At 61.6% G+C, this 43,655-nt stretch carries 36 protein-coding genes and 1 tRNA gene; 25 read left to right on the top strand and 12 right to left on the bottom strand.

Features of this window, described 5'->3' with window-relative positions:
• Positions 1-29 precede the first annotated feature (29 nt).
• Together JO015_07585 and JO015_07580 are read right to left on the bottom strand one after the other, a co-directional pair.
• A complete protein-coding gene (locus tag JO015_07585; protein ID MBV9998960.1) occupies positions 30-869 on the bottom strand; it encodes a hypothetical protein in 840 nt (279 codons plus the stop codon).
• A 37-nt stretch (positions 870-906) separates the two neighbouring features.
• Positions 907-1,479 carry a polyisoprenoid-binding protein gene (locus tag JO015_07580; protein MBV9998959.1) on the bottom strand — a complete coding sequence of 191 codons (573 nt, stop codon included), beginning with the start codon at positions 1,477-1,479 and terminating at the stop codon, positions 907-909.
• Between the two features lie 187 nt (positions 1,480-1,666).
• On the opposite strand from JO015_07580, the gene JO015_07575 reads away from it, so the two are divergent.
• Together JO015_07575 and JO015_07570 are read left to right on the top strand one after the other, a co-directional pair.
• Positions 1,667-1,742, top strand: a tRNA-Gly gene (locus tag JO015_07575).
• Between the two features lie 194 nt (positions 1,743-1,936).
• Entirely contained in the window at positions 1,937-3,109 is a 1,173-nt protein-coding gene (locus JO015_07570) for a glutathione-dependent formaldehyde dehydrogenase (protein MBV9998958.1), read from the top strand.
• A 129-nt stretch (positions 3,110-3,238) separates the two neighbouring features.
• On the opposite strand, the gene JO015_07565 is transcribed toward JO015_07570, so the two are convergent.
• Positions 3,239-4,651, bottom strand: coding sequence for a CHASE3 domain-containing protein (locus tag JO015_07565; GenBank protein MBV9998957.1), 1,413 nt, complete (start codon positions 4,649-4,651; stop codon positions 3,239-3,241).
• A 154-nt stretch (positions 4,652-4,805) separates the two neighbouring features.
• On the opposite strand from JO015_07565, the gene JO015_07560 reads away from it, so the two are divergent.
• The 5 genes from JO015_07560 (at position 4,806) to JO015_07540 (ending at position 11,793) form a co-directional block, all read left to right on the top strand.
• The gene (locus tag JO015_07560; protein MBV9998956.1) at positions 4,806-5,015 is read left to right on the top strand and encodes a hypothetical protein; all 210 of its coding nucleotides are present in this window, start codon (positions 4,806-4,808) and stop codon (positions 5,013-5,015) included.
• A gap of 110 nt (positions 5,016-5,125) precedes the next feature.
• Positions 5,126-5,332, top strand: coding sequence for a hypothetical protein (locus JO015_07555; GenBank protein ID MBV9998955.1), 207 nt, complete (start codon positions 5,126-5,128; stop codon positions 5,330-5,332).
• A gap of 388 nt (positions 5,333-5,720) precedes the next feature.
• Complete coding sequence (locus tag JO015_07550) at positions 5,721-7,073, top strand: efflux RND transporter periplasmic adaptor subunit (protein MBV9998954.1); 1,353 nt, start codon at positions 5,721-5,723, stop codon at positions 7,071-7,073.
• 26 nt (positions 7,074-7,099) lie between these two features.
• Positions 7,100-10,282, top strand: coding sequence for a multidrug efflux RND transporter permease subunit (locus JO015_07545; protein MBV9998953.1), 3,183 nt, complete (start codon positions 7,100-7,102; stop codon positions 10,280-10,282).
• Positions 10,283-10,443: 161 nt separating this feature from the next.
• Positions 10,444-11,793 carry an extracellular solute-binding protein gene (locus JO015_07540; protein ID MBV9998952.1) on the top strand — a complete coding sequence of 450 codons (1,350 nt, stop codon included), beginning with the start codon at positions 10,444-10,446 and terminating at the stop codon, positions 11,791-11,793.
• Between the two features lie 63 nt (positions 11,794-11,856).
• Here JO015_07540 and JO015_07535 read toward each other — a convergent pair whose 3' ends face one another.
• Positions 11,857-12,666 (bottom strand): SAM-dependent chlorinase/fluorinase, encoded by an 810-nt coding sequence (locus JO015_07535; GenBank protein MBV9998951.1) that lies wholly within the window; start codon positions 12,664-12,666, stop codon positions 11,857-11,859.
• Positions 12,667-12,841: 175 nt separating this feature from the next.
• Between JO015_07535 and JO015_07530 the strand changes: the two genes are divergently transcribed.
• The gene (locus tag JO015_07530; protein ID MBV9998950.1) at positions 12,842-13,606 is read left to right on the top strand and encodes a haloacid dehalogenase type II; all 765 of its coding nucleotides are present in this window, start codon (positions 12,842-12,844) and stop codon (positions 13,604-13,606) included.
• A 34-nt stretch (positions 13,607-13,640) separates the two neighbouring features.
• Here the strand turns inward: JO015_07530 and JO015_07525 are convergent, their stop codons facing one another.
• Complete coding sequence (locus tag JO015_07525) at positions 13,641-14,759, bottom strand: sulfite oxidase (protein ID MBV9998949.1); 1,119 nt, start codon at positions 14,757-14,759, stop codon at positions 13,641-13,643.
• A gap of 126 nt (positions 14,760-14,885) precedes the next feature.
• On the bottom strand, positions 14,886-15,698 hold the full coding sequence (locus JO015_07520; GenBank protein ID MBV9998948.1) for a hypothetical protein: 813 nt from the start codon (positions 15,696-15,698) through the stop codon (positions 14,886-14,888).
• A 172-nt stretch (positions 15,699-15,870) separates the two neighbouring features.
• On the opposite strand from JO015_07520, the gene JO015_07515 reads away from it, so the two are divergent.
• Positions 15,871-18,204, top strand: a complete 2,334-nt coding sequence (locus JO015_07515) for an FUSC family protein (protein MBV9998947.1) — start codon at positions 15,871-15,873, stop codon at positions 18,202-18,204.
• A gap of 126 nt (positions 18,205-18,330) precedes the next feature.
• On the opposite strand, the gene JO015_07510 is transcribed toward JO015_07515, so the two are convergent.
• Together JO015_07510 and JO015_07505 are read right to left on the bottom strand one after the other, a co-directional pair.
• Positions 18,331-18,960, bottom strand: a complete 630-nt coding sequence (locus JO015_07510) for an alpha/beta hydrolase (GenBank protein ID MBV9998946.1) — start codon at positions 18,958-18,960, stop codon at positions 18,331-18,333.
• The gene (locus tag JO015_07505; GenBank protein MBV9998945.1) at positions 18,957-19,916 is read right to left on the bottom strand and encodes a ring-cleaving dioxygenase; all 960 of its coding nucleotides are present in this window, start codon (positions 19,914-19,916) and stop codon (positions 18,957-18,959) included. Before JO015_07505 ends, JO015_07510 begins: the two co-directional genes overlap by 4 nt.
• Positions 19,917-20,170: 254 nt before the next feature.
• On the opposite strand from JO015_07505, the gene JO015_07500 reads away from it, so the two are divergent.
• Positions 20,171-20,524, top strand: a complete 354-nt coding sequence (locus JO015_07500; GenBank protein ID MBV9998944.1) for a hypothetical protein — start codon at positions 20,171-20,173, stop codon at positions 20,522-20,524.
• 589 nt (positions 20,525-21,113) lie between these two features.
• On the opposite strand, the gene JO015_07495 is transcribed toward JO015_07500, so the two are convergent.
• Together JO015_07495 and JO015_07490 are read right to left on the bottom strand one after the other, a co-directional pair.
• Positions 21,114-21,728, bottom strand: coding sequence for an outer membrane beta-barrel protein (locus JO015_07495; GenBank protein MBV9998943.1), 615 nt, complete (start codon positions 21,726-21,728; stop codon positions 21,114-21,116).
• Between the two features lie 179 nt (positions 21,729-21,907).
• On the bottom strand, positions 21,908-22,393 hold the full coding sequence (locus tag JO015_07490) for a Spy/CpxP family protein refolding chaperone (GenBank protein MBV9998942.1): 486 nt from the start codon (positions 22,391-22,393) through the stop codon (positions 21,908-21,910).
• Between the two features lie 274 nt (positions 22,394-22,667).
• Here JO015_07490 and JO015_07485 point away from each other — a divergent pair, with 274 nt between their 5' ends.
• The 6 genes from JO015_07485 to JO015_07460 all read left to right on the top strand — a co-directional run bounded on the left by JO015_07485 (position 22,668) and on the right by JO015_07460 (position 31,706).
• Positions 22,668-24,581: a ParB/RepB/Spo0J family partition protein gene (locus JO015_07485; GenBank protein ID MBV9998941.1), complete on the top strand. Its 1,914-nt coding sequence runs from the start codon at positions 22,668-22,670 to the stop codon at positions 24,579-24,581.
• Between the two features lie 424 nt (positions 24,582-25,005).
• Complete coding sequence (locus tag JO015_07480) at positions 25,006-25,494, top strand: hypothetical protein (GenBank protein MBV9998940.1); 489 nt, start codon at positions 25,006-25,008, stop codon at positions 25,492-25,494.
• Between the two features lie 82 nt (positions 25,495-25,576).
• A complete protein-coding gene (locus tag JO015_07475; protein ID MBV9998939.1) occupies positions 25,577-26,812 on the top strand; it encodes a hypothetical protein in 1,236 nt (411 codons plus the stop codon).
• A gap of 39 nt (positions 26,813-26,851) precedes the next feature.
• On the top strand, positions 26,852-28,537 hold the full coding sequence (locus tag JO015_07470) for a Dyp-type peroxidase (GenBank protein ID MBV9998938.1): 1,686 nt from the start codon (positions 26,852-26,854) through the stop codon (positions 28,535-28,537).
• A 130-nt stretch (positions 28,538-28,667) separates the two neighbouring features.
• Positions 28,668-29,108 carry a hypothetical protein gene (locus JO015_07465; GenBank protein MBV9998937.1) on the top strand — a complete coding sequence of 147 codons (441 nt, stop codon included), beginning with the start codon at positions 28,668-28,670 and terminating at the stop codon, positions 29,106-29,108.
• 342 nt (positions 29,109-29,450) lie between these two features.
• The gene (locus JO015_07460; GenBank protein MBV9998936.1) at positions 29,451-31,706 is read left to right on the top strand and encodes a hypothetical protein; all 2,256 of its coding nucleotides are present in this window, start codon (positions 29,451-29,453) and stop codon (positions 31,704-31,706) included.
• Positions 31,707-31,777: 71 nt separating this feature from the next.
• Here the strand turns inward: JO015_07460 and JO015_07455 are convergent, their stop codons facing one another.
• A complete protein-coding gene (locus JO015_07455; protein MBV9998935.1) occupies positions 31,778-32,860 on the bottom strand; it encodes a glycosyltransferase family 2 protein in 1,083 nt (360 codons plus the stop codon).
• 158 nt (positions 32,861-33,018) lie between these two features.
• Between JO015_07455 and JO015_07450 the strand changes: the two genes are divergently transcribed.
• Positions 33,019-33,390, top strand: a complete 372-nt coding sequence (locus JO015_07450; protein MBV9998934.1) for a hypothetical protein — start codon at positions 33,019-33,021, stop codon at positions 33,388-33,390.
• 246 nt (positions 33,391-33,636) lie between these two features.
• Complete coding sequence (locus tag JO015_07445; GenBank protein ID MBV9998933.1) at positions 33,637-34,248, top strand: universal stress protein; 612 nt, start codon at positions 33,637-33,639, stop codon at positions 34,246-34,248.
• Between the two features lie 666 nt (positions 34,249-34,914).
• Here the strand turns inward: JO015_07445 and JO015_07440 are convergent.
• Positions 34,915-35,241 carry a hypothetical protein gene (locus JO015_07440; GenBank protein ID MBV9998932.1) on the bottom strand — a complete coding sequence of 109 codons (327 nt, stop codon included), beginning with the start codon at positions 35,239-35,241 and terminating at the stop codon, positions 34,915-34,917.
• Between the two features lie 197 nt (positions 35,242-35,438).
• Here JO015_07440 and JO015_07435 point away from each other — a divergent pair, with 197 nt between their 5' ends.
• From JO015_07435 to JO015_07405, 7 genes are all read left to right on the top strand, one after another.
• Positions 35,439-36,383 carry an SGNH/GDSL hydrolase family protein gene (locus JO015_07435; protein ID MBV9998931.1) on the top strand — a complete coding sequence of 315 codons (945 nt, stop codon included), beginning with the start codon at positions 35,439-35,441 and terminating at the stop codon, positions 36,381-36,383.
• A gap of 234 nt (positions 36,384-36,617) precedes the next feature.
• A complete protein-coding gene (locus tag JO015_07430; protein ID MBV9998930.1) occupies positions 36,618-36,818 on the top strand; it encodes a hypothetical protein in 201 nt (66 codons plus the stop codon).
• A 28-nt stretch (positions 36,819-36,846) separates the two neighbouring features.
• On the top strand, positions 36,847-38,262 hold the full coding sequence (locus JO015_07425; protein MBV9998929.1) for a sugar ABC transporter substrate-binding protein: 1,416 nt from the start codon (positions 36,847-36,849) through the stop codon (positions 38,260-38,262).
• 92 nt (positions 38,263-38,354) lie between these two features.
• On the top strand, positions 38,355-39,218 hold the full coding sequence (locus JO015_07420; protein ID MBV9998928.1) for a sugar ABC transporter permease: 864 nt from the start codon (positions 38,355-38,357) through the stop codon (positions 39,216-39,218).
• Entirely contained in the window at positions 39,211-40,074 is an 864-nt protein-coding gene (locus tag JO015_07415) for a carbohydrate ABC transporter permease (GenBank protein ID MBV9998927.1), read from the top strand. The genes JO015_07420 and JO015_07415 overlap by 8 nt, the downstream gene beginning before the upstream one ends.
• Positions 40,075-40,102: 28 nt before the next feature.
• A complete protein-coding gene (locus JO015_07410; protein MBV9998926.1) occupies positions 40,103-41,203 on the top strand; it encodes a DUF2961 domain-containing protein in 1,101 nt (366 codons plus the stop codon).
• A gap of 76 nt (positions 41,204-41,279) precedes the next feature.
• Positions 41,280-43,394 (top strand): ADP-ribosylglycohydrolase family protein, encoded by a 2,115-nt coding sequence (locus JO015_07405; GenBank protein MBV9998925.1) that lies wholly within the window; start codon positions 41,280-41,282, stop codon positions 43,392-43,394.
• The last annotated feature ends 261 nt before the right edge of the window (positions 43,395-43,655 follow it).

Below are 43,655 nucleotides of genomic sequence, written 5' to 3'. Positions count from 1 at the left end.
TGTGACCGTGTGAGCGAAGCCCCACGTGGCTAATACTCCAGCGGCGGTGAAGCCAGGAAGGCAGTGATCAAGGCGGCGGCTACCACCGCCGCCACCAAACCGGCCCGCACCGCCACGGCCCAGCGCACGGATAGTTTTCCGGTGCGCACCAAGGCCAGGGCGGGTGCGGCGGCGAGCAGCAAAGCGCTTGCGACCGGCAGTTCGGCAAAAAAACAACCGCTCACCATCAGCGTGGCAAGCAACGTCGCGAAGACCGGCGCGACCCCTTTACCGACTGCCATATGCCGCAGAGCGGGAATGACGCTGCCGAAGATGGCCGCCGCCAACACTGCGGCCAGCTGCCCCAGCAACATGCTGCCCGATAGCATCAAAGCAACTGCGGCTCCGGCGCACGGAATCAGCAGGAACAACGGCGCGGCAACGGGTGTCGGGGAATACCGACAAAGCCCATCGCACATGACGCCCAGGACCACGGTCGCGGCGGCCAGGCACGCTACCCAGACCAGGGCCTGGCCGATGGTCCATTCCCTTTGCAGCTTGGGCATCAACAACAAGGCCATCGCCCCGGCCGAGAACAACGCGAACGCGAGCAGGCGGACCCAGGCCGGAGCAGAAAACCTTTCGTGGATGACTCCCAGCACCGCGGCCGCAAGCGCAAAATAGGGCAGCCAGTTGGTTGTATCGAGGGGAGGAAAACCCGTCCAACCCGTGGCCATGAAGTGACCGCAAATGTACCCCAGACCCGAGGCGCACGGCACGAGCACCGCCGTGGCGCCCCGGCCCGGCCACCCCAGCCCCACGGCGCAAACGGCCGTCGCCACCAGGAGGGCGACGATGACTGCAGGCAGCATCTGGTGAAGCAAGGCCATCCGTTTTCTTAACCTCCGGAAAAGTAAACGAAGCCGCTTACTTCTTGATCCCTTCAAGGCTGATGATCAGCGTGATGTCATCCCCAGCGATGCCGGGCATATACGTCATGCCGAAGTCGCCGCGTCTGATCGTGAACTGGGTCTCCCCGCCGGCGCGATACTCGTCTTTCATGCCCTTGCCTTCGCCGGTTATCTTAAACTCGAGGGTCAACGGCTTGGTCACACCGCGTAGCGTCAGATTGCCGGTAACGTTATAGGTGTCGTCCCCCGCTTTTTCGATTTTCGCGCTCTTGAACGCGATGGTCGGAAATTGTTTGACGTTAAAAAAATCAGGGCCCTTGAGAACTTGGTCACGCTTTTCAGTGTGGGTATCGATGCTGTCGCTCTTGACTTCCAGATCGAGTGAATCTGCGGCCGGGTTGGACGGGTCGAGGGTCACGGTCCCGGTCACATCGTTGAAGCGGCCGTAAAAATCGGTGACGTTCAGGTGACGGACCTTGAACACGACTGAGGAATGTACCGGATCGATCTGGTAGGTGTCGGCCGCTTGCGCCGCCAAACCGAGTGAACCGACGAAGAGAGTGACAATGATGAGCTTGGAAGTTTTCATAAATGATTTCGCAGCTGTGGCCCTCACGCTGCGGGCATCAACACCGGAACGGCCACGACCCAGGTGCCATGGTCCGGCAAAATTGCCGGACCGCCACGGAACGGAATCTAAACGAGGTTAATACGAGAGCATTCCGGTATTGACAACAAGGATAGGCCCGTTATTGTCGCGGCCTAGTCTTCGAGACGCGGGTGTAACTCAGTTGGTAGAGTATCTCGTTGCCAACGAGATTGTCGCCGGTTCGAGTCCGGTCACCCGCTCCATCTCCCGCGCGCCCGGCCACACCTGCCATAAAAGTGCGTCGGGTCCCTTTACCGCGTTTTTACGCCGGATCGCCCCAGGCGGCAAAATTTCCAGACCGCCTTGGCAGCCCGCCCCCGGCCTCCGGTGCGATTTTTAAAACGTACCGGAAGAAAAATCATCGGCTCCCCAACTGAAGAAAGGAAAAATCCATCAATTGAAAGCGCTCTGCTGGCACGGCAAAGAAGACGTGCGAATCGATACAGTTCCCGACCCGAAAATCGTTCATCCGACCGACGTGATCGTCAAGATCACCACCACGGCGATCTGCGGCTCCGACCTTCACCTCTATGACGGCGTTATGCCGACCATGGAAAAGGGCGATGTGATCGGCCACGAACCGATGGGCGAAGTCGTCGAGGCCGGACGCGACGTCCGGAAACTAAAAGTGGGCGATCGCGTAGTCGTGCCGTTCACCATCTGTTGCGGTCACTGTTGGTTCTGTGAACGGACGCTGTTCTCCCTTTGCGACAATTCAAATCCCAACAAGGAGATGGCTGCGAAGGTCCTGGGGCAATCTCCGGCCGGTCTCTTCGGCTACTCTCATATGCTGGGCGGTTTTCCCGGCGGCCAGGCCGAATACCTCCGGGTACCGTTCGCCGACGTCGGTCCGATCAAAATTCCGGAAGGCCTGACGGATGAACAGGTGGTGTTTTTGTCCGATATCTTCCCGACCGGATACATGGCGGCGGAGAACGCCGACATCGAACCCGGCGACACCGTCGCCGTGTGGGGCTGCGGGCCGGTGGGACAATTCTGCATCAAGAGCGCCTGGATGCTCGGCGCCGGCCGGGTGATCGCCATCGACCGGGAACCAGAACGCCTGCAGATGGCCCGGGAGCACGGCAAGGCGGAGACGATCAACTTCGAAAAGGAAAGCGTCTATGATCATCTCATGGACATGACCGGGGGACGCGGGCCGGACCGCTGCATCGACGCCGTCGGGTGCGAAGCGCACGCCGGCAGCACCCTGCCGGCGATGCTTGACAAAGCCAAGGCGGTGGTGGCCATCGCCGCCGACCGGCCCCATGTGCTGCGCGAAGCCATCGTCTGTTGCCGCAAGGGCGGCACCCTCTCCATTCCAGGGGTGTACATCGGTTTTCCCGACAAGATTCCTTTCGGGGCGATCGTGAATAAGGCGCTAACCCTCAAGTCGGGCCAGACGCACGTCCCACGTTACACCGAACCTCTGCTGCGCAGGATCCAGGCGGGCGAGATCGATCCTTCCTTCATCATCACCCACCGGCTGCCGCTCGAGCAAGGTCCCGAGGCCTACAAGACCTTCCGCGATAAAAAAGACGGCTGCATCAAGGTCGTGCTGAAACCGTGAAGGAATGCCAAAATGCCGGCAGCGGCCACCGCGAAACGGCGCACGCGATGCCCGTGATCCCCGTGATCCTCGCGGTCAACGCCTGGATGATCGCCGCGCTTCGTCAACGGCCGAAGCCCGGCGAGGCCTTCAGAGCTGCTGCGACAGGGTTCGCGCCGGGTCTCCCCGCCAGAGAGGCGTAAACTGGGGTACCGAGGGCGTTGCGGAGTCGGCCAGGGGCAAGCGCACGGTGAAAGTGGCCCCGTGGCCTTCGCCCCGGCTGTAGGCCTGGATGCTGCCGCCCTGCATGCCGACCAGGCTCTTGACCAGCGCCAGGCCGATACCCAGGCCGCCGTAACGGCGCGTGAGCGAACTATCCCCCTGTCGGAAGCGCTCAAAGAGGTGCGGCAACATTTCCGGCCTGATGCCTATGCCGTTGTCGCGCACGGTCAGCTCGACGAGATGATCCGCCTTCCGCAGCGCCACCGCGACCTCCCCGCCGGCAGGAGTAAACTTGATGGCGTTGATTAACAGGTTCCAGACGACCTGTTGCAGCCTCGCCGGGTCACCCCAGACCGCGCCGTCCGTGGACGGCAACTCGGCGGTCAGGCGCACGCCCTTTTTCTCGGCCGTAACCTGCACCGTGGCAATGGCGGCCTGAATCACCGCGGCGAAATCGACCGGCTGGCATTCCAGGTGCAAACGGCCGGCAATGATGCGTGAGAGATCTAGGAGTTCTTCGACCAGCTGCGCCTGGGCTTCCGCGTTCTGCTCGATGACCCTAAGCCCCCGGCGGATCTCCTGCAGGTCGTCAAAGCGCTCGTTGCTCAGCACGGCCGTCCAGCCCAGCACCGCGTGGATCGGGGTACGCAGTTCGTGGGAGAGGGTGGCCAAAAACTCGTCTTTCAGGCGGTTGGCACGCTCCGCTTCGGTGCGGGCGGAACGCTCGCACTGCACGGTCCACCAAAGGACCGCCAGCAGGACCAGATTCAGCACCGCGGCCCCCGCAAAGCTGCCGTAAGTCCAATGGAGGTTGTCGAGGGCCTCTTCATTGCGCGCAGACAAACCCGCGCGCTCCGTCGCAATCAGACGCGACGCCTGCGCGCGCACCTCATCGGTCAGCTGCTTGCTTTGATACAACGTGTCGAGAGCCGGCGGATGCCCCTGGCGCCGCGCTTCAATGACGCTGGCCAGCGAGCCGAGATTTTCCCGGACCAGTTGCTCGTACCGGGCAACCTGATCCCGGGAGTTGCGGAAGATGCCGGTTGTCTGCTGCATTAACTTTGCAAGCTGCTCATCCAGGCCGCTCATCGCAGCGCGGTACGGCTCCAGAAACCGCTCGTCGCCGGTGAGCAGGTAACCGCGCTGGCCCGTCTCCGCATCCTTGATCAGCGCGAGCGTGTGGTTCACCTCGTCGAGGAAAATATCAGATCTTTCGGCGAATTCTATATCCTGAAAAAAACGGTGCACGGAGAGCAGACAGACCAGTACATCCGCCACCAGAACGATGGATGCGGCGATAAAGGCCCATCTCAGCAGTCGGGACGAAGTCGGAACGATCATCAGAATTGAGCAGAGATTACTACAAATATGCGCAGTAGACCATCTCTAATCCTTGCGAGAATGAGCATCGCGGGGCGGATTAGCCCATCTTGTTTCTCTTATTAATATAATTTTTATTATAAATATTAAATTTTAGTATCCGATTAGAGAGGCCATGAATTCCTTGCTTCGCCTTCCTTCTCTGATGCTGATGCTCGCTGCCCTCTCCCCCGCTGCCTTGCCCGCCCACAGCACCCGCACCACTGCTTCAACCCGCGGTTCCGATGCCCCGTGCGCTATCCATGAGCTTGCTCACGCATTCGGACCAGCCAGTCCCACCCTTGCCTTTTACATTCCCCGGCCCCCGCGCGGACCGCAGGTCTGATGGCCCTGTTTCCTTCGTTTGCGCGTTGCGGCTTACTGCCGCAGGCTTAAAAGAGCGTCAGGTAAGCATATTTCTTTTGCCTTAACGCATCAGTCAGAGAAAGACTCCGCATGAGCAATAAATCCTCGATCGGAGTTGTGCTATTCGCGGCGGTGGCGACGTACTTCTCAATGCCGCTCGCCAGGAAGGTCAAACTGGGGGAACCGCTTGATTTGGCCGACATCAGTCCGGCGCTCATCAGCTGGCTACTTGCTCTGATTACCGCGATCACCGGCCAGAGACGCCCGGCAACTCCTCAGCCGGCCGGCATGGAATGAAGGTTCGGCATCCGGCGTTCGGAGCGGCATCCTGATGGCCGCCTGCCGGTGTCAAGCTCAGTATTCGGGACTGTCTTTCTGCGGGTTCTGCGGAGGATTCCGTCTTCCCACCGTGCTCCGGCAGACGACTGGACCCGGTGATACGACGTCTCCGAACCCCGGACCCCGAACTGTTCCCTCTTCCCGCCGTGGTCGCCGTGTTCGCCGTGTGAACTCTTACGTCGTGCCCGCCAGCCCCGCCGTGGTCGCCGTGTGACCGCGTGAAGCCATTCGTAGTCTGGCTGGCGAATCAACAGGTGGAGCGACGCCACCGTTCTGAAGCGGGGTGTCCTGCATAGATACTTAGATATATATACCGCCGGGCCGGCCGGGCGCGTATGAGTAAGTAATGGCTAACCGAAGCTTGAAAGCGGCGGCGGGGCGGCTTCAATTCCAGGTCGCGAGCTCCGAATCCATGCGACACATCATTTCCGCTTTTCCCGGCCGGTGCCGATCAAGTGAGGCACGTGCGCGTTTCAGGATGCAACGGGTGTCCCTGGCGATGGCTACCCTGATCACGTGCCTGGCCGGATGCGCCAAGCCTCCGGCCGGCCCGCCGGCGATGCCTCCTCCGGCCGTCACCGTTGCGAAGCCGGTCTCAAAAACGATCGTCGATCATGCTGACTTTACCGGGCAGATGGCGGCGGTTGACAACGTTGACATCCGGCCCCGGGTAAGCGGCTACATCGACCGGATCGTCTTCAAGGAGGGTGACCTCGTCAAGGCAGGCGACCTGCTGCTGGTCATTGATCCCCGGCCTTACCAGGCGGCGTTGGACCAGGCAACCGCCAACCTCCGGCAGGCCGAGGCCCAACAGAAGCTTGGTGAGGCCAACTTCGCCCGCGCCCAGGATCTGCGCGCCAAAAACGTCATTGCCACCCAGGATTACGACACGGCGGTCGCGCAGAAAAACCAGGCCGACGCGCAGGTTCTGGCGGCGCAGGCTGCGGTGAATGCCGCGCAGCTGAACCTCGGTTTCACTCAGATCAAGGCGCCGGTGGCCGGCCGGATCAGCCGCCAGCTCGTCACCGTCGGCAACCTGGTTCAAGCCGACCAGACGACGCTGACCAACATCGTCAGCGTGGACCCGATTTACGCCTACGCCGAGGTCGACGAAAACACCGTGGTGCGCTACGAACAACTGATCGCGAAGGGCTCAGTTCCGGACGCCCGCCAATCCAAGGTGCCTATTTCGATTGCGCTGGGCGACCAGAAGGATTTTAACTATCAGGGTGTGATCGATTTCATCGATAACAAGATCGATCCCGCAACCGGCACGCTGCAGATCCGCGGCAAGTTCTCTAATGCGGACGGCATCCTGCTTCCGGGCATGTTCGTGCGGGTCCGGGTCCCGACCAGCCAGCCGTACGACGCCCTCCTGATCGCCGACCAGGCAGTAATTTCCGACCAGGGCCTGAAATTTGTTTTTGTGGTCACTCCGGACAAAAAGGCGAACCAGGTCCGGGTCACGCTGGGTCCGCTGGTAGACGGTCTGCGGGTGGTGCGCGAAGGGCTCAAACCGGACGATGGGGTTGTGGTCGACGGGATCGTCAAGGTCCGGCCCGGTGCGCCCCTGACCCCTGAACAGGGAGACATGAAGAACTACCTTTCGGCGGAAGAGACGGGGGTGGTGGCTTCGAGCGCTCCTGCCGCTGCCGGTCCCGGTGCGAACCCGCCCCGGAGCGGCGGGTCGCACCGGTAGCTGGTTTAACGGCAGGCAGCATCCCTATGAAATTCGCCCATTTCTTCATCGACCGGCCGATCTTCGCGACCGTTGTCTCGACCATCATCGTTATCCTCGGCACCCTTTCTTTCTTTATCCTGCCGCAGGCGCAGTACCCTGAAATCGCGCCGCCGACCGTAGTGGTGACCGCCCTCTACCCCGGCGCGGATCCGCAGGTGCTGGCCGAAACCGTTGCGACTCCCATCGAAGAGCAGGTCAACGGGGTGGAGAACATGCTTTACATGTCGTCGACCAGCGCCTCCAACGGCCAGATGCAGCTGACGATCACGTTCAACCTGGGCACCGACCTCAACATGGCGCAGGTGCTGGTTCAGAACCGGGTCGCGATCGCTCAGCCGCAACTGCCGGCTGAGGTGAGAGCGCTCGGCGTTACGGTTCAGAAGCAGTCGCCCGACATCATGATGGTCATCAACCTCATTTCGGATGACCCCAACTACGACGCCCTTTATTTGAGCAACTACGCCGTGCTGCAACTGCAGGACCCGCTCAAGCGCGTCGAGGGCGTTGGCGACCTGCGCATCTTCGGCTCCGACCAGTACAGCATGCGCATCTGGCTGGACCCGGCCAGGATGTACGCGCGCGGCCTGACGGTGGACGACGTCAACTCGGCAATTCAGGCCCAGAACGTGCAGGTAGCGGCGGGCACGATCGGGGCCCCGCCCGCGCCGCCCGGTACCCCTTTCCAACTGCTGATTAATACCAAAGGGCGCCTGACGACCCCGCAGGAGTTCAACCGCATCATCGTTAAACGGGGTTCGAACGGGCAACTGGTTCGTCTGGGCGACGTCGGACACGCCGAATTGGGGGCGAAGACCTACTCGACGACCTGTTTCCTGGACGGGCGCCCGTCGGCCGGCATGGCGATCTTTCAACTGCCCGGCTCGAATGCGGTGCGGACCGCCCACGCCGTCGAAAAGCGAATTGACGAGCTGTCGAAGAGTTTCCCCGCCGGCATCCGTTACGAGATCGGGTACAACCCGACGACGTTCATCGAGCAGTCGCTGCACGCCGTGTTCCACACCCTGTTTGAAGCCATCGTGCTGGTCGTCATCGTCGTGCTGGTCTTTCTGCAGACATGGCGGGCGACCATCATCCCGCTGCTGGCCGTGCCGGTCTCGCTGGTCGGCACCTTCGCCGTGATGGCGGCGCTCGGCTTTTCCCTTAACAACCTGTCGCTGTTCGGGCTGGTGCTTGCGATCGGCATCGTGGTGGATGATGCCATCGTGGTCGTTGAAAATGTCGAGCGCTGGATCGAGCACGGGTTGTCCCCTCGCGAAGCGACCTACAAGGCGATGGATGAGGTGAGCGGCGCCGTCGTCGCGATCGCCGTCGTGCTGAGTTCCGTGTTTATCCCGACGGCGCTCATCAGCGGCATCACCGGCCAGTTTTACCGCCAGTTTGCGCTCACCATTGCGGTGGCTACCCTCATTTCCGCCTTCAACTCCTTGACCCTGAGCCCGGCGCTCGCCGCGCTGTTGCTTCGGAAACACGACGCCAGGCCGGATCCGCTCACGCGGGTGCTCGAGTTGCTGCTGGGCTGGTTCTTCCACGGGTTTAACCGGGGTTTTCAGGCCATGGCGGGCGGGTACGCGTGGCTGGTGCGGCACCTGTTGCGGCTGGCCATCGTGGTCATCATCGTCTACCTGGGGCTGCTGGTACTGACCGGACTGGGCTTCAAAACGACCCCGACCGGCTTTATCCCCGCTCAGGATCAAGGTTACGTCGTCGCCATCGGCATGTTGCCGGATGGGGCCTCCCTGCAGCGGACCGAAGCGGTCACCCATAAGTTGGAACAGATTGCCCTGCACACCCCGGGCGTCGGGCACACCGTGGCGATCCCGGGGCTCTCCTTTCTGGACAGCTCCAACCGCGCAAACGCGGTCTCGATGTTCATGACGCTGAAACCGTTCGAGGAACGGACGCCCCACCCGGACCAGACGAGCCTTGCGATTCTGGGCAAGGTGCAGGGTCAGGCCGCCAAGATCCAGGAAGCGATGATTCTGGTCGTGCCGCCGCCTCCGGTTCGAGGCATCGGCAATGCCGGCGGCTTCAAGCTGCAGGTCCAGGACCGCCGGGCTGCCGGACTCGAGGCGCTCGCCCGGGTCACCGACAACCTGATTGCCACGGCCCAAAAGGAACCGGGCTTGACCGGGTTCTTTACTAGTTTCCGAACCCGGGTACCGCAATTCTATCTCGACATCGACCGTGACAAGGCCGAAGCGCTGAATGTGCCGGTCGAGTCGGTGTTCAGCGCTCTCCAGACTTACCTGGGATCAACCTACGTTAACGACTTCAATTTCCTTGGCCGAACCTTTCAGGTGAACTCGCAGGCGGACGCGCAGTTCCGCGACCGGGCCGAGAAGATCAAAAGCCTCTACGCGCGCAGCAACACGGGCAGCATGGTGCCTTTGGGTACGTTGCTGAACGTCCAGGAACGGAACGGCCCGGATAAGGTGATGCATTACAACCTTTACCCCAGCGCCGACATCACGGGTAATACCCGCCCGGGGACGAGCTCCGGGCAGGCGATCGAAATCATGAACCGCCTTGCGGCTGAGAATTTACCCCCGCAGTTCGGCTATGAATGGACCGAACTGAGCCTGCAGGAGATCCTGGCCGGCAACACCGCGGTTTACATCTTTCCGCTGGCCGTGTTGTTCGTGTTCCTGGCCCTGGCCGCCCAGTACGAAAGCTGGGCGTTGCCGCTGGCCATTATTCTGATCGTACCGATGTGCTTGTGCTCGGCGCTGACCGGGATTCGGATCCGGGCGATGGACAACAACATTTTCACCCAGATCGGGTTCGTGGTCCTGGTCGGTCTCGCCTGCAAAAACGCCATTCTGATCGTCGAGTTTGCCAAACAACAACTGGACGCCGGCAAGGATCGCCGCACCGCCGCCCTGGAGGCGGCCCGCTTGCGGCTGCGACCGATCCTGATGACCTCGTTCGCCTTCATCCTCGGCGTGGTGCCGTTGGTGGTGGCCAAGGGGGCGGGCGCCGAAATGCGCCAGGTTCTCGGTACGGCGGGTTTCAGCGGCATGATCGGCGTGACCTTATTCGGGATCCTGTTTACCCCGGTGTTCTTCTCGCTGATCATGAAATTTTTCGGCCCGCGGCCGCCGCGGCCTGAGCGCCGGGAAGAAGAGCGGGCTTTGGCGAGTACCTGACGAAGATCGCAGGCGCCGGAAACCGGTTTTCTTCCGGCACCAGGCGTGAACTGCGCTGCACGGTCGATCGGCAAGGCTCGGCCGCGTCAAGCCTTGTGGTGAATTGCCGGTTTTCAAGAACCCGAGGCGCGAGACGGGCTCTTCTTCGCCGGGCGTCCACTATGCATCTGATCCGCGATTTCTATAAGTTAGGCTCCCTGCAGCCACGCAACGCGCGGCTGTTTTCCCCCTTCATGATCATGAAAATGAACATCAAGCCTTTTCTGTTCTGTGCCGTTCTCGGAACGCTGTCGTCGACCGGTTGGGCTGAAACCGTCATCAAGATCCTGCACCTTCAATCCAACCCCAAAACTCTGGAAATCTGGAAAGGGGCAGCCCAGCAGTACGAGAGCGCTCACCCCGGCGTCAAAGTCCAATTCGACTACCTGGAAAACGAAGCGTTCAAGGCCAAGCTGCCTACCCTGCTCCAGTCCAAGGATCGGCCCAGCTTGTTTCATAGCTGGGGGGGCGGCGTAATGTACGAACAGATCAATTCGGGAATTTGCCAGGATATAACCAAAGCGGTCAGCGAAGGCGGGTTTAAGGATACATTCTATCCTGCCGGAGTTCAGAACTTCACAGTGAACGGCAAAATGTACGGTCTGCCCGCCGATCTGGCACCGATGGTCTTCTGGTATAACAAGGATCTCTGCCAGAAAGCCGGGGTTGACCCGACTAAAATCCAGTATTGGGACGACTTCGTTGACGCGGTGAAAAAGTGCCAGGCAGCCGGGGTTACCCCGGTGGCGGCGGGCGGCAAGGATGAATGGCCCCTGCATTTTTACACCGCCCTGCTGATGATGCGCATTCTCGGAAAGGACGGCATGCAGGCGGTGTATGAGGATAAGAACGGCGGGTTCGCCAACCCTGACGTGGTGAAAGCGTTTCAGCTTTTCCGGGAGTTCGCGGCCCTTCAACCCTTCCAGAAAGGCTATTTGGCCAACACTTATGACGAAGCAGCCGGCACCTTCCATGACGGCAAAGCCGCGTTCCACCTGATGGGCGTCTGGGACTTGACCCAAGGCCGGGCCGCTTCGGCGGATAAAAAGGGGTTGCCCAACGAGAAGCTGGGCTGGTTTTTCTTCCCCGAAGTCAAGGGCGGCAAAGGAAAAGCCAACGACATTTTTGCAAGCCTGGACGGCTATCTGGTCACCAAGCAGGCCCCGAAAGAGACGGTGGATTTCATGAAGGTCTGGTTGGGCAAGGACACCCAGGACAAACTAGCCGCCGCCGGGATTTTCATTCCGGCCGTTAAAGGGACGGCGGAGGCGATCCAGGACCCGTTCCTTAAGGGGATTGCCGAGCAAATCAACCAGTCGCAGTGGATCGAGATCGCGATTGATCAACTGCTGGGCCCCGACACCGGCCGGGTGTTTAACGATACAAGCGCGGATCTGGCCGATGGGCGCACCACGCCCGAGAAGGCCGCGAAGGCGATCGAGTCCTCCTGGCAGCAGAATAAAGCGCAGTGAATTGGAGTGTCGGGTGTCGGGTGTCGGGTGCTGGGTGCCGGGTGAAGCTTGATACCCGCCGGATTAAGCCGGCGACCCATTTCCCACGGTCAGCCGGACCGGTTCTCCGGCCCCGATGTTCAGTTGGCGGGCGGCGGATGAGCAGCAGAGCGAAATCTCCAGAAACCCTGCACTGCCGACGATCAGGAAAGGTTCAAGCGGCCGCTCGGACGCCTCACCGTAATAGGTCAGGAGTCGTTCGATCACGACTTCCCTGACCTGGAGGCGCACGGACCGGCCGCTTGCTTTTTCCCGGACCAGATCCCAGGTCAGATTGGTGACGCAATTTCCGAAGTGATCGACGTGGAGAATCGCGCCGAGCATCGCTCCGTTCGGTGCGACTTCAACCTGCGTAAACCGAAACCGGACGGGATCAGTCACGATCGGGCCAAACCGCTCCGGAGCGACGCCGAGCGACAAGGCGGCGCAGACCGGTGCGAAGATGTCGCGACCGTGGAAGGTCGAACTTCGGGCTGCGAGGAAAAATTCTGAATTCGTCGCGTGCCGGACGCGCGCGGCCGGGTCGTGGTCCAGGACGAGAGAAAAAAGGCCATTGTCCGGTCCGGCAAACCGGTGCCCTCCGGCTTCGATGACCAGGGGCCGGCGATCGGAACCTACCCCCGGATCCACTACCGCCAGGTGAATTGACCCGGACGGGAAATAGGGATAGGAGGCAGCCAGGGTGAAGGCTCCCGCGCGGATATCCTGGGGAGGGATACCGTGAGTGACGTCGACGAGGACGGCGTGCGGGTTGCGGGCGAGCATGACCCCTTTCATCGCCCCGACGAAGTAGTCTTCGCTGCCAAAATCAGTGAGGATCGTAATAATCGGCATCGGTCTGGATTCTACGGTGATCGCATTCTCACGGATGGACGGGCGCTTCAAAGCAGGCGTTTTTGCTGGCCGAACCGATCAGCGGCGACCGGCCCCGGGCTCGACTTCCGGATGGACAACACCGTAAACGAACGTGATTCTGCCGATTGGCCCTTAAACGCTGAGAGGAGAGTCTATGCCCCTGAGGCGACGACAATTTCTACAACTTACAGCAGGACGCTTTGCCGCCGGTGTTGTGAGCGTCAGCGCTCTGGCGCGTGCGGCAGGGAACCGGAGCATCAAGGCCATCGCCTTTGACGCTTTCACGATCTTTGACCCTCGGCCCGTCTTCGCGCTGGCCGCAACGCTCTTTCCGGCTCAAGGGACCGCGCTGGGCAACGCTTGGCGCACCCGCCAGTTTGAGTACACTTGGTTACGGACCCTGTACGGGCGCTACACGGATTTCTGGCAGGTGACTGAACAGGCGCTGATCTTCGCGGCGAAACTGGTCAAAGTCGATCTGAGCACGGAACACCGGCAAGCACTGATGGGTGCTTATCTGGAGATCCAAGCCTACCCGGACGCCGCTCCCGCGCTTCGGTCGTTACGGGAGGCAGACCTGCGGCTGGCCTTCTTGTCAAATATGACCCGGGCCATGCTGGATGCTGTGATCAAAAACGCCGGCTTTGAGGAATTGTTTGAGCACCGCCTGAGCACCGACGCCGTTCAAGCTTACAAACCGGACTCCCGCGCCTATCAGATGGGCACGGACGCATTTGGTCTGGCGCGTGAGGAAATTCTGTTCGCGGCGTTTGGGGGATGGGATGCGGCGGGAGCCAAAGGATTCGGTTACCCGACGTTCTGGGTGAATCGCCTGAACCTCCCCGTGGAGGAATTGGGGATCGTTCTTGATGGAACGGGCGGCAGCCTGACGGATTTGGTGACCTTCGTCAAAAGATGACCAGCATTCATCCGGTTGACCGTGCGGCGCCATCCTATCGTAGCTCGACCTTGACCGGCAAGCGGTGGTGAACGGCGTAACTGCCAAGGTCGTGGTCCCGTTCCTCCGGTTGCACCCGGCCGGCCGCGTCCTGCGCGCGTGCGATCAGGGTCACGGGACCGGGAACGGCCGGCGTGCGCCACCTGAATTCCCATAGAAGCCACGCGTGCTCGCATGGTTGCCCCAGCAAACGTGCCTCCTGCCAGTTTGCGCCGCCATCAGAACTCAGCTCGACACGGGTGACCGGCTCTGAGCCGCTCCACGCCGCTCCATGGACGAGGTAATCCCGGCCGGCCGGTATCACTTCTCCCGAAACCGGACGCGCGACGGCTGCCTTAAGGGCCTGCTCCGCGAGCGGTACCAGCGTTTTTTGGCCGTCCGGGCGCGTCCGCCAAGCCGCATACTCAATGGTCTGAAAATAACCGTGGAACGGTTCCGCGGAGGCGATGACCCGCCTGAGCCACTTGACGGAAGCCATGCCGAACCATCCCGGAACGATCGCTCGCACCGGGAATCCATGAGCCCTGCTCAACGGTTGCCCGTTCATCCGGAAAGCGAGCAGCACGTCCCGGAGCGCCTTGTCCAGGGGAACACTGCGGGCAAAACGGATAGGATCGCCCGGACGCACCGGCTTCTCGGGGTAACCTTGGTCGGCTCCCTCGAGGATTACCTCCGCCACACCGGCATTCAACCCGGCCCGGCTGAGAACCTCCGACAAGGGGACACCCTGCCACTCGGCGTTGCCGATCGCCCCGGACTCCCATTGGGTGCCCTCATGGCGGGATTCAAGGTGCGCACGGCCGTTGCCGGCGCACTCCAGGGTCGCGACGACGGTGCGGGCCGGCATCGATTCCAGTTCCGCCAGGCTAAGCTCCAGTGACTGGCTCACCTCCCCTTCCACTCGCAGGCGCCAAGCCGCCGCCTCGACCTTCGGGATCGAGAAATGGCACCGCACGTAAAACCGGTCTGCCGGGGTGATGAATCCGTCGAGGCTTGAAAAGCGCATTTCCAGGTTCAGCGGCTCCTCTTCCCTCACGATGAGACCGGCGGAGGCAGCGGCAGCGCCGGTTTCCGGAGCGGGCGAGGGTGAAACCTGGCCGGGTTCGAAGCTCATTTTAGCCTTGGTCAGACGCGTGCATCCGCGCCTCCCCTGTTGATCGCGCCTTGACGGCCGGACGGGCGTTTCCGAGGTGGCGCGCACGGCGTAATGGGCCACCGCGGCGGGAACCAAGGCCCGCATCTACCGGCCGAATGCCGCCTGCAATCGCAACGAGGGCCCGGCCTCGATGCACAGGTTGTGCAGGCGAACGGTCCCGAGCGAAACGGCGGCCAGCGGCAGTTCTGCGTTGTTGAAGCGTTCGAGGTAGGGACGGATCAGACTCCCCGCAAGACTTCCCACGATGCCCTCGCCTTCGCAGGACAGGGCCAAAAGCTTTGCATTTAACTCGTCGTCGATCCTGAGTTGTCCCCTTACCTCGACGGTTGCGCGGGCAAAGAGCTTTTTTGCCGTTACCCGCGCGACGATCGCCACCGAGCGCTGGTCGATCGGCACGAGGTCGAGGGCGGCTTTCTCGACGGCAACGCCCTGCTTCGCGGCCGCTGCCTTCGCCTCGGCCAGCAGCAACGTCTCCAGGTCGTCACGGCTGATTTCGATGGTCATGCGACCGGCTTCAGCCGCCGCGAGCAAAAGCAGCGGACGGCCTTCACGATCCCGATCGTAATTGAAAAGAACGTCGCCGGCGTTCAGGTCAAGGTGCATGCCTGCACCCTGAACGTGGACGGGATGGCCGAGGATTTCCAATTGTGCCGCATGTACGCCCGGCTCCGCCTGCCCTATGCCCACGGGCCTGGGCGGAGGCCGGCGGGCGTCGATGACCGTTGCCCCACTCAGGTCGATCCGGATTTTATCCACCGCGGCAAGGTTTCCGCCTGCGACCCGCACCGGCCTGATTTCACCCGGAGAAAAGGCGAAAATCGTCCGCAAGGATTCGAGCAAGGAAGACTCCAGCTCCGGTGCGCTTCGCGGGAAATCGTGACTGGATAGGTAGAACATGCCCGGATAAATGCCACGCCCGGAGAAATGCCACAAATTGCAGCCCGGGCGCGCGACCTCCCTTCTCTTTCCGCCGTGTTCGCCGTGGTCCGCCGTGCCCGCTTTCTTCCGCTGTGCCCGCCGTGTGACCGTGTGACCGTGTGACTTTAATCTGCGCTAATCTGTGTAATCTGTGGATGTCCCTTCGATGCACCCGGTCACGCCCGCCCACAGATTGCAACGCGCCTGGCAAACGTTCCTGTCGTTGCACTCCGAATCCAACCTGAACGCTTATGCGTGGACGGAGGGCCTTCGTGCGGCGATCGGCATTTCCACGCCGGTCGCCCTCGGTTTGATGACCGGTCACCTGGCCTGGGGAATCCTGGCCGGCTTCGCCGTCCTCTGGATCCTGTCGTGCGACCTGGGGGGCGCTTACCGCCAGAAAGCCGCGGGTCTGGTGGGGTCCGCCGTTACACTCATTGTCGCTTACTTCTTTGCGATCTGGATGACTTGGTCCACGACGGGTTACGTAGCCGGCACGTTCATCTGGGTCTTTTTGGCCGCCCTGATCGGGGTCGCCGGAAGTGCCGCCGCCCAGGCGGGTCTGGTGAGTTCAACCATTGTCATCACGTCCGTGGCGCTGATCGCACCCGGTGAATACTGGAGCCGGTTTATCGCCTGCCTGATCGGCATGGGCTGGGCGCTCCTGCTTTGCCTGGCGCTCTGGCCGTTGCGTGCTTATTCGCCCATCTTCCAGGCGCTTGCGATCAGCTGCGCCAAGCTGGCGAGTTTCGCCGACGCCTTCTGGCTCGGGGCAGCCACGGTTGAGCGGCCGGCAATCAACTTCCAGTTTGCCACCGCTTATGACGGCCTCATGACCAGCCTGGAGCGTTCCCGGAACATCTGGGGCGCGCTCCGGTCGCGTCGCGCCGGGCCGACCACCCGGAGCATGCAACTGCTCCTCCTGATCGAACAACTCGACGATCTCGGCAGGACGCTCGTTGCCTTCCGCGAAATGGTTAACCTGGTCGGCAGAGAATCCTGGTTCACGGAGTTTCGGCCCCGCCTCGAGGGCCTGACCCAGGCCGTATCGGAGCTTGGACGCGAAATCTCGGAAGCCATTGCCGTGCACGGTAAAACGGTGGATCCGTCCGGTGTTCAGGGGCACTTCGAGGCGATCGAAGCCGGTCTGAATGCCAAGGCTGACCACGGCTCACCCGACTCATTCCAGCGCAAGGAACTGGCGCGGACCATCAAGCACCTCGTCGAACAGTTCGTCGTCCTGGCCGAAATCGCCTCCGAATTGAAGTCCGGACAGCCGACCCACCGTGAGCCGCCCGAGGCAAGGTTCGGGCCGCGGCCGCGAACGTTTAACCCGATCGCGGAAATTCGAAACAGCCTCTCCTTTCGCTCCAGCAGCTTCCGTCACGCCCTGCGACTCGGTGCCGCCACCACCCTGGGCGCGCTGCTGGCCTCCGCCGTCCATATCTCCAGGGGGTATTGGATTCCTATGACGGTCGTCCTGGTGTTGAAGCCTAACTTCGGCGGGACCCTGCGGCGGTCTGTACAAAGGGTCACCGGGACGGTGCTGGGCGCGCTGGTGGCCGCGTTGCTGATCTCTTTCTGCAGCGACTCGTGGCTCCTGGTGCTGGGGGTGGCGCTCCTGGCCGGTGCCACCTTTACGTTGCGGAATCGCAATTACGGCTTGTTCGCGATGGCGCTCACCCCGCTGGTCATGCTGATGCTTGACCTGGCCCATCCTGGCACGGCCACCGACAGTTTTTTACGCATCTTCCACACGATGATCGGAAGTTTGCTGGCCCTTCTGTGCGGTTACCTGTTATTTCCGGCTTTGGAAATCAGCCGGTTTCCGGTTCAGGTTGCCGCCGCTTTCCGGGCGGAAGCGGCATTTCTCCGGGCGTTCGGCGACCTTGTGCATGGCAAACAGAAAAGGCCGATGTCCGAGTTCCGGCAAGACGCCGCCGTCGCCGTATCAAATGCGGCGACGGCCTCCGAGCGACTCCTGGCCGAACCGTCACGCCAGCGCGGCGACGTGGAATCAGCGCTGACGGCCGTCAACTACTGCCGGCAAATCCTGCTCGCGGTGGCGGCGATCTCCGATTACCCGGCGCGTGAGCCGATCCGGCTTCAGTCCGGCTACGCGACCGAACTGCTGCTCAGGCTGGTCAGGACCCTGGCCGATGCCCTGGTAGGTCTTGCGGTCAGCCTGGAAACGGGAACCAAGTCGAAACGGCTGCGGGAACTTTCAGAGCTCACCGATCAACTGGAGGAGTTGGTGGGAACAACCGCGCCCCAGGCATCCCCGGACACGGCCAGCGCCGTCGGCCGGAAGCTGAAAACGGGCGATACCGTTGCGTGGCTCTTTTATCACCTGCACCACATCAGCGATCTGGCCTTGGGTGCACGCGAAGTGGTGCACCGCCTGCTGCGCTCAGAAGCGAAGCCCCGGCCAACGTCGCCGGGGAAAATGCCAAAAATGCCGCCAGCGGAACTCAGTAACGAGTAACGAGTAACGAGTAACGAGTAACGAGTAACGAGTAACGAGTAACGAGTAACGGGTAACGAGTAACGGGTAACGGGTAACGGGTAGCGGGTAACGGCGAGCCTCTCCCGGCTTTAGCCGTGGGGAGCGTCAAGCGGCAGTTGCTCCAAGGTCCTTGAGCCAGCGGGCGGCCGCGTCGATTTCGGCCGGAGTCAAACCATGGCCGGCGCTGGCGAAGCACACCGCCACCTCCGCACCTGCGCCACGCAACAAGGTCGCCAGGCGCTGCGTTTCGGCTACCGGCACGATCGAATCATGATCGCCGGCGGCAATGCGTACCTGCACACCGGCAAGGTCGGGCCGCGTTTCCGGCTCGAGCGGCACCATGGGTCGAAACAGGACCGCCGCCCGGAACGTCTCCGGCCGCAGCAACAGCAGGGCGGCAGCCACGTTGGCGCCGTTGGAATACCCCACCGCAACAACTTTATGCGGATCAAAACCGTAATGCCGTGCGGCGGCAGCCGCAAAATCCCCCAGTTCGTGCGCGCGCTTGGTTAGGTCCTGCAGGTCGAAGATTCCTTCGGCCAGCCGGCGAAAAAACCGCGGCATGCCGTTTTCCAGCACCTTGCCCCGGGGACTAAGCAAGTTGGCGGCGGGATCCAGGGCACGCCCGAGCGGGATAAGATCATGTTCATTCCCGCCCGTGCCGTGCAGCAGCAGAAGGGTGCGGTCTGAATGGCCCGGCACGAATCGGTGGATAAAATCGGGGGGCGAGCTCATCCGGTGGTTCCTTCAGGAAGCGTGACGGGCGGCAGCATCGCCTCGATTTGCGGGCGCATCCGTTCCAGCCTCGGCGGCAGGCGCAGGTTAAGACCGAGCTCTTCCGGAAGCTCGTCAGTGGTGAAACCCGGCGGATCGGTCGCGATCTCAAAGAGCACCCCGCCCGGTTCACGGAAGTAGATCGAGTGAAAATAGCTGCGGTCCATCACAGGGCTGAGGTGGTAACCCGACTTGACCAGGAACTCACGGCAGGCGCGCTGCCGCTCATCATCCGGGGTGCGAAAGGCAATGTGGTGCACCGAACCGGCCCCGGCCCGGCCCGGAGCGCGATCCGGCATCCGGATCAGATCCAGGGTTTTGCCGGGACCAGCTTCGCCGGGCGCAGCGAACCGGAAACGGCCGTCCGCTTCCTCGACGGCCCGGTAACCGAAAACCTCGGTAAGCAAATTCGCCGTGCGCTCGCAATTACCCAGCGCGGCAGAAGCGCCACGGAACCCGCGGATCGAATGTTCCACCGGGACTGTGCTGCCGGGCCAGGGCTCGGTTCCCGCTTCGAGGGGAGCGGCAATCAGTTCGATCGACAACCCATCGGGATCGCTGAAACGAATCATTTCCTCGCCAAAACGCCGCGGCCCCCGTTCGGCCCCAACCCCGTGGGCCTTAAGCCGCTCCAACCAGTAACCGGCCGATTCCGGTCCGATGGCAAAGGCGATAGCGTCAATCTCACCGGCACCGCGAATCCCGGGCCGCGCGTCCGGCCACGGAAAAAAGGTCAGGATGGTGCCGGGCGTACCGCGCGCATCACCGAAGTAGAAGTGGTAGGTGCCCGGGTCATCGAAGTTGACCGTACGCTTGACGAGCCGCAACCCCAGCAGCCCGACGTAGAAATCAAGGTTGCGCTGGGGATCCGATGCGATCGCCGTGACGTGATGAAGTCCGTGGATTGACAGGCTCATACGGGTTGACGCGGTGAAGGGCTGCCCGGCTGGTTTCAGGGCTGCGGCAAATCTCGCCGGAAGCCGGTTACGCGGGTCAGCAGGCTTATGATAAGCCGAACGTTACCGGCCGCCCGGCTAACCGCAACGAGATTAAGGAAAGGTTTTCTGCGTTGGTCACCGTCGTGTGACCGAACCTCGAATGCCGAACCCTACGAGGGAGGCATCCGCATCCAGGTGTTCATGCGAACGCTTATCCAATTATTCTAACGCGCATGCCGCCGGTCAGCGTCAAGGATTTTCAGGAACTCCTGGAGCGTTTGGAAGCTTCCCGCCAGTCTCGTCTCCGGGCATGGGATGCGTTACAGCGTTTGCGGGCGGTCCTCGCCGAACATGGACGCAGAGACCTGCCCCAGCCGGCTCGAAAAACCTTCGAGCGCGAAGGGCAGATCCTCGAAATTAACCTCAAAGAAGCTTTGGAGGATCGAAACCGGGCTTTGCGGGACCTCTGTAAAGCGGTTCGGCGTTTTCAGACGGCGCTGCTCGACGATTCCAAAGCCGAACAGCGCCACACGGCCCAACAGGCGATGCTCAAAGCGCTCTCCCGGGCTGAAGATCTGGCAGGTTGAACGCGTACGCGCGATTTTCAAACTTTACCAATCATGGGCCTCCTGTGATGACGGCGGGAGGACAGATCAATCCGCAGAACACGCAGACAACGCAGAAAAGAGGAAACCTCCATAGATTACGCAGATTACACAGATTAGGGACACACGGCGGCCGCAGCGATCGGGCGGGCACAACGACTGAGTTCACACGGCGAACCACGGCGACCACGGCGGGAAGGCAAAATTACCCAGCACCCGACGTTCGGCCCCGAATTCGGCTCCCCGCAAGGATTACGCCGTCTTTGCCCCGGAGCGGCGGTAGTCTGGAGCTTCAATGCCGAGTACGCTCGCCGCTCCGGGGCAAAGACGGCGTAGATTCTCGGCGTGCCTGACCAGCCGCCCTCACTGCAGGCATTCCTCTTCCCACCGTGGTCGCCGTGGCTCGCCGTGTTCGCCGTGTGAACTCAGTCGTTGTGCCCGCCAAACCCGCTGTGCCCGCCGTTCCTCGCGGGAATGAAGTCAGCTGGAGGCGAGGCGGCCATGGAGCGCCGCCCTGCCCGTGCACGATACCTAACACCAGAAGAATGCGGGTGTGTTTTCCACAGTCAGATTAGAACGCGAAGCGAATGCCGGCACGAACTAACCCGTAATCGGCGTGGCTGGCGTCCACGAAGTTATATCCGCCGTCGGTAAACGCACCGATGTGGCTGGAGAAACGGTACTCAAGGCCGAGCCCAACCTGTCCCTTGAAGAAGATATCGTCATTGTTGCCGTGCCTGAATCCATAACCATAAAACAATCGGTTATGGTCGGATCCGGTGACAAAGCCGCCGACGCCGCCGTACGCGTAGGGAGCCAACGGAGTATTGCCGATGGGTAAACGCGCCAGAAAATTCAGGCCAAAGTCGCCACTCACGTCACCGCTGCGCCGCCCGGTTCCATCGAGAACGTCGCCGCCCAGGCTCAAGCCGAAATTCCGGGTGAAGAAATAATTGACCGCGCTCCCGCCGCCCCAGGCGTGGTCCCCGAGGTACCGGCCGCTATCGGGACCGGAAGGGGCATAAGCGCCAAAGATGTCGAATTGCCACTCATTGCTCCTGTAAAGGCTCACCGGAGGCGGCGCGGGTGCGACGACGTTCTTTGAAATTTCTTCCGATCCCCCTGCGAAGGCTACTGCGGCGCTCGCAACCAGAATCGCTACAACAAACGGTGGTACTTTTATCATACAGACGATTTCTTACTGACGAGAATGACGTCCGATTTTCAAGTCCGTTTCAAATATTTTTTTGTCGCGCCTCGGCCACCATCGCGCCGGCCCGCCGGCCGGGGTGACGCCCCGGCCGGCCGCTTCGGTTCAGGGGAAAACAATTCAGAACAAATCGGCAATCGGTTTGATTTTCCGGTTTATTCTGCTTGCAGCTTGCTGATGCGGTCCTGCAAACGGCTGGCCCTTTTCGCCTGGATCTGGTCCCAGACGTTCTTTTGGTTGGATGTCAAGACGTTGCTAACAATATATTCCTCCGCTTGGGCGCGCAGCTGAATCAACTGGGCCTGCGCGGTGGCTACGTTTGAAGCCAGGCCGGCAAGGTTAGCCGTGTTGTTTTGATTGATTGCGCTCTGCAGAGATGCTTTCGCCTGAAGGTAGGACAAGAGGGCGTTTCGGAACGCCGCCCGGTTATTTGATCTATATGCCTTGAGCTGCTGGCGCTGCGGAGCGGTTAGTTGCAATTCCCTGAACAACCAGCGCTCATGATGGTGATGCCAGCCGCCTCCACGTTCCTCAACGCCGGGCGAAGCGGAACTCGAAGGGGAGTCATCGGGGGCTTGCGCCCGAAGCGAGCCGCCCAGGCCAACGGCAATAACTGGCAGAAGAAGATATCTTAAATTCATATATCTCCCTTAGACGCTATTTCGATCCGCCGGGTTACAGCCTGTTATTAACAGTAAGGTTCTGCCAATAGTAGGCGGCGCAGCCCGACCCGGCCGGCCGGGATCCACCTGCGAGGCCCGGGTCCTAACGCCGCAATGGATTGTTTGGCAATGGCTTGGCGCACCCGGTTCCGCGCGGATCAGAATTGCGGCACTGTTATTTTCGATTCGGCGGGCCCATCCGCCCTTGCGCATTGCCAAGCGGAGGGTTGGCCTTACATTCTGGGCCGCTTCCATGACCGCTCCTTCCGAGATCGTCCACATCCCGCTCAATAAGTTGGTCCCCTCCCCCTTTAACGTGCGCAAGACCGGCGGCCAATCCCTTGAAGAGCTCTCCGCGTCCATTCGTGCGCACGGTTTGTTGCACAACCTGGTCGTCGCCGAACAGGTTGGGCCGGGCAAGAACGGCAGCCAAACCTTTCAGGTTATCGCGGGCGGACGGCGCTACGCCGCACTCGTCAAGCTCGCGAAGGAAAAAGCCATTCCCAAGACTTTCCTTGTCCCCTGCCGCGTGGTCGAATCGGGCGCGGTCACCGAAACGAGCCTTGCGGAAAACGTTATCCGCGAAGCGATGCACCCGGCGGACCAGTTCGAAGCCTTTCGCGCCTTGGTCGACCGCGGCGCCGGGATTGATGAAATCGCCGCCCGTTTTGGCGTAACCCCGGCGGTCGTTCGGCAGCGGCTGCGGCTCGCTAACGTCTCGCCGGCTCTGCTGGCGCTGTACCGGTCCGATGACATCACCCTCGAACAACTCATGGCCCTGGCCATTACCGACGATCACGCCGCCCAGGAGCGGGTCTGGAATTCCGCGCCATCCGGGTCCGCCTGGCGGGAACCGCAGGCGTTGCGCGCCGCCCTTACCAAAAGCAAGGTGGACGCGACCACCGACAGCCGGATTCGCTTTATCGGAATCGAGACCTACACCGCGGCCGGGGGACACATCGAACGCGACCTGTTCCAGCCCGAACATGAGGGTTACCTGACAGACCCTGCACTGCTCGACCGGTTGGTGGCCGACAAACTGGAGGTTCTCGGTGAGGCCGTCCGTGCCGAAGGCTGGAAATGGGTCGAGGTTTACAGCCGCTTTGATGCATCCCGGCTCGCAACTTTCGAGCGCCTTTACCCGGTCGCGACGGTCCTGCCCCCGGAAGTCAATGCCCGGATCGAGGCGCTCGAGGCTGAGCGGGAGCAACTCCGGGAAGGCTACGCCTGGACGGACGATTACCCGCAGGCCGTTAAAGCGCGATTATCCGAGATCGCGACCCGCCTCGATCAGTTGAGCGGGCGAAACGAGGGTTACCGCGCGGAGGTAAAGGCTTCGGCCGGCGCGATCGTTGCGCTTCGGAACGGTGAACCTTTCGTCTACCGCGGCCTGGTCCGCACCGAAGATAAGCGGGCGGCCGAGGCTGCAACCGCCGAACCGCCGGCAGACAACCACGACGACGATAATAAGAGCCACGACACCAACACCAACACCGGCGCTCAGGCCGGTCTGCCGGGCGCGCTGGTTGAAGAACTTACCGTCCACCGGACGGCCGCGCTTCGTGTGACCCTGGCCGGGCGCCCCGACGTGGCGCTGGCCGCCGTTGCCCACCGCCTTGCGCTGGAATTCTGCTACGGCAGGCCGTCTGACGGCCTGCCCAGTGCCCTTACCATCCGTCCCGCCAAAGCGCCGGACCGGTTGGATCGTCATGGCAAAGCCGTCGAGGAAAGCCCCGCCGGAATTGCCCTGCGGGAGCAACAGGCCCGCTGGCGGTCACGCCTGCCTGAGACGCCCGAAAAGTTATGGGACTGGCTGGTGGCGCAAGAGCAGTCCGTTATCCTCGAACTGCTCGCATTTTGCGCCGCCCAGACCGTCGACGCGGTGCGTCCGGCGCACGTGGGCACAGACCGGGCCCGGCTTGCCGCGGCTGACCGCCTCGCGCATGCCGTCGGCCTCGACATGACGGGTTGGTGGAAGCCGGCCGCGGCCGGCTTCCTGAGCCGGTTGACCAAACACCAGATCCTCGCGGCCTTGGCGGAGGCCGGTGGTGCCGCCGGCGGGGCGGAGCTTAGGAAGCTCAGCAAGAAAGATCTGCTCGTGGAGGCTGAACGGCGGCTCGCCTCCGCCCGCTGGCTGCCCGAACCTCTTCGGCCATTACGTCCCTGAGCAAAGGCCCTGAACACGTCCGGCCATTGCCGCTGTTCCGAACGTCTGATCGATCGAACGCATTTGACGTCCGAATTCGGCGCTAAAGAAATGAAAACGACAGCTTCCGGATACTATCCCCCTGCATTTGCCTCAGGCGCATCGGCCCCCGGCTCTCCTTCCCCGACACCCGGCTCCGATGAGCCGCTTCCGCCCAGACCCGTGCCCCCGGGCCCCGTACCCTCCCCGTCTCCCGCCCCCAGCCCGGGTCCGAATCCTAACCCGATTTGAGTTCGGGGTTCGGGGTTCGGAGCAGCATCCTTGGCCCGGCTGCCGGCATCAGAGGGAGTGCCGCAAATGCCAAACGCGGAAAAATGCCAATAATGAAGGGCGGCGTAATGCGGTCCCCATCGGAACATGCCGGGCCGGAGGCCCCATTCAACAAATGCGCTATTTGGTAAAGGCCAGAGTTAAACCCGGCTGTGAACAGGCCCTGTTGCAGGCCATTGCCGGCGGTACGTTAGGACGGGGTTCCGTGGCGGGCGATGAATACCTGCATGATATGCAGCAGGCCCGCCTCGGCGAGGACGGCGCCGCGCGATGGGTCGAGGTCTGCTTCTGCGCGACGCCGCTCGCAGAGGAACGCCCTTACTGGGAACGTTACTTTGAATTCCTCAGCGTCAAGGACGCACACGCCCGCCGCAATTGCCGGGATTTGAACGGCCGGGAACCGTGGGCTTGTTGCGACTGCGATTGCACGCGCCGCCTCGAGAGCCGGCTCGAGGCGGCAGGTCGCCCTTTCCTTGCGACGCTGCAAAGGGACGCAGGCTGCCATGGGCCTGACGGGCAGGCTGACAGACGCAAATCGCCTTGCGCAGGTGCGCGTCCTGTCAATAGAAAGGGAGGAAGTCCCAGGACGGGAAATCCTGATTAACTCAGATTAACTCACCAACGCAGGGCTGAATCTGCAGCGACCGCCGAGAACCCGGGCGTTCCGCGCAAAATCTTCCTAACTTATGTCCACCATTTCCCGTTTCGATCCACCGGCTAACCTGGCCGATTTCAACGACGCGCAACGCCGTGCGTGGGACGAGACCATTTCCTACTGGTTCGACGCCAACATCAAAGATACCGGCGGCGTTGAAGGTGCCGACCGTAGCCAGTTCTATAATCCCGGGCGCGAGAGCACGGATGATCCGTCTATTTCGGAAGCGGACGGCACGATCACGTGGCAGGGGTTCCCCAAGAGCATCGAGGAACAATTCGGTGACGGCACCACGGCGGCGTGGCAGGCGGCGGAAGGGCCGGCCAACCGGGTCCGCGTCCAGGACGAATACCTCGAATGGCACACTGAACGCGACGCGCGGAACCGCATCGTCCGGGTGACGTTTACCTGCGAGCCGCCCGAATACTGGGAGGCGCTCGCAGACGGTTACCCCAGCGATTATACCGGACCGAAGCGCGAACCGGGCGCGGGCGAGCGTGACGAACTTCTGCAGCTTTATCGGACGCTGGTCGGTCCGCAGGTGCAACTCGCGGATCTGCTGACGGACGGCAAGTACAACCCCGTCAATCGATGGAACACCAAGGATGGGATCGTACACCTCACGCAAAGATCCAACACGCTCGGGGCCGAGATCAACCTGGCCGCGCAAGCGACCGTGTTGCGCCATTACCCGGACGGCACGCCGATCGCTGACGAGCAGGACTTAATTGGTTGCTCGGGCTTCGGTACGGCCACCCGGGCCAGCGATCCGCACATCGGGCAGGTAGTTAACATGCTCGCCGCGCAGGGTTATTCGCTGACGCTGCGCAACCCTGTGGGTTTGTACATACACCGCCTGGACACCGCAGGCTGGACGAAGCCTGGGCCGGGCAACACGCGCGTGCCCACCGGTAACGAGTTCTGGCGGGTTGTGCGCGGTCACGACGACTATGTGGTCCGCGCCGTGTACGAGGTGCCTGCCGGGACGATGGGCCCGGACGGGCAGCAGATGACGGTCGACGACATCCAGATCGCCGGCGCGCACATCCGTTTTGGAGGCCAGATCGCCAAGAAGATTCAAATGAAGCTCGTCGCGACCGGTTGCCGCCAAGGCCAGAGCCGGAAACGGCGCTACGCCTGCGGTGAGTCGCCGGCCGCTCCGGCGCCGGTCGGGGTTGCCGGCGACCTTGCCCCCCGTCCGGTCCTGCCCTCGCGCACCGGCGGCGGATTCTCGCGGGCGGACGCGGCGGGCGTGCACGCGGATTGAAAGGCGGCGCGCGCTTTTGTAGTTAACGGCAGAACGTCCATGGGAATCCCTGACCAGTCCGCCGCATCGCCCACCGTGCGGTTTCTACCCCCGGAAACGCAGGTAGAAAAAGCGGCCCTCTTTGAGTTGCCCGGCGCGCACGGCCCGGGGGTGGCCGGACCGGAAGCCGCCTCCCCCGTCGCGGAAGACGTGCTCGCGGTTAACGAAATCCAGGGCAACATCGTGCCGGGTTTCAACAAAGACTACCAGCTCCTGCTTTTTTGCAGTATTGCCGACGCGGCGGCGACGAAGGCATGGCTCGCGGCCGTTGCGAACGAGATCGCCACCGCCTCCGAGGTGCTGGCCTTTAACCGGCTCTTTCGCCAAATGCGCGACCGGCGCGGGGTCGAAGCGCCGAACCTCGTCACCACCTGGGCTAACCTGGCCTTTTCCCACCCGGGGCTCGTCAAGCTGACGCCGAGTGCCGCGGAGTTTCTTGAGGGTGCGGCGTTCCGCGTCGGGATGCCGGCGCGCACCGCCCTGCTGGGCGATACGGTTGACCCGGCCGGCTGGGTGGTGGGCGCAGAGGGGAGCGTGCCTGACGTGTTGTTCATCGTCGCGGGCGACCGCGTGGACAGCGTTGGCCCGGAGGCATGCCGTCTGCTGGGCCTGGCCGCCATGCCTGCGCCCGGCGAACCGCTCGGCGCAACAGGACTGCGCTTGATGCACCTGGACCGAGGCGCCGTCCTGCCGGATAAAGGGCACGAACACTTCGGCTTCAAGGACGGCATTTCCCAGCCGGGCGTGCGCGGGCGCGTCTCGGAAGCTGCAGACGATTACCTGACTCCCCGGCTCCTCAATCCGAACGATCCGCAGGCCCCCTTCGTAGGCAAGCCGGGACAGGTGCTGGTCTGGCCGGGCGAATTCGTGCTCGGCTACCAGCGGCAGGATAGCCGGAAGCCGCTCATGCCCCTCCCCGCGCTGCCCCTTACCCCGGACTGGACACGGAACGGATCCTACCTCGTCTTCCGCCGGTTGCGGCAAGACGTGGCCGCCTTCCGCCGGTTCGTCCGTGAGGGCACCGGGCTCGTGCGCGGCAACCCTGCCTTTGCCGACATGGACGAGGCGCGTTTCGCGGCGAAACTCGTCGGGCGCTGGGCGAGTGGCGCGCCGTTGGCCCGGGCACCGAAAACCGACGACCCGCCGCTTGGAGACGACGACCTGGCAAACAACCATTTCTTTTTTGCAAAGGCGACCGCCGCGGTGAGCGCCGACGGCGAGACCGTGGCCGGCAGCCCCGCCGATCCGGTAGGGCTGTTCTGCCCGCACGGCGGGCACATCCGCAAGGTGAATCCGCGCGACGTGAGCACGGAAAGCGGTTCGTCGCTCAAACGCCGGCTGCTGCGGCGAGGCCTGCCGTACGGTCCGGCCCTGCCCGTTGCAGCCGGCGAGACCAGTGACGGCGTGGATCGGGGCCTGCTCTTCCTTGCCTACACGGCCCAACCGGATAGTTCCTTTGAACTCATCCAGCAAAATTGGTGCAATGATCCGTTGCAACCGGAAGGCGGCGGGCATGACCCGATCATCGGCCAAACGGCCGGCGATGGCAGTCGTACGTTCGAAATTACCGGCGACGGCGGGACGCGCGCCTCCCTGACCTTGCCTCAACCGTGGGTCGTTCCCACCGGCGGGGCTTATTTTTTCGCGCCGTCCATCGCAGCGTTGAAAGGCGTCCTGGCCGTCTGACCGGGCACGGTCACTCCCGTCCCTCCATCATGGGTCCATTTTCCGGCCGGCTCTGCGGGGCAACGACCGGCTCAACCGACGTGCAAACGGGAATAGATCCAGGACGGCCCGCAGATTCGTCCTCTTTGACATGAGTAGAACGTGCTTGCGCGCCGCCGGCGCGCTGTTACTGCTGTTGGCGACATCCGGACGCGCGGACCAACCCCTCGGAACTGCGGCGGAGGAGGCGGCCAAATCGGCTCATCCGGGACTGAAGAGCACGCCCGCCCGGGTCCAGCAGGCAACGTCCGAACGCAACGTCACTGTCCGGCTCCTCCAGGAACGTCTGGAGGCGCCCGCGAATGTAACCGCGGGGGAAGTCACCTTTGCCGTTACCAATGCAGGCACCGAAACCCGCGGTTTCAAGGTCTCCGGGCCTGGCCTGCAGCGGGAATTGCACGCCCCGTTGCCGCCCGGTCAGACCAAGACGCTGGCCGTCAACTTGCGCTCCGGCGTTTACCACCTGGAAGCCCCGGCCCGGGGCGGATCTGCCAAGGCCCTGAGCGCCGAGCTGACGGTGCGGAACCGATGAGGCCCAACCGATGAGGTCCCTTCCAAGGGTCACGGGCCGGATGGCTTGCCCCGAGCGAGAAATTCAGCCGGCAAACCGCCGGTTGCACGGGGTGCTTCGCCACGCGCAAAATGCCCTCGATCCCAGACCATTCCGGTGTCACCGGTCATCATGACGGGCAGCACCGGGCCGCCCAGGCACCGGCGTCGTAGCCCGCTTGGCGGTTGACAAGGGACGGTTTTGGAAATCTAATCGGCCCGGCTCACCCCGGTTGCCTCCTTTGTCATGGTTCCAATCCGTGTAGGGCATGGCAGCAATCTTCAAGCTGTAGAACTTGCGTAGATTTTAGAACACACATTTATAATGTTAGGTCAGATTGCTTCGCTCTTTGAAAGGCCGACGGTTGCCGGTGCTCCCCCCAGCAAAAGGATGCACGGCGCGAATCTCTTCCTGGCCGGCTTCCTCGTGCTCTTCCTGGAGCTGGCCTGCATTCGCTGGTTCGCCTTCGCTGTCGTCTTCCTGCAGTTTTTCACGAACGTCGTTCTGATCGCATCTTTCCTGGGCATGTCGTGCGGCTGCCTGGCTGCGCGCGCCAAGCGGGATTGGCTCAGGATTTTTCCGTGGCTGGCCCTCTTAACGGTGTTGGCTGCGCTCGCGATGCGGGCCATCTATCAATGTTGGAGCGGGCTGGCGATTGACGTCGGCCACCAGGCCTCACCGCAAGTGGTCTTCTTCGGAACCGAATACCGCAACCCGGATGTGGCGCAGTTCACCGTTCCCGTGGAATTCATTGCGGCGGTGTTCTTCATTCTTGTCGCCTTGATGTTTGTCGGGCTGGGGCAGGTGCTGGGGCGAGCATTCGACGCCTACCCCAATCGGGTCATGGCCTACACCTTGAACATCGGTGGAAGCATCGCCGGCATCATCGGATTTTCTGTCCTGTCTTTTCTGCAGGCACCGCCTCTCGTCTGGTTCGCGGTGGCTTGCGCCGGTATCGGCTATCTGCTTTACCAGGATCGAGCGCTAACCGGGCGGCGCATCCTGGCGCTTATCGCGCTGCTGACAGGCGTTGTTGCGCCCGGCGTCGCCGGCGATCGCCTGGGTTACGAAACGCGCTGGTCGCCTTACTATGCAGTCCTTCGCAAGGATAACTCCATTTCGGTGAATACCATCGACCACCAGGAAATGGTGCCGTTCGACAAGGCCGGCGGGATCTACTCGCTCATCCACCTGCTGCAGCGAAACAGCGGCGCCAAGCCGTTTCAAAACGTGCTCATCATCGGCGCCGGCTCGGGCAATGATCTCGATCACGCCTTGCGTCTCGGCGTCAACCGGGTTGATGCGGTGGAAATCGATCCCGTGATCCAGGATATCGGCATCCGCAAGAACGCAGATCATCCTTACCAGGATTCCCGCGCCCTTCGGCATCTCGACGACGGCAGACATTTCCTGCGCACGACCGGCCAAAAATACGACCTGGTTGTCTACGCCCTGGTCGATTCCCTGATCCTCCACAGCAGCTATGCAAGCATTCGCCTGGAAAGCTACCTGTTTACGAACCAGGCATTTGCCGACATCAAGCGGGTGCTGCGGCCGGATGGCGTCTTCGTCACCTACAACTATTTCCGGCAGGGCTGGATCGTCGAGCGAGTGGCCGCGATGGCCGAGTCCGTCTGGGGGTGCAAGCCGATCGTGCTAAGCCTGCCCCACCTTGAGACGCTTAAGTCATCCGACCGCGCTGGTTTTACGATGGTGATCACGACGTGCAACCCGTCGATGGCCGAGGCCTTCAAACAGCATGGCACCTTCTGGCTGAACTCGGTCCCGCCGAGAAATACCGGCATCGACGGGTTCACCATTCAACCGGACCGGTTGCCGCCGGAATTGCGCGCCGGGTGGCTCAGGATCGCGCCGACCGAACTCGTACATGATGAGGGCACACCGTTGGCCGCGAGCGATGATTGGCCATTCCTCTACCTGCACGACCGAACGATCCCCAACCTGACCATCCGTTCGATGCTCATGCTGGGCACGTTAGGTGTGGCCCTCGTCTACATCTTTCTACCGAAAAACAAGGGCCGTCCGCCGCAGATACACAGTCGCTTGTTCTGGCTCGGGGCAGCCTTCATGCTGCTTGAAACCAAGGCGGTGGTTCAATTTGCGCTCTTATTCGGCAGCACCTGGCTGGTAAACTCGCTCGTCTTCTTCACGGTCCTCGCCATGATTCTGCTTGCCAACCTCTACGTGCTCAGGACCAGGCAGATTCATCCGGCGTGGCACTATGCCGGATTACTCATTTTCCTCGGTATCGGCGTGTTCACGCCGATGGATGCTTTTGTGGGCGGCGGATGGTTCCGGCATTACGTCTTCCCGTGCGCGCTCGCGCTCGGGCCCATGTTCTTTTCAGGCGTCATCTTCGCGCGCTCGTTCCGTGAGGTCGCCGATCCCGACCTGGCTTTCGGCTCCAATATCGCCGGCTCGGTCGTCGGCGGCCTCAGCGAATCCTTCTCGATGCTGATCGGTTTCCGATACCTGCTGCTCCTCGCAATCCTCTTCTACGTGCTATCAATCTGGGTCCCCGCGGGAAGGCAAAGGCTGCCGGGCGTTGCCTCCGCCTGACAAACCTTTCGCATCATCGTGTTCGGCCGTGACGCGCCAATGCCCGCGTGATGTGCGGCGCAAGGCGGGGTTCACCTTCGATCACGAGCACGCGCATACGATGCGAAGCCTGCGTTCGCTTTGATGATACCCGCCCGCAGAAGACTCTCGCTGTTAACGTAACGACGGCTGCCGCTGTACATGAACGAAAGGCCGGGGTCCCGGCTGACGTGAGCAAGGTAGCGCGCATACTCCTGTGATCCATTATAGTGCTGCCCGCTCGCTACGGCCGACTTTGCCTTCGCGTGAAAATCGGCAAAGAATTTGAAATGCAGAAGCGCCCCCGTCACCGACGACAGCGCCCCTTGTTTCGGCTTCGCAATGACGTGGCTCGACAATCGCTTACAACCTGACTGCCATTTAACCAGCGGGACCTTCATCAGGGCGGGCGCATAGTGAGGCTTATCACCACGCCAGAAGTGTAACCGGTTGGCCAACCGGACGCTGAAGGTCAACAGCGCCTTACTGAAAAAGCCGGTCCGCCTCTGCCGCGGATAAAATTTCCTCATGCGCGGCCCACCGATCACCCGGATCGGCGGAAGCTCATCGATGCCGTCGCTTGTCCCTGACCCGATGAATGCATAGTCGGTGTCGAAAAACGGGCAGATATCATGAAAAGGCGTGCCGGGAACACAAATCGCCTCAGACAAGTCCGTGTTCGGATACATGTCCAGCAGGAAGGCAAAAAACGCTGCACTGCCTTCACTGTCCAGATATTCGCAAAAGGAGGGAAGCGCTATCTTCTCGCAGTCAGGATAAACAAGCAGTTCGTCGGCATCCACCGCCAAACACCAGCTACCGGTGCCGTACGTATCCGACAGCAGATCCTGCCAGTGCGCCCCGTACTTGGAATCCTGATAAGAATTTGTGGGATGGAAAAGGTGGCAATCCGCTTGATCGAGCAGAAACTCCCGTGACCCGTCATCGGATCTATCATCCACCACGAAAAAGCGCCCGACGCCGAGGTTTCGGTAATAGGCGAAGAAATAAGGCAGCTTGGTTATTTCATTGCAGACGACCAGGAACAACCGCACCTCATCCGTGTTTTCGGCAATGGACTTATGATCCTGTTTTTCCAAAGCGAACGTCTCGTCCGAGGATCGTATGATTTCCATAACCGTATTTTTGTCTGAGAACGTGGAGTTTAACTGCACGTGATTAACTGAACTCATCGGAAAAGCAAATTTCCCGGTCCGGCAGCGAGCGCCTCGCGCGCGGCAAGGGGCTTGCGCGTCCAGGCATGCGCGCCAGATTCCCGAAAAAATGTGTTCACTTGAACACTTATTCGGCTATAAGTGTCGTCACGCTCATGACGTACGAGGAATGTCTGAAGACAAGGCACGTGCTGGACCAGGACAGGCGCTTTACCGGAACCGTATTCAGCCGAAAACAATGGAGTACGGATCACTACAGCGTCTCTCTGCAGCTCAGAAACGGCCAGGAATTCGAATTTAACGCGTTGACGGATTTCCGTAACTGGCACGCTCGATACCGGCTCAGCCGGCAGGCTCGCCGGCAAACGACGTTGCTGACCGCCCGGTGCGCCACGTCCTGCAAGGAGGTTTTCCCGGTTTGGGACGCCTTGGGCCGTCGCGAGCCAAATCAGGACTTTTCCTTAGGTGGGCGTCGAAGAAAGCCCAATTGAGAGCCGGCGATCTTTGGTGAAGGTAACGTCGCTGCTGTGCAAGGGATTTACCGTCGCATAGCCGCGTTTACGGGCTGCCCGCACCGGAACCGGCAGGCCTGGCCGTGGTATTGGCAGGGCCGGAATAATGAAAGAATGACTGAACCGAACCCCAGGGCTAAGGCCTGAATCAATCACCGGGCCGCAACCGGGCGAAAGCGAACCATTAATGTTTCATATTAACAATAACTATTGTAATTTATACCTGTGAGTGCGCTGATAATCGAGTGGCGGGCAGACGCCCTGAACCGGATCTTCACTGCACTGAAACAGGATTTTTTCCCCTTTATGCAACTTGCCTCTCCTCCGAAGAATGCCCTGTCGCCGCTGCTGCACGCCGTGGCCGGCCAACAATGGATCAGCGGATGTTCACCGAGCGTGGATCATATCCTGCTGCTGGCTGACCGGCATCCCGATTCCCAAGGGGCAATCGACCTTGGGATTGAATTGGCCGAACGTTTCAATGCCCGGCTCACGCTGATGCACGGCGGCAACCTCGGTTCTGATCCTGCTTTCTGGACGAGCGATTCCCTGGAAACGCCCGACCCGAACCAGGTAAGGCTGGCGTTGCTCGGCTTGCTCTGGGCTATCCGTCAACGCTGTCCGGAGGTGGGCATGTGCACGGTAAGCGCCCGACTGCCGGAACAAGTGTTCCAAGCGGCAGCCCAACATGGCGCGGACCTTCTCGTGCTGCCCGCAGTCCTCTTTGGCCGGTTTGTGCCGCTGGTGGGCGGGCGCGGCCGGGATGAAGCGGTCGAGGGTGCCCCCTGCCCTGTTCTGGTCGTGGAACCGGCTCCTGGGGAACATTACCCAGGTTAGACCTGGAACTCTCTTGCGGGCGCCGTGACGGATGCCGCTGCTCGGCGAGATCGGAAAGGGGCAACGGAGGGGTGCAAGTCCTCTCCGCTCCTGGAATGCGATCGTCAGAAACACCGAAGCAACGAAACCATGAGAAGCACCCTGTTGAGATTGTCGGCGACCTGCGTAGTTATGTTCGTGTGCGGCTGCAGCAAGTCGCCCATTACCTCCCCCCAGACTCAGGGGCCGGAACAACAGAACAGCCCGGCGAGCAGTCCCGCGACGGCATCGCCCCCGGAGACTCAGGGTAGCCCATCTCCCAAGCAATAGCCTCGAACGGCGAGCCACGGCGGAAAGACAGGAATCATCCGCAGAACACGCAGAAGAACGCAGAAAAAGAATCCCAGCTGCGGGACTTGACACCGACAGGCGGCGCCCATGCTGCCGCTCCGAACTCCGAACTCCGAACTCCGAACTCCGAACTCCGAACTCCGAACTCCGAACTCCGAACTCCGAACTCCGAACTCCGAACTCCGAACTCCGAACTCCGAACTCTTTCCTCTTCTCGCCGTGTTCGCCGTGGCTCGCCGTGTTCGCCGTGTGAACTCAGTCGTCGTGCCCGCCACCCCGCTGCGGCCGCCGTGTGACCGTGTGAACTCAGTCGTCGTGCCCGCAATCCATGCCGGGTCAGCTCTTTTGCGCCCGGCGCCAGCACTCCTCGAGGGCTTGGCGCATGGCCCGCCGCGCTTGCTCGTAGGTTTCGTACGCACCCCAGAGGCCGGAGTGTTCCGGATGGAAGATTACTACTTTGAAAAACTTCGGCTTCTCCCACCGGGGCCCGCTCCAGATGCCGGTAAACGCGAGTTCCACCTGCCAATCGTCCAACGGTTCCCGCGCCAAACATGGATTGAATTGCGGACCATGCACCCATTCTTTCCATTCCCGCCAACTGCAAGCCTCCGGCGTCCGGGCCAACGACAAGTGCGCGAGAAGGGTTATACGGTCTACGCCCATGGGGAAAACACAAAAAAAACCCGCTGACCCGCCCCCGTCAAGATGCGGCGCTGCCCTATAACTCTCCGGGGCAAGCATCGAACCGATCGGGCAACCGGCGCACCAACCTGCGATGGAGGCCGGATCGACGACAGTTTTCGGCCATTTTCGGTTAATTCTAAAGCGCGGCCGGGGATGTTCCTGCGAGATAGCGATTGATGAAAAAGCTCGCATGGCTTGTGTTTTGGTTTGCAGGCTGCATTCTGCAAGTGCCCCCCGCGGACGCGTTCGACCTGAGTAAGTTCAATCAGTTGGTTATTTTCGGGGACAGCCTCTCCGACAATGGAAATGCATATTTCCTGACCAACGGCCAGACTCCGGCGGGCCCTCCACTTAGTACGGGACCTTATTATGAGGGTCGCTGGAGCGACGGCCCGATCTGGGTGGATGATTTCCCATCGATTGCGGGTTTGCCTCAGCCGATCACGCCTTTTTTCGCGGATCCCGTCAGCGGGACCAACGTTGCCGTCGGAGGTTCAACGTCGTCCCCTGTCGTGCACTCAGCTTCGACGTCGTCTACGCCGCTAACCGTCCAGATCAGCGCCTTCGTGGCGGAGCACGGGGGGCGGATCCCCGGCAATGACCTTTACCTGATCTGGATCGGCGCGGATGATTTCCTCCTTGCAGGCAACCGTAATCCCAATATAACCGTTGCCGGCATCGCCGCCGGGATCGCTCAACTCAGGGAGGCGGGCGCCAGGGCGTGTGTACTCGTGACGGTGCCCGACGTCTCGGTGGCACCCAGTGTGAAGGCGGCAGGCTTGGCCTTGGCTGCGAAAAATTTTGTGAGCGCCGTTAATACCGGCCTGCAAACCAGCGCGCCGTTTTTGGCCTGGGTCCTCGGAATTCAGCTGGAGTTGGTCGACATGAACCCGCTTTTATATGACGTGGTGAACAACCCCGGCAAGCACGGGTTTTCAAACAGCTCGGGGTACGCCCTCGATCCGAGCACCGGCGGAGGGGACATGAACAAGGATGACTATGTATTCTTCGACGGCCTCCATCCGACCCAGGGGGTGCATATGCTCCTTGCAGAATTCTTTTATGAAGCCATTACGGGCGGCAACGCCGTTCCCGGCGGCACGTTAGCTTTTTATCCATGACGCCTGCTTCCGGCCCCGGGCCTCGTTCGATGGGAATTTTCGAGGGGGCTCGGGTCCGACCCGGCGCGGCGTCTCGATGAATATGGCCGCCCCGGTTCTTTTGGCCGCCGTGCCGCCGGTTAAACCTGCCCGGTACGGGGCGACGCCCCTGAGGGACCACAACCCGCTCGTTTTGAGTCGCGGCGGCGAAAATCACTCGACGGCCGCAGGTTCACCCATTATCTGGTTCTTATCATGCGCGCTCGACGGGTTCCCCCCGGCGTTGGGCTGCGTGGCGCCGCGCCCTCCAGGTCGGCTCAAGCGCCTCGCGCGACCCATGCTCAGTGGGACTGCGACCTAAGCAAGATGCCGGATTTTGTCATCAAACGGAGCTCGATCGTGCAGGTTGAGCAGGCCAGCATGCGGGTGACGGAGCGGGCCGCTGTCCGGTCTTGAGCGAAACACATGTACTCAACAGTAGATTATGCCATACACAGAACACTCAGATCCCCAGGCCCACGCCCACAACGACGATCGTGCCATCGGCGATTCAGCGCCAGGGGCAATCACGCGTCGCGAACTTCTCAAGCGCAGCGGCAAGGTCGCGGTTGTCGCCGCGGTATCCTCGGTCTTCTCGCCCTTCAATATCCACGTCAAAGCTGCCGCGGTGAAGAAACTTTCCTTCTGGCAGTTCTATGCGCCGGCGGGACAGCCAAACTCAATCAGTAAGTGGTGGGAAGATATGGCCAATGCGTGGAACACTTCGCACGACGTCAAGGTTGAACTCCAGTACGTGCCCAACGGCGAGTACATGAACGGGTCGAAGCTCCAGACCGCCTTCGCTTCGGGGCAGGGGCCCGACATTTTCATCATCAGTCCCGGCGATTTCCTGCGCTATTACAACGGGGGCGTTTTGGTAGACCTGACGCCGTACATGGAGGATGCGGCGAAAAAGGACTTTTATGAGAACGTGATGGAGACCCGGATCGTTGACGGGAAGATTTATGGTCTGCCGATGGAGGTGGAGCCGATGGCGATGTATTACGGCAAGAAGGCGTTTGCCGCGGCGGGCCTCTCGGAAGCGGATCTGCCGAAAACGTGGGAACAACTGCTGGAGGTCTCGAAGAAGCTAACCAAAGGCAACCAGTTCGGGTGCGTTTTTGAAACCACGCCCGGCTACTACCAGAACTTCAGCTGGTACCCGTTTCTCTGGCAGGGTGGAGGCGACATGGTGACTCCCGACGGAAGAAAGAGCGCCTTCAACTCGGAAGCGTCCGTGCAAGCGCTTAAGTTCTGGCAGGACGCCGTGAAGCAGGGGGTCTCGCCGCGAAGTGCACTCGGATTTGGCGGGCCGGATATCGCCGCCAACCTGGGGGCAGGCTATTGCGCGCTGCAAAACGTCGGGATCTGGGGCATCAGCGCGCTCCGGGAAAACGCCCCGAACTTCGAGTACGGGGTGTTTCCGTGCCCGACGCCTCCCAACGGACAACCCAAAACGGACCTGGGCGGTTGGGCGTTTGTCGCCAACGCGAAAGGCAAGGATCCCGAGACGGCGGCCAAATTCTGCGTCTGGGCGCTTGGTTCGATGAGCGACGACTCGATCCAGCGGGTGGTTGACTGGTGCATCAAGGCCAAGAGCGACATTTCGCCACGGAAATCCGCGCTCGAAAAGGCGACGGCGGCCGGCGGCTACGCCAGTGGCCCGATGAAGATATTCAAAGACGACATTTTCCCGACGGGCCGCGGTGAGCCGCGCGTGCCGCCTGAAGTTTACAAAGCGGTTTCCGACGCCATCCAGGCATGCCAGCTTGCCGGGGCCGATCCACACCAGCAAGCGGCCCAGGCTTCCGATAATATAGACGCTTACCTGGCAGGGTACTCCGGCGCTCCGCTAAAGTGAATCCCTCCGTGTCCACAAACGCTTTGCGTCAGGACCCGGCGGCCCGGCCGCGGCCACGTCGCGGCCGGTTCACCCGCAGCCAGCGGGAGGCGATGATCGCCTGGCTCTTCATTCTGCCTGACGTGCTCGGACTCGCCGTGTTCGTCGGTTTCCCCATGCTCTTCTCCTTGGGGCTCGGTTTTTTCTCCGTCAGCGGCTTCGGCACGTACAGATTTATCGGGCTGGCTAATTACGCCCGGATGTTCAAGGACCCTTTGTTTCTGAAAAGCCTGTGGGTCACGATCACCTACGTCGTGATTCTCGTGCCGGGCTTGTATGTCTCCGGTTTAGCCCTGGCGCTGCTGGTGAAGCAAAAAATTCCCTTTGTCGGCCTGTTCCGCAGCATGTTCTTCGTCCCTAACGTGATCAGCCTGGTCGTCATCGGGCTGGTCTGGCAGGTGCTGTTGATCGACAAAATAGGCTTTATTAACCGCCTCCTGGAAACGGCCGGCTTTCCCGGTCACTCGTGGCTGGGCGATCCCCGCTTCGCGTTAGGATCGGTTCTCCTGGTCACGATCTGGTTCCTCATGGGGTATTACATGATTCTTTTCCTGGCCGGCCTGCAGGAAATACCACAAGAATACTACGACGCGGCTCGGATCGATGGGGCGGGCGCCTGGGCTACCTTTACCCGCATCACGCTGCCGATGCTGCGGCCGACCAGCTTTTTTGTCCTGCTCGTTTCGGTCGTCTCCGCCGTGGCCGGGTCCCAGGGGTTTGACCTGATTTACGTTATGACCAAGGGCGGCCCTGCCAACTCAACGTCATTGGTAATTTTCTACATCTACCAGCAGGCGTTTCAGTTCAATAATTATGGGTACGCCGCCGCGATGGCGTCTGTCCTGGTCCTGATTCTTCTCGCGATCACCATCCTCCTTTTCATCGCCACCAGGGGCGGCCGCTTCCATTATGCCTGAATCTCCCGTCAAGCCGCCGGCTCGGCCGATCAACGGCGCAGGTTCACCCCGCCGGCTCTCGAAGATGCTCTTGTTTGGCGGCACGGCCGTACTCGCGATCGCGACCGTATCGCCGCTGGTCTGGATGATCGCGGCGGCTTTCAAGGGACCCGGTGAGACTTTCAGCCCCAACCTGCTGCCAGCGCAGCCTACCCTCGCGAATTTCCACTATGTTTTCACGCAGCTGCCGTTTTTCCGGTACATGTTCAACAGCTTTTTTGTTTCCGGAACCATCACGATCCTGGCGCTTTTCTTTCATTCCATGGCCGCCTTCGCCCTGGCCCGGCTCAGGTTTCCGGGCCGGGAGACGATCTTCCTGGTCATCTTTTCGACCTTCCTTGTCTCCCTGCCGGTGATTATCGTGCCTTTATTCATGCTGGTGCGCCAGCTCGGCATGCTGAACAGCTATGCGGGCTTGATCATCCCCGCGATCTTCAATGCGTTCGGCATCTTTCTGCTGCGCCAGTTTTACATCAGCATACCCATGGAACTGCAGGAAGCAGCGATCCTTGACGGAGCCAGCTATTGGCGGATCTACTGGAATATCATCCTGCCGCTGAGCCGGCCGATCCTGGCGGCACTGGCCGTCTTTTTTTTTCTGGCCAACTGGAATGCGTTCATCTGGCCCCTGACGATCACCACCGATCAGAACCTGTGGGTGGTGCAGATTGCGATCGCCAGCTTTCATCAACAGTATACCTCCTCGTGGAATTACATCATGGCCGGGTCGACCATCGTGGCGCTTCCGACGCTGCTCCTGTTCTTCTTCTTCCAGCGCCAGCTTATCGAGTCCATAAAGACGTCCGGCCTGAAGTGACGCCCGCGGATCCCCCCTCACACTGCTTATGGAACCTACCTTTAACGGGTTAGATATGTCGCTCGGCAACCTGGCTCGCCTCTCGCGGGCACAAACGCGATCCATCAGCGCTGAAAACTTCACCGGCGCCAAAGGCCAGGGGGGAATGGCCATCGAAGGCACGGGAGCGGTGCCGGCCCGCGAACTCGGCCAAGGCTGGAAAGTCTCGCCCAGCATTTCAATTGCAGGGGCGGGCACGGTAACCCTGGCGCAGATTGAAGGGTCCGGCGCGATCCAGCACATCTGGTTGACGGTACACCCGAAACACTGGCGCCATCTCATTTTGAGGATGTACTGGGACGGAGAATCCACCGCGTCAGTGGAGGTTCCGCTGGGCGATTTTTTTTGCCAGGGCTGGTGCGTGCGCGCCAACGTCAGTTCATTGCCGGTCGCGGTCAACCCGGCGGGCGGATTCAACAGCTACTGGGAGATGCCGTTCCGGGCCGGTGCGCGGATCACGCTCGAGAACCTCAGCCCGGACGCGGTTGAAGCGTTTTACTACCAGATCGATTACACGTTGACGGAGGTGAGTCCGGATCGGGCTTACTTTCACGCGCAGTGGCGGCGAACCAACCCCATTCCTTACAAGCACGTCCATACGATCCTGGACGGGGTTCGCGGCGACGGGCACTACGTCGGAACCTACCTTGCCTGGGGCGTTCACAGCACCGGCTGGTGGGGCGAAGGTGAGATAAAGTTCTACCTTGACGGCGACACCGATTGGCCCACCATCTGCGGCACGGGAACGGAAGATTACTTCGGCGGTGCGTGGAACTTTGAACACCCGATGGGCCAGTACGGCGTGTTCTCGTCACCTTTTTCCGGGTTGCCGCAGGTGATCAAGCCGGATGGTTTGTACCAGAGCCAGCAACGGTTTGGCATGTACCGCTGGCACGTCATGGATCCGGTCCGGTTTCACCAGGATCTCCGGGCGACCATCCAGGCGCTTGGCTGGCGATCGACGCTGCAGGGCCATCGGCGATATCTGCCTTTGCAGGATGACGTCGCTTCCACGGCGTTCTGGTATCAGGCCGAACCGCATGCCCCCTTCCCCGCGCTCGCCGGCCTCAACTACCTCGAGGTGACGTGAACTGAGGCCGCGCGGTCCGGTGCTCCGGTCACTGGCGGCGTGAGTCATCGATCGTGGATCGTCTGCTTACTTTCCTATGTCAGATCCGCAGGATTATGTCGAACGCGTGTACGCCGGAGTTCTCGGTAAGATCATCGGTGTCTACCTCGGGCGTCCATTTGAAGGGTGGACGCACCGCCGGATTCAGGCTGAACTGGGCGAGGTCTGGTACTACGTCCATGACCGGCTGAACGTACCGCTGGTGGTCGCGGATGACGATCTGTCGGGCACGTTCACCTTCGTGCGCGCCCTGGCGGATCACGGCTTTCAGCGTTCGATCAGCGCGGAGCAGATCGGCCGTACCTGGCTTAACTACATCGTCGAGAACAGGAGCATTTTGTGGTGGGGCGGCTTCGGAAACTCGACCGAACACACCGCGTTCCTGCGGCTCAAGTCCGGAATCCCGGCGCCGCGGAGCGGCTCGATCGCCATGAACGGAAAGGTCGTGGCGGAACAGATCGGCGCGCAGATTTTTATCGACGGCTGGGCACTGGCCGCACCGGGCAACCCGGCGCTGGCCGCAGAACTGGCCGGCAAGGCGGCGTCCGTGAGCCATGACGGCGAGGCGATTTACGCCGCGCAACTCCTCGCCGCGATGGAAGCGCAGGCGTTCGTTGAAAAGCGCCTGGATTACCTTCTCGAAACGGGCCTTTCCTGCGTGCCGCCCGATTCTCTGATCAACCGTTTGGTCAAGGACGTTCGCGATTGGAGCGCCAAAGACGGCGACTGGCGGCTGACCCGGGAGCGGATCGAACGAACCTACGGGTACGATAAATTCGGTGGAAACTGTCACGTGGTGCCCAATCACGCCCTCATCATCCTGAGTCTCCTCTATGCTCAGGACAGTTTTCAGCGGGCACTCATGATCGCCTGCACGTCAGGCTGGGACACCGATTGTAACGCGGGCAACGTCGGATGCCTCATGGGCATCAGGAACGGTTTGGCCGGAATCGAGGATGGTCCGGACTTCCGTTCTCCCGTGGCTGACCGGCTTTACCTTTCGACGGCGGACGGCGGACGCGGCATCACCGACGCGGTGCGCGAGACGTACGAAATCTGCCGGATCGCCGGCGAACTGAAGCAAGCCGGACCGATCGAAAATCCGAAACAGGGGGCGCGATTCCATTTCGAGCTGCCGGGTGCGCTCCAGGGGTTCGAGGTGGAGCCTCCCGCTGGCGGTTCCGCCCTTACGACGCTGCGCAACGTGCCTGGCCATAGCAAAGACGGTCGTCGCAGCCTCGCGTGGGAATTTCAGCATCTGGCGAAAGGCCGTGGCGCGCGCATTTCGACCCCCACTTTCATCCCGCCCGATGCAAAAGGGTACAGCCACTACACGCTGATGGCATCCCCGACCCTTTTCCCTGGCCAGATCGTCAGGGCAAGGCTGGAAGCCGGCCCGGCAAACTCGTGCGCAGTCCGGGTCTCGCCGTTCATCGCGTTCTACAACGGCCAGGATCAGCTCTCGCGCCGGTATGGACCGGAGTTGACCATCCATCCCGGCGACTCCGGCGAACCAGCGTGGCGGATTGAAGAAACCGGCGGCGCACCGATCGCCCGGTTCGGCTTTGAACTGAACTCCGCGTTGCGCGCCGAAGGTACGGTGTACGTCGACTACGCCGACTGGAAAGGAGCGCCGGTCACCACTTTTCGGCGTCCGGAAACGGGCGGCAGCATGTGGCATCGCGCCTGGATCAATGCGTTCGACCACGCAGACACGCGGTGGGCCGCCGCCTTTCACCTTTGCCAGGGGCGCGGAACCGGCTTGTTCATCCAGGGTTCACGAGACTGGAAAGATTACGGTGTCGAGGCCACCATCACCGCCCGGCTCGCCAAGTCGTTCGGTCTGGCCGCCCGGGTCCAAGGCCTCCTGCGTTACTACGCGCTTTTGCTCGGCCCGGGTCAACGGTTGCAGCTTATAAGGTCTTTCGATGGCATTCAGGTGCTGGCGGAACGGCCGTTCGATTGGCAGCGGGAATGCCCATACAGGCTTGCGCTCGAGATAAGCGGCACAAACCTCGTCGGGTCGGTAAACGACGAGGAAATGTTCAGCCTGCAGGACGCCGGCTCGCCGTTAGCTTCGGGCGGGGTGGCATTCATCTGCGAAGAAGGCCTGATCATGAGCGACCAGCTCGAGGTCCGGGGTGGCGAGTAACGGGTAACGGGTAACGGGTAACGGGTGTCGGGTAACGGGTAACGGGTAACGGGTAACGGGTAACGGGTAACGGGTGTCGGGTGTCGGGTGTCGGGTGTCGGGTGTCGGGTGTCGGGGTTCGGGGTTCGGAGACGCAGTGGCCGCGGTTAACCTCTGCTCCGGAGGGAGCGGCGCCCTCTGCCGCCCCTTCAGGGCTCATCGTGATTTTACGGTTACCCAGGGTAAACCCTGGGTCATGTTCTAACGCCCCTTCTGGGCTAT

The organism is Verrucomicrobiota bacterium (genome assembly GCA_019247695.1).
Lineage (GTDB): Bacteria > Verrucomicrobiota > Verrucomicrobiia > Chthoniobacterales > JAFAMB01 > JAFBAP01.
Note: the sequence above shows the minus strand (reverse complement) of the source record. Positions and strands in the feature narration are given on the sequence as shown.

Excerpts from the sequence above, each read along its gene's own strand:
- JO015_07495 (MBV9998943.1), bottom strand. The coding sequence starts at position 21,728 with ATGATAAAAGTACCACCGTTTGTTGTAGCGATTCTGGTTGCGAGCGCC.
- JO015_07520 (MBV9998948.1), bottom strand. The coding sequence starts at position 15,698 with ATGTTCTACCTATCCAGTCACGATTTCCCGCGAAGCGCACCGGAGCTG.
- JO015_07505 (MBV9998945.1), bottom strand. The coding sequence starts at position 19,916 with ATGAGCCTGTCAATCCACGGACTTCATCACGTCACGGCGATCGCATCG.
- JO015_07555 (MBV9998955.1), top strand. The coding sequence starts at position 5,126 with ATGAGCAATAAATCCTCGATCGGAGTTGTGCTATTCGCGGCGGTGGCG.
- JO015_07420 (MBV9998928.1), top strand. The coding sequence starts at position 38,355 with ATGATCGCCTGGCTCTTCATTCTGCCTGACGTGCTCGGACTCGCCGTG.
- JO015_07545 (MBV9998953.1), top strand. The coding sequence starts at position 7,100 with ATGAAATTCGCCCATTTCTTCATCGACCGGCCGATCTTCGCGACCGTT.
- JO015_07470 (MBV9998938.1), top strand. The coding sequence starts at position 26,852 with ATGGGAATCCCTGACCAGTCCGCCGCATCGCCCACCGTGCGGTTTCTA.
- JO015_07405 (MBV9998925.1), top strand. The coding sequence starts at position 41,280 with ATGTCAGATCCGCAGGATTATGTCGAACGCGTGTACGCCGGAGTTCTC.
- JO015_07475 (MBV9998939.1), top strand. The coding sequence starts at position 25,577 with ATGTCCACCATTTCCCGTTTCGATCCACCGGCTAACCTGGCCGATTTC.
- JO015_07440 (MBV9998932.1), bottom strand. The coding sequence starts at position 35,241 with ATGGGCGTAGACCGTATAACCCTTCTCGCGCACTTGTCGTTGGCCCGG.
- JO015_07410 (MBV9998926.1), top strand. The coding sequence starts at position 40,103 with ATGGAACCTACCTTTAACGGGTTAGATATGTCGCTCGGCAACCTGGCT.
- JO015_07480 (MBV9998940.1), top strand. The coding sequence starts at position 25,006 with ATGCGCTATTTGGTAAAGGCCAGAGTTAAACCCGGCTGTGAACAGGCC.
- JO015_07460 (MBV9998936.1), top strand. The coding sequence starts at position 29,451 with ATGTTAGGTCAGATTGCTTCGCTCTTTGAAAGGCCGACGGTTGCCGGT.
- JO015_07415 (MBV9998927.1), top strand. The coding sequence starts at position 39,211 with ATGCCTGAATCTCCCGTCAAGCCGCCGGCTCGGCCGATCAACGGCGCA.
- JO015_07565 (MBV9998957.1), bottom strand. The coding sequence starts at position 4,651 with ATGATCGTTCCGACTTCGTCCCGACTGCTGAGATGGGCCTTTATCGCC.
- JO015_07540 (MBV9998952.1), top strand. The coding sequence starts at position 10,444 with ATGCATCTGATCCGCGATTTCTATAAGTTAGGCTCCCTGCAGCCACGC.
- JO015_07455 (MBV9998935.1), bottom strand. The coding sequence starts at position 32,860 with ATGGAAATCATACGATCCTCGGACGAGACGTTCGCTTTGGAAAAACAG.
- JO015_07435 (MBV9998931.1), top strand. The coding sequence starts at position 35,439 with ATGAAAAAGCTCGCATGGCTTGTGTTTTGGTTTGCAGGCTGCATTCTG.
- JO015_07430 (MBV9998930.1), top strand. The coding sequence starts at position 36,618 with ATGCGCGCTCGACGGGTTCCCCCCGGCGTTGGGCTGCGTGGCGCCGCG.
- JO015_07485 (MBV9998941.1), top strand. The coding sequence starts at position 22,668 with ATGACCGCTCCTTCCGAGATCGTCCACATCCCGCTCAATAAGTTGGTC.
- JO015_07510 (MBV9998946.1), bottom strand. The coding sequence starts at position 18,960 with ATGAGCTCGCCCCCCGATTTTATCCACCGATTCGTGCCGGGCCATTCA.
- JO015_07580 (MBV9998959.1), bottom strand. The coding sequence starts at position 1,479 with ATGAAAACTTCCAAGCTCATCATTGTCACTCTCTTCGTCGGTTCACTC.
- JO015_07560 (MBV9998956.1), top strand. The coding sequence starts at position 4,806 with ATGAATTCCTTGCTTCGCCTTCCTTCTCTGATGCTGATGCTCGCTGCC.
- JO015_07530 (MBV9998950.1), top strand. The coding sequence starts at position 12,842 with ATGCCCCTGAGGCGACGACAATTTCTACAACTTACAGCAGGACGCTTT.
- JO015_07550 (MBV9998954.1), top strand. The coding sequence starts at position 5,721 with ATGGCTAACCGAAGCTTGAAAGCGGCGGCGGGGCGGCTTCAATTCCAG.
- JO015_07585 (MBV9998960.1), bottom strand. The coding sequence starts at position 869 with ATGGCCTTGCTTCACCAGATGCTGCCTGCAGTCATCGTCGCCCTCCTG.
- JO015_07525 (MBV9998949.1), bottom strand. The coding sequence starts at position 14,759 with ATGAGCTTCGAACCCGGCCAGGTTTCACCCTCGCCCGCTCCGGAAACC.
- JO015_07490 (MBV9998942.1), bottom strand. The coding sequence starts at position 22,393 with ATGAATTTAAGATATCTTCTTCTGCCAGTTATTGCCGTTGGCCTGGGC.
- JO015_07465 (MBV9998937.1), top strand. The coding sequence starts at position 28,668 with ATGAGTAGAACGTGCTTGCGCGCCGCCGGCGCGCTGTTACTGCTGTTG.
- JO015_07500 (MBV9998944.1), top strand. The coding sequence starts at position 20,171 with ATGCCGCCGGTCAGCGTCAAGGATTTTCAGGAACTCCTGGAGCGTTTG.
- JO015_07535 (MBV9998951.1), bottom strand. The coding sequence starts at position 12,666 with ATGCCGATTATTACGATCCTCACTGATTTTGGCAGCGAAGACTACTTC.
- JO015_07425 (MBV9998929.1), top strand. The coding sequence starts at position 36,847 with ATGCCATACACAGAACACTCAGATCCCCAGGCCCACGCCCACAACGAC.